35 protein-coding genes and 2 tRNA genes are annotated in these 43,661 nt (G+C 69.6%); 30 read left to right on the top strand and 7 right to left on the bottom strand.

Annotated features, from left to right (window positions below; translation table 11 throughout):
* Positions 1 to 51: 51 nt before the first annotated feature.
* The gene (locus ACFV2J_RS12860) at positions 52 to 1,539 is read right to left on the bottom strand and encodes an amino acid permease (protein ID WP_385097387.1); all 1,488 of its coding nucleotides are present in this window, start codon (positions 1,537 to 1,539) and stop codon (positions 52 to 54) included.
* Positions 1,540 to 1,811: 272 nt separating this feature from the next.
* Between ACFV2J_RS12860 and ACFV2J_RS12855 the strand changes: the two genes are divergently transcribed.
* Together ACFV2J_RS12855 and ACFV2J_RS12850 are read left to right on the top strand one after the other, a co-directional pair.
* Entirely contained in the window at positions 1,812 to 2,297 is a 486-nt protein-coding gene (locus ACFV2J_RS12855; RefSeq protein ID WP_385097385.1) for a ribose-5-phosphate isomerase, read from the top strand.
* A gap of 235 nt (positions 2,298 to 2,532) precedes the next feature.
* Positions 2,533 to 3,342 carry an Fpg/Nei family DNA glycosylase gene (locus tag ACFV2J_RS12850; protein WP_385438499.1) on the top strand — a complete coding sequence of 270 codons (810 nt, stop codon included), beginning with the start codon at positions 2,533 to 2,535 and terminating at the stop codon, positions 3,340 to 3,342.
* Positions 3,343 to 3,483: 141 nt separating this feature from the next.
* Here ACFV2J_RS12850 and ACFV2J_RS12845 read toward each other — a convergent pair whose 3' ends face one another.
* Positions 3,484 to 4,713, bottom strand: a complete 1,230-nt coding sequence (locus ACFV2J_RS12845) for a GNAT family N-acetyltransferase (RefSeq protein ID WP_385092753.1) — start codon at positions 4,711 to 4,713, stop codon at positions 3,484 to 3,486.
* 197 nt (positions 4,714 to 4,910) lie between these two features.
* Between ACFV2J_RS12845 and ACFV2J_RS12840 the strand changes: the two genes are divergently transcribed.
* Positions 4,911 to 6,083, top strand: coding sequence for a PP2C family protein-serine/threonine phosphatase (locus ACFV2J_RS12840; RefSeq protein WP_385092756.1), 1,173 nt, complete (start codon positions 4,911 to 4,913; stop codon positions 6,081 to 6,083).
* Positions 6,084 to 6,227: 144 nt separating this feature from the next.
* Entirely contained in the window at positions 6,228 to 6,683 is a 456-nt protein-coding gene (locus ACFV2J_RS12835) for an HD domain-containing protein (protein ID WP_385092758.1), read from the top strand.
* 38 nt (positions 6,684 to 6,721) lie between these two features.
* On the opposite strand, the gene ACFV2J_RS12830 is transcribed toward ACFV2J_RS12835, so the two are convergent.
* Positions 6,722 to 7,918 carry an acyltransferase family protein gene (locus ACFV2J_RS12830; protein ID WP_385092761.1) on the bottom strand — a complete coding sequence of 399 codons (1,197 nt, stop codon included), beginning with the start codon at positions 7,916 to 7,918 and terminating at the stop codon, positions 6,722 to 6,724.
* Positions 7,919 to 8,551: 633 nt separating this feature from the next.
* On the opposite strand from ACFV2J_RS12830, the gene ACFV2J_RS12825 reads away from it, so the two are divergent.
* From ACFV2J_RS12825 to ACFV2J_RS12815, 3 genes are all read left to right on the top strand, one after another.
* A complete protein-coding gene (locus tag ACFV2J_RS12825; RefSeq protein ID WP_054231893.1) occupies positions 8,552 to 8,746 on the top strand; it encodes a hypothetical protein in 195 nt (64 codons plus the stop codon).
* Between the two features lie 330 nt (positions 8,747 to 9,076).
* Positions 9,077 to 9,421, top strand: coding sequence for a hypothetical protein (locus ACFV2J_RS12820; protein ID WP_385092764.1), 345 nt, complete (start codon positions 9,077 to 9,079; stop codon positions 9,419 to 9,421).
* A 199-nt stretch (positions 9,422 to 9,620) separates the two neighbouring features.
* Positions 9,621 to 10,229 carry a YdeI family protein gene (locus ACFV2J_RS12815; protein WP_385092767.1) on the top strand — a complete coding sequence of 203 codons (609 nt, stop codon included), beginning with the start codon at positions 9,621 to 9,623 and terminating at the stop codon, positions 10,227 to 10,229.
* Between the two features lie 123 nt (positions 10,230 to 10,352).
* Here the strand turns inward: ACFV2J_RS12815 and ACFV2J_RS12810 are convergent.
* Positions 10,353 to 10,423: transfer RNA gene (locus tag ACFV2J_RS12810), tRNA-Gly, on the bottom strand.
* Positions 10,424 to 10,575: 152 nt separating this feature from the next.
* Between ACFV2J_RS12810 and ACFV2J_RS12805 the strand changes: the two genes are divergently transcribed.
* The 5 genes from ACFV2J_RS12805 (at position 10,576) to clpX (ending at position 15,619) form a co-directional block, all read left to right on the top strand.
* A tRNA-Pro gene (locus ACFV2J_RS12805) sits at positions 10,576 to 10,652 on the top strand.
* Between the two features lie 227 nt (positions 10,653 to 10,879).
* Entirely contained in the window at positions 10,880 to 12,265 is a 1,386-nt protein-coding gene (gene tig / locus ACFV2J_RS12800; protein ID WP_385092770.1) for a trigger factor, read from the top strand.
* A 494-nt stretch (positions 12,266 to 12,759) separates the two neighbouring features.
* Positions 12,760 to 13,365: an ATP-dependent Clp protease proteolytic subunit gene (locus tag ACFV2J_RS12795; RefSeq protein ID WP_060897745.1), complete on the top strand. Its 606-nt coding sequence runs from the start codon at positions 12,760 to 12,762 to the stop codon at positions 13,363 to 13,365.
* Positions 13,366 to 13,491: 126 nt separating this feature from the next.
* Positions 13,492 to 14,172 (top strand): ATP-dependent Clp protease proteolytic subunit, encoded by a 681-nt coding sequence (locus ACFV2J_RS12790; RefSeq protein WP_153290595.1) that lies wholly within the window; start codon positions 13,492 to 13,494, stop codon positions 14,170 to 14,172.
* 160 nt (positions 14,173 to 14,332) lie between these two features.
* Positions 14,333 to 15,619, top strand: coding sequence for an ATP-dependent Clp protease ATP-binding subunit ClpX (gene clpX, locus ACFV2J_RS12785; RefSeq protein WP_385082224.1), 1,287 nt, complete (start codon positions 14,333 to 14,335; stop codon positions 15,617 to 15,619).
* 89 nt (positions 15,620 to 15,708) lie between these two features.
* Here clpX and ACFV2J_RS12780 read toward each other — a convergent pair whose 3' ends face one another.
* Entirely contained in the window at positions 15,709 to 16,704 is a 996-nt protein-coding gene (locus ACFV2J_RS12780; RefSeq protein WP_385082222.1) for a hypothetical protein, read from the bottom strand.
* A gap of 135 nt (positions 16,705 to 16,839) precedes the next feature.
* On the opposite strand from ACFV2J_RS12780, the gene ACFV2J_RS12775 reads away from it, so the two are divergent.
* From ACFV2J_RS12775 to ACFV2J_RS12710, 14 genes are all read left to right on the top strand, one after another.
* A complete protein-coding gene (locus ACFV2J_RS12775; protein ID WP_385082220.1) occupies positions 16,840 to 19,470 on the top strand; it encodes a valine--tRNA ligase in 2,631 nt (876 codons plus the stop codon).
* Between the two features lie 384 nt (positions 19,471 to 19,854).
* The gene (locus ACFV2J_RS12770) at positions 19,855 to 21,396 is read left to right on the top strand and encodes a bifunctional folylpolyglutamate synthase/dihydrofolate synthase (RefSeq protein ID WP_385082219.1); all 1,542 of its coding nucleotides are present in this window, start codon (positions 19,855 to 19,857) and stop codon (positions 21,394 to 21,396) included.
* Between the two features lie 5 nt (positions 21,397 to 21,401).
* Complete coding sequence (locus ACFV2J_RS12765) at positions 21,402 to 21,755, top strand: DUF4233 domain-containing protein (RefSeq protein ID WP_385082218.1); 354 nt, start codon at positions 21,402 to 21,404, stop codon at positions 21,753 to 21,755.
* 133 nt (positions 21,756 to 21,888) lie between these two features.
* Positions 21,889 to 22,302 carry a nucleoside-diphosphate kinase gene (gene ndk / locus ACFV2J_RS12760; RefSeq protein ID WP_385082217.1) on the top strand — a complete coding sequence of 138 codons (414 nt, stop codon included), beginning with the start codon at positions 21,889 to 21,891 and terminating at the stop codon, positions 22,300 to 22,302.
* 325 nt (positions 22,303 to 22,627) lie between these two features.
* Positions 22,628 to 23,647, top strand: a complete 1,020-nt coding sequence (locus ACFV2J_RS12755; protein ID WP_081217257.1) for a rod shape-determining protein — start codon at positions 22,628 to 22,630, stop codon at positions 23,645 to 23,647.
* 183 nt (positions 23,648 to 23,830) lie between these two features.
* On the top strand, positions 23,831 to 24,775 hold the full coding sequence (gene mreC / locus ACFV2J_RS12750; protein WP_385082216.1) for a rod shape-determining protein MreC: 945 nt from the start codon (positions 23,831 to 23,833) through the stop codon (positions 24,773 to 24,775).
* Positions 24,776 to 24,787: 12 nt separating this feature from the next.
* Entirely contained in the window at positions 24,788 to 25,456 is a 669-nt protein-coding gene (mreD, locus tag ACFV2J_RS12745) for a rod shape-determining protein MreD (protein ID WP_385082215.1), read from the top strand.
* Positions 25,457 to 25,554: 98 nt separating this feature from the next.
* Positions 25,555 to 27,813 (top strand): penicillin-binding protein 2, encoded by a 2,259-nt coding sequence (gene mrdA, locus ACFV2J_RS12740; RefSeq protein WP_385082214.1) that lies wholly within the window; start codon positions 25,555 to 25,557, stop codon positions 27,811 to 27,813.
* Complete coding sequence (gene rodA / locus ACFV2J_RS12735) at positions 27,810 to 29,006, top strand: rod shape-determining protein RodA (RefSeq protein WP_385082213.1); 1,197 nt, start codon at positions 27,810 to 27,812, stop codon at positions 29,004 to 29,006. Before mrdA ends, rodA begins: the two co-directional genes overlap by 4 nt.
* 555 nt (positions 29,007 to 29,561) lie before the next feature.
* Positions 29,562 to 31,127, top strand: a complete 1,566-nt coding sequence (locus ACFV2J_RS12730; protein ID WP_385438487.1) for a CHAD domain-containing protein — start codon at positions 29,562 to 29,564, stop codon at positions 31,125 to 31,127.
* Positions 31,128 to 31,207: 80 nt separating this feature from the next.
* Positions 31,208 to 33,178: a TIGR03960 family B12-binding radical SAM protein gene (locus ACFV2J_RS12725; RefSeq protein WP_385082210.1), complete on the top strand. Its 1,971-nt coding sequence runs from the start codon at positions 31,208 to 31,210 to the stop codon at positions 33,176 to 33,178.
* A 514-nt stretch (positions 33,179 to 33,692) separates the two neighbouring features.
* Positions 33,693 to 34,025: a hypothetical protein gene (locus ACFV2J_RS12720; RefSeq protein WP_385082209.1), complete on the top strand. Its 333-nt coding sequence runs from the start codon at positions 33,693 to 33,695 to the stop codon at positions 34,023 to 34,025.
* Between the two features lie 875 nt (positions 34,026 to 34,900).
* Complete coding sequence (locus tag ACFV2J_RS12715; RefSeq protein ID WP_385082207.1) at positions 34,901 to 35,212, top strand: hypothetical protein; 312 nt, start codon at positions 34,901 to 34,903, stop codon at positions 35,210 to 35,212.
* A gap of 227 nt (positions 35,213 to 35,439) precedes the next feature.
* Positions 35,440 to 36,489 (top strand): hypothetical protein, encoded by a 1,050-nt coding sequence (locus tag ACFV2J_RS12710; protein WP_385082206.1) that lies wholly within the window; start codon positions 35,440 to 35,442, stop codon positions 36,487 to 36,489.
* 370 nt (positions 36,490 to 36,859) lie between these two features.
* On the opposite strand, the gene arsM is transcribed toward ACFV2J_RS12710, so the two are convergent.
* Positions 36,860 to 37,618, bottom strand: coding sequence for an arsenite methyltransferase (arsM, locus tag ACFV2J_RS12705; RefSeq protein WP_385082205.1), 759 nt, complete (start codon positions 37,616 to 37,618; stop codon positions 36,860 to 36,862).
* Positions 37,619 to 37,722: 104 nt separating this feature from the next.
* Between arsM and ACFV2J_RS12700 the strand changes: the two genes are divergently transcribed.
* Genes ACFV2J_RS12700 through ACFV2J_RS12690 form a run of 3 tightly spaced genes read left to right on the top strand, consistent with a single transcriptional unit; the run spans position 37,723 to position 39,278 of the window.
* Entirely contained in the window at positions 37,723 to 38,100 is a 378-nt protein-coding gene (locus ACFV2J_RS12700) for an ArsR/SmtB family transcription factor (RefSeq protein ID WP_385082204.1), read from the top strand.
* Positions 38,097 to 38,837, top strand: a complete 741-nt coding sequence (locus ACFV2J_RS12695; protein WP_385082202.1) for an aquaporin — start codon at positions 38,097 to 38,099, stop codon at positions 38,835 to 38,837. The genes ACFV2J_RS12700 and ACFV2J_RS12695 overlap by 4 nt, the downstream gene beginning before the upstream one ends.
* Positions 38,838 to 38,867: 30 nt before the next feature.
* Positions 38,868 to 39,278 (top strand): arsenate reductase ArsC, encoded by a 411-nt coding sequence (locus ACFV2J_RS12690; RefSeq protein WP_385082201.1) that lies wholly within the window; start codon positions 38,868 to 38,870, stop codon positions 39,276 to 39,278.
* 25 nt (positions 39,279 to 39,303) lie between these two features.
* On the opposite strand, the gene ACFV2J_RS12685 is transcribed toward ACFV2J_RS12690, so the two are convergent.
* Positions 39,304 to 42,120, bottom strand: coding sequence for an AAA family ATPase (locus ACFV2J_RS12685; RefSeq protein ID WP_385438480.1), 2,817 nt, complete (start codon positions 42,118 to 42,120; stop codon positions 39,304 to 39,306).
* A 213-nt stretch (positions 42,121 to 42,333) separates the two neighbouring features.
* Between ACFV2J_RS12685 and ACFV2J_RS12680 the strand changes: the two genes are divergently transcribed.
* The gene (locus ACFV2J_RS12680; protein WP_385083051.1) at positions 42,334 to 43,530 is read left to right on the top strand and encodes an epoxide hydrolase family protein; all 1,197 of its coding nucleotides are present in this window, start codon (positions 42,334 to 42,336) and stop codon (positions 43,528 to 43,530) included.
* Positions 43,531 to 43,661: the final 131 nt, after the last annotated feature.

Genomic DNA, 43,661 nt, shown 5'->3' with positions numbered 1-43,661 from the left:
GGGGGGGGGGGGCCCCCCCCCCGGGCCCCGCCCTCGTCGGATCCGTGCTGCTCAGCGGGCCTCGGACGAGGCCTCGACCGGCACCGGGGTGCCCGCGGGCTCCGCCACGGCGGCGGCGTCGCCGCCGCGCAGCCGCTGCCTGACCACCGCGATGGCCACCACCACGGCGGCGACGAGCAGCGACAGCAGCACGGTCTCGCGGCCGTCGTGCTCGGTGTCGGTCAGCATGTAGCCGAGGACGAAGACGATCAGTGCGGCCGTGGCCCAGGTCAGGTACGGGTACAGCCACATCTTGACGACCAGCTTCTCCGGGGACTCGCGCTCGATGATCTTCCGCATCCGCAGCTGCGAGAAGCAGATGACCAGCCAGACGAAGAGGGCGACCGCGCCGGAGGAGTTGACCAGGAAGAGGAAGACCGAGTCCGGGAACTTGTAGTTGAAGAAGACGGCGACGAAGCCGAAGACGACCGAGACGACGATCGCGGCCAGCGGCACGCCGCGCGAGGTGGTCCTGGCGAAGGCCTTGGGCGCGTCCCCGCGCTCACCGAGTGAGAAGGCCATCCGGGAGGCCGTGTAGAGGCCGGAGTTGAGACAGGACAGCACGGACGTCAGCACGATGAAGTTCATGATCTCGCCGGCGTGCGCGATGCCGAGGGAGTCGAGGGCCGCGACGTACGAGCCCTTGTCCTTGATGGACGGGTCGTTCCAGGGCAGCAGGGCGACGACGACCAGGATCGAACCGAGGTAGAAGACGCCGATCCGCCAGATGATGCTGTTGGTGGACTTGGTGACGGCCCGCTGCGGGTTCTCGGACTCACCGGCGGCGAGGGTCGCGATCTCGCTGCCCATGAAGGAGAAGACGACCAGGAGCACACCGGTGAGGATCGCGCCGGGACCGTGCGGCAGGAAGCCGCCGTGGTCGCTGAGGTTCCCCAGTCCGGCCTTCGGGGCGTCGACGCCGGGCAGCACACCGAAGATCGCGAGGCCGCCGACGACGATGAACGCGCCGATCGCCACGACCTTGATCCCGGCGAACCAGAACTCGAACTCACCGTACGAGCCGACCGAGACCAGGTTGGTCGCGGTGAGCACGATCATCACGATGAGCGCCCAGCCCCACTGCGGTACCGCCGGGACCCAGCCTTCGAGGATGGTGGCGCCCGCCGTCGCCTCGACGGCCAGGACGACCACCCAGAAGAACCAGTACAGCCAGCCGATCGAGAAACCGGCCCAGCGCCCGAGCGCGCGGTCGGCGTGGGCGGAGAACGAACCGGAGGTCGGATTGGCGGCGGACATCTCGCCCAGCATCCGCATCACCAGCACCACGAGCGTGCCGACGAGGGCGTAGGAGAGCAGGATGCCCGGTCCGGCGGTCGCGATACCGGAACTGGAGCCCACGAAGAGGCCCGCTCCGATGACGCCACCGATGGCGATCATGGTCAGATGACGGTTCTTGAGTCCGGCCTGGAGGCCCGAACCGGGTTCTCCGGGGCCTCCGGGGCCGTCGGCGGCCTTCGTGGGGGTCGGCTGCGAGGTCATGAGGGGGGATTCCTTTGCGCCGGTGAGCGGATTTCCCGTACTTCCGTTGGGGGTGAACTGCTCGGACTTCTCGTACTTCCCGTACGAGCGGTGTACGGGACTCGTACGAGCGGTGTACGAGCCGGTCCAGTGAATCGGAGGCAAAGGAATTCGTGAACCTTTGAATCCGGATCGTTACTTGAGGTTTCCTTGAGGTTTTGTAGCCTTGCTCACAGTTTTGCCTGGCGGCACCCGGCGAGGCCGATCCGGAACAGCCGTGTCACACTCGGACCATGCGCGTGTATCTCGGCTCCGATCATGCTGGCTTCGAACTCAAGAACCACCTCGTGGAGTGGCTCAAGGAGGCCGGCCACGAACCCGTCGACTGCGGGCCCCTCGTCTACGACGCCGAGGACGACTACCCGCCGTTCTGCCTCCGCGCCGCGGAGCGCACGGTGGCCGACCCCGGTGCCCTCGGCATCGTGATCGGCGGTTCCGGCAACGGTGAGCAGATGGCGGCGAACAAGGTGGCCGGCGTCCGCGCCGTGCTCGCCTGGAGCGAGGAGACGGCGGCGCTGGGCCGCGAGCACAACAACGCCAACGTCGTCTCCGTGGGCGCCCGTATGCACTCCGAGGAGGAGGCGACCAAGTTCGTCGAGACCTTCCTCAACACCCCGTTCTCCGGCGTGGACCGCCACGTCCGCCGCATCGACATGCTCTCGGCGTACGAGGCCACGGGCGACCTCCCGCCGATCCCGCCCCACCACCCGCAGGCGTAGCCCGCCCGGCCCAGGACGCGGGCCTGTCGCCTCAGCCCGTCGGGCCCGGGGCGCGGGCCCGCATCCCCGGCCCGTCCGGCGTTCGAGGGCGAGCCCTTCGGGTGAAGCTGGGGTCAAGGGGGCGGCAGCCCCTTGGCGGGAGGCTGGGGGCGGAGCCCCCAGGGAGAGGGGCGGCGGGGGCGGGAGAAGTCCCCCCGCCCGGTTCGTCACAGGTGCACACAACCAGGAGGACCCCGTGCCCGAGGGGCACACGATCCACCGGCTGGCCGAGGACTACGGGGCCGCCTTCACCGGTACCCCCATCCGCGTCACCAGCCCCCAGGGCAAGTTCGCGGACGCCGCCGCCCTCCTCGACGGCGCCCCCCTGGAATCCGCGGACGCCCACGGCAAACACCTCTTCCTGGGCTTCCGCGCCTCCGAGTGGGTCCACATCCACCTGGGCCTCTTCGGCAAGGTGAACTTCGGCGACGTCCCCGCCCCGCCCCCCTCGGACACGGTCCGTCTGCGCCTCGCGAGCCCCGTGACGTACGTCGACCTCCGCGGCCCGACGACCTGCGCCCTGATCACCGACGACGAGAAGCGGGCGATACACGCCCGCCTCGGCCCGGACCCCCTGCGCCCCGACGCCGACCCGTCGGTGGCCTACCGCCGCGTCTCCCGCAGCCGCACCACCATCGCCGCCCTGCTCATGGACCAGAAGGTCATCGCGGGCGTGGGCAACGTCTACCGCGCCGAGGTCCTCTTCCGGCACGGCATCGACCCGTACCGCCCGGGCAGGGACATCACCCCCGCCGAGTGGGACGCGGTCTGGACCGACCTCGTGGGCCTGATGCGCGAGGGCGTACGCAACAACCGCATCGACACGGTGCGTCCGGAACACGCCCCCGAGGCCATGGGCCGTCCACCCCGGGTGGACGACCACGGCGGCGAGGTCTACGTGTACCGCAGGGCCGACCTGCCCTGCCACATCTGTGGCGGCGAGATCCGCACCGCCGGTCTCGCCGCCCGCAACCTCTTCTGGTGCCCGTACTGCCAGCACCGATGAGCTGGACCGGGACTCCGTCCTGGACCCGGAGTCGGTCCCGGGCCCCGACCCGGCCCCGGAGCCCGACCCGGCCCCGGAACTCGCGCCCCGGCCCCGGAACCCGCGCCCCGGCCCCGTACGAACCGGTCACCCGCCGCGGTACTAGAACCCGTGCGGAAGCCACGGCGCGACCGCCGAGGAGAACGCCACCGAGGCCTCCGCCAGCGCCCCCTGCCGCAGCTCCCGCACCCGCCCGGCCGTCGCGAGCGACACCAGGGACACCCCGCCGAGATACGCCGCGCCCAACTCCCGTACGGACAGCGCGAGATCGGCGGGCTCCCGGGTCGGCACGCAGGAGGCCCCCTTCGCGTCGCCGGTGAGCCGCCAACGGCCCTCGTTCCAGGGGCAGAACGCGTCCTCGACCTCGAACACCAGGTCCACCGGCGCCTGGTAGGTCCGCGCCTCCAGCGCGGCGTCGACATCGACGAGCCGTACGTGCAGCGCGTCCCGCAACCGCACGGCGCAGCGCCGGATGTCGGACACCATGTGCTGCCACGACTCGTCCACCGGACGCCCCCGGGTGCGCAGCGTCGTCGTCAGGTCGAGGTCGAAGAGCAGCCGCCACAACGCGGCGTCCGCCGCCGGGTCCAGCGCCTGGAGCTCGTCGAGGACGACGGTGGCCTTGGCCCCGGTGTGGTCGTGGTCCGGTTTGATCCGGTACCGGGCGTAGCCGACGACCTCGCCGTCCCGCTCGGCGACCACGCACTGCAGGGGCGACGCCCCGTTCCGCTCGCTCTCCGGGTCGAGGACCATCACCCGCTCCCAGCCGGGCCGCCGCGCCAGCATGCCCGGCCGCCCCGGAACCGTCCGCGCGTACACCGACTCACAGGCGTCGAGGACGTCGGCAGGCGCGGCGAACCGCAGACGTACGTCATCGGTGCCGGCCGGTACGGACAGTCGCACCCGGGTCGTGTCGATCTCGGCGTTGTGCTGGTGCGTCGCGATGCCGTAGCCGAACCGGCCGTAGATCGCCGGCTCCGACGCGGTCAGGACGGCGAGCGGCTCCCCCCAGGAGTGGATGTCGTCCAGCTGCCGTCGCATCATCGACGTCAGCAGCCCGCGCCGCCGGTGCGTGGCCGCGACGCTCACCATCGTGATGCCCGCGGCCGGTACGGAGGCGCCGCCGGGGACCGTGACCCGGAAGGAGAACGCCCCCGCGGTGCCCACGCACCGGTCGCCCTCCCAGATTCCCAGGGATCGGTCGTACTCTGTGAGCTCGCTCCACAGCTCGCGCTCCTCGGACGACTCCGGCACACCCCCGAAGGCGCGAACCAGATTGTCGTACCACGCATCCCACTCGGGCTGCCGCAGCACCCGCAAGTCAGTCGTCATGAGCCATGCCTACCAGGGCGGTGCGGTACGAGCGAGAGGATTTTCCACGGGCCGCGGGGGGTGCGTGCCGTGACCTTCTCCATGAGGCTCGCCGTGCAGTTCACTGTGCAGTTCACTGTGATGTTGAGCGCTCGGACGGGGGACAAGTGGGACCTCCCGTGCCAAGCACCTGGTCCGATGGATAGGGTCCCGAACTAATGGCAGCAGGACGAGGGCGGCGCGCGGAAGCCGAGACGTTCACGGCCCGGTTGAAGAAGCAATGGCACCGGGCCCGCACCGGCCTGCGCAGATCCGCCGTGGACTACTTCCGCGGGGACGGGTCCGACTGGATCGCCCTGGCCGGTCTGCTGCTCACGATCCCGCTGATCGCGGCGACCACACTGGTCAACTCGGTCTGGTGCTCACCCGCCGCGCTGGTCCTCCCGATCGTGGCGGGCGGCCTCCTGCTGCGCCCCGCGAGCCTGCTGGGTCTCTACGCGGCCGCCGCCACCGCGCTGATAGTCGAGTCCGTGAAACTGGGCCCGTACACGGAGGGTCCGTCCCGGGTGACGCCCGGTGTGGTCCTCGTCGTCGCGGCCTGCGGCTTCTTCGGTCTGCTGATCGCGCAGTTCCGCAGCCGCGTGGGAGTGCCCTGGCGCCGCGGCGGCACCATGCTCTTCGACCTGCGCGAGCGCATCCGGGTCCAGAGCAAGCTGCCGAAGCTGCCGCTCGGCTGGCACCGCGAGATGGCGTTGCGCCCGGCCGGCGGCCAGTCCTTCTCGGGCGACTTCGTGGTCGCGGCCCGTACGAACGGCGGCCGGACCCTGGAGGTCGTCCTCACGGACGTGTCGGGCAAGGGCATGGACGCGGGATCGCGGGCGCTGCTCCTGTCCGGCGCCTTCGGCGGCCTGCTGGGCTCGCTCCCCCCGCACGCCTTCCTCCCCGCGGCCAACGGCTACCTGCTGCGTCAGGACTGGGACGAGGGCTTCGCCACCTCCATCCACCTGGTCCTCGACCTCGACTCCGGGGACTACGAGCTCTTCTCCGCGGGACACCCGCCGGGCCTTCAGCTCAGCGCGGGCAGCGGACGCTGGGAGGAGAAGGCGGCCGAGGGTCCGCTGCTCGGTGTGTACGACGGCGCGCAGTTCGACCCCGTGAAGGGTTCGCTGCGGCCCGGTGACGTCCTCATGCTCTTCACGGACGGCCTGGTGGAGACCTCCGACCGGGACATCGTCGAGGGCATCGACCGGCTCACCGGCGAGGCCGACCGGTACGTCGCCGGCGGCTTCCACGGCGCCGCCTGGCACCTCATCGAGGCGGTGGCCAAGGACGTGAACGACGACAGGGCCCTCCTGCTCATCTGCCGGCAGGCACCCGCCCCGGCCCGCTGACTCCTTTCTCCCGACGGGACTCCTCTCTCCCGGCGGCCGTTCCTCCGTCGCCCTACGGATGGCACGCGCGTCGATCACCGTGCTCGGGGCGACGGCGGGCGCGGTCCCGGCCCGCGCGGCCCTGCGACGGGAGACACTGGAGGGGTGACGCAGACTCTCCTGACCCTGGCCGAGATAGAGGCCCTCGCCCGTGCGGCGCACTCCGCCCAGACCGACAAGGCGGGGCGGCCGTACACCGAGCACCTGCAGGCCGTCGCGGACGGGGTGCGTGAGCGCGGCGGCGACGACGAACAGATGGCGGCGGCCTGGCTGCACGACGCCGTCGAGGACGACGTGCTCTCCGAGGACTGGCTGCACGAGGCCGCGCTGCCCGCTCGCACACGGGACATCGTGCTGGCGCTCACCAAACGCGAAGGAGAGCCCCCGGAGTCGTACGCGAAGCGCATCCGTACGACTCCGGGGGCCCTCCTGGTCAAGGCCTCTGACCTGGCGCACAACGGTGACCCGGCCCGGCTCGCGGTCCTCGACGAGCACACCCGCGCCCGGCTCACGAAGAAGTACGCCGCCATGCGGGTCCTGCTGGGCCTGCCCCCGAACTGAGGGCCGGTCCCGCCCGGGCCCGGCCTGCGGGACAGCCCTCAGGCCCCGGCCCGGGCCCGTTCGCGGGCCAGCTCCGTGGCGTCCCGCCTGAAGGCCCAGTCCATGCGGGGCTCCATCGCGAAGTGGAAGACGCGCCGGACGGGTGGCGTGCACAGCAGGGTGACGGCCGCGGCAGCGACGAGGGTCACGAAGATCTCACCGAGCGGCTTGTGCAGCCACCCGTGGTCGAACCAGCCCCAGTAGGTGCCGGCCTTGACCAGGAAGCCGTGCAGCAGATAGCCGTACAGCGTGCCCGCGCCGAGCGCCGTGAACCACGTCCGGCGGCGCGGCACCCAGGAGAAGAAGCACGCGGTGAGCACCAGCGAGCAGCCGAACAGGGCGAACACCATCACCGGGCCCACCCACCACGGGACGCCCAGTTCCTGCGCGCTGTCGCGGTGGTAGAACCAGGCGGTGTTCATCCGGGGCACCGCCCACCAGCCGACCGCCAGCGCTGCGGCGAACACCGGCACCGACAGGATCCGCACCTCACGGCGGCGCGCCAGCTGGAAGTGCTCGGGCTTCATGACCAGGCCCAGCACGAAGAACGGCAGGAACTGGAGGACGCGCTGAAGGTCGAGGTCGTCACCGATGTCCGGTGACACGGACGCGAGCATGGCGACGAAGAGCGCGACCGGGAGCGGCCAACGCACCATCTTCCACAGGGGGGTGGTCAGCCGCCAGATGAACAGCGCGCACAGGAACCAGGTGAGGTACCACGGGTCGAGCAGGCTGATCGGCAGCGACGGGTCGTCGTCGGCCCAGCGCTTGAAGAGGACGTACGCCACCTCGAAGACGACATAGGGGACGGCGACGCCGGTCACCAGCCGCTTCAGACGGTCGGGGCGCATGTCGAAACTGCGCGAGAAGTAGCCGGAGATGATGATGAAGGCCGGCATGTGGAAGGCGTAGACGACCGTGTACGCCGCCTCCAGGACGCGGCTCTGGCCCTTCAGGGGCTCCCAGGCGTGACCCATGGCCACGAGCACGATCGCCAGGTACTTGGCGTTGTCGAAGAAGGCGTCGCGCCGCGCCGCGGGCTTCGCGGCCGGGGCGGCGGCCTCGGTCGTACCCGTCGTGGCGTGCTGCGCGGACTGATTCCGTGGTGAGCGCGGACCCGGCACTCCCCGGGCCGGCTGCTGTGCCGGGGGGAGTGGTGCTCGCTGCTGGCCGTTCGGTCGGAGCGAGTTCGTCACGGGCCCTCCCACCAGGCGCGGAGGGGAGCGGTCCGGAACGTTGCTGCGCTTGCGGGGGGCGAGGCGGCGTGGAACATCTGAGGCACCCTAGCGTCGTATGTGTGTCTTCGTAAAACCCTCGACGTCATTCCTGCATATGGGCTGCGAGTACCCCGTATTTGAAGATGTGTGCCTGTTGGTTCGCAAGCGGATCCGCATACCGATTCGCTTACCGCAAGGGGGCGTTGCGGGGCGATCTGTCCCCATTCTTCACGACTAAACGGTGCATAAGGCTCGCGGGCGACTCTGGAGAAATGTCCGGTTCATTGGTCTTTAGTGGCCTGTTGGCAGCCGGTGTGCGGTGTCCCCGCTGTGCCCGCGGCAACAATTCGAATTGGCTGCGGACGAGATGTGTGGACACAGCAACGGTCCTGTCGAATTTCCGACCCGGTGCGTCCTCGAATTGCGCCGCGGGGCAGTGCCGTTCACTCGTGCGCGAACATCACGGGAGGCGCGCTCCAGGGGTCCGCGACCCGATGATGTGTCACCTGCGGCATACGGGAGCCGCGTTGGTGGCACGATGGTTCTGGCGGGGGTGCGAGGGGTTGCGTCCCCGGGCCGGGAGAGTGAACCGACCGTAGGGTGTGATGAGTTGTGGCCATCTCGCTGTCAGTGGTACTGCTGTTGGCGATCATCCTCGTGGTGTTGATCCGGGGAGGATCGATCAAGGCGGGGCCCGCGATCGTCGCGGTGCTCTTCGGCTTCTTCCTCGCGTCGACCGGCATGGCTCCGTCCATCCAACGGTTCCTCGACTCGATAGCCCAGACCATCAACTCGATCAGCTTCTGATCGATCACCCTCCGGCCTGTGGTCCTGACCGGTCGGGGGTCCCCGATCGGGCGGGCGCGCCCGGCCCGGGTCCGGCCGTGCCCCGGCCCGCGTACGGCGCCCGCGGAGACCCGCGGCCGCGCCCCCGGCCACCCCTGCTCGCCGGACGCCCGGCCGCCGCGCCCCGGCCCTCCCGCCCGGCCCTCCCGTGCCCGGCGGCGACCACTCCCGCGCCTGGAAGAGACCGGGGTCCGACCGGGAAATGCCTGAGCAGCAAGCCCAGTTGCGACGCTCTTATGGGTGGCTATAGTGGAAATTGACCCTATGTGAGAAATATTCGAAGGGGTTGCTATGTCCACTTCGCCCAGAAGGGGTGCCGCCGTCCTGAGCTCGGCTTTCGTCGCCGTGACGCTCGCGCTGGTCCCGGCCGGCATCCAGCAGGCGTCCGCGGCCGCACCGAGCGAGACGCACGTCAGCGCGGCCGCCAACGTCTCCAAGTCGAACCAGGACTACGCGCGGGGCTTCAAGGACGGCTTCAAGTCCGGGGTCCGCCAGGGTCAGCGAAGCTGTGGCGACGACGAACGGGCCGCCCCCCTTCTCCACAAGGACAAGAACAAGGACAAGGACAAGGACTACCAGCGAGGCTTCAAGGACGGCTTCAAGTCCGGATTCCGCCAGGGGCAGGGGTCGTGCTGAGTGACCCGCCGGTCCGGAAGGTCGCGTAACCGGTCGTAGCCGGCCGGGTATGTGCGGGCAAACGGGCCGCACTTCGGACACGGGCCACCGCGGAGCCCTCCACCTGGGTGGCGAACACCCCGCAGGCCGGGCGGGCGCCGGCTGTCCCGTCGGCCGTGACCAGGTGAACCCCGCGTCCGGGGCCGTGCCCGAATGTGCCATGGCGATCGGCCGGGTGTGGTTCGCTGCTGGGGTGACTCAGGACTTGGAGACCGTCGCGTTCGAATCCGCCGAGGCGTTCCAGGCATGGCTCGGCGAGAACCACGCCGTCTCGGCCGGCATCTGGCTCAGGCTTCGCAAGAAGGGCCCCGGAATCGTCGCGCTGGACTACGCCCAGGCGCTCGACGTGGCACTCTGCTTCGGCTGGATCGACGGCCAGAAGGCCGCGTCCGACGACCAGTGGTGGCTCCAGCGGTTCACCCCGCGCAAGCCGCGCAGCAAGTGGTCCAAGGCCAACCGGGACAAGGTGGCCGCCCTGATCGAGCAGGGCCGGATGCATCCCCCCGGGCAGGCCGAGGTCGACCGGGCCAAGGCCGACGGCCGCTGGGAGGCGGCCTACGACGGCGCGAAGACCGCCACGGTGCCGGACGACCTCATGGCGGCCCTGTCCGCCGACCCGGCCGCGGCGGAGTTCTTCGAGACGCTGGACCGGCAGAACCGCTACGCGATCCTGTACCGGATCCAGGACGCCAAGAAGCCCGAGACCCGGGCGCGCCGGATAGAGAAGTACGTGGCGATGCTGGCGAAGGGCGAGAAGTTGCACCCGTAGTCCGGCGAGCCGAAGAAGAAGGGCCTGAAGCCCGACGGGCGCGGACGGCTGATCCGGCACCGAATGACGCAGGCCCAGGCGGTGGGTAGATGTACCCACCGACCTGGGCCTGAGCCGTGTCGGAGCGGGCGACGGGAATCGAACCCGCGTAGCTAGTTTGGAAGACTAGGGCTCTACCATTGAGCTACGCCCGCACACATCGCACCGCAGGTCAGTGACCGCGGCGCTGAAGGCATCCTAGCGGGTTGTACCCCCTGGACGCACACCGTGTTCCGGCGCCTCGCGGACGCCCGTGAAATGCGGCAGCCGCACTGCCTGCGGGCATGTACCCTACGTGTCGCACCGACGGGGTGTGGCGCAGCTTGGTAGCGCGTCCGCTTTGGGAGCGGAAGGCCGTGGGTTCAAATCCCGCCACCCCGACCACCAGCGGCATCCGGCGACCGAAGGCCGATGGCCGGGATCGCAAGATCGCCTTTTGGGGCGTGTACCGCCTGCGGTTACTATGCAGGTTGCGCGCCCGTATGTCTGCACTGTCACGTCTCTCAAGGGCTCGTGCATCCACTGAGGCTCCGCCCGACCGACCGGGCGGACGCACGCGGTGGAACCCCGCAGCAGTACCCCCAAGAAGTCAGCCACAAGGAGACCGAACCGTGAAGAGCGCCGTGGAGAACCTGAACCCGACCCGGGTTCGGCTCACTGTCGAGGTGCCCTTCGAGGAGCTCAAGGACAGCCTCGACGCGGCGTACAAGAAGATCAACCAGCAGGTCACGGTGAAGGGCTTCCGGAAGGGCAAGATCCCGGCCCGCGTCATCGACCAGCGGTTCGGTCGCGGTGCCGTGCTCGAAGAGGCCGTCAACGACGCGCTCCCGAAGTTCTACACCGAAGCGGTCAACGAGGCTGAGCTGAACGTCCTCGGCCAGCCCGAGGTCGACATCACCGAGCTGAAGGACGGCGAGACGCTGAACTTCACCGCCGAGGTCGACGTCCGTCCGGCCATCGAGATCCCGGACTACTCCGGTATCGAGGTCGAGGTCGACGCCATCGCGGTGAGCGACGAGGACATCGAGAAGGCCGTCGAGGAGCTCCGTGAGCGCTTCGCGTCCACCTCGCCGGTCGAGCGCGCCGCCCAGGACGGCGACGTCGTCACGATCGACCTGGAGGCCAAGGTCGACGGAGAGGTGCTGGAGGACGGCGTCGCTTCCGACGTCTCCTACACCATCGGCTCCGGCGAGCTGCTGGAAGGCATCGACGAGGCCGTCAAGGGCCTGGAGGCCGGTGGCGAGACCACCTTCACCTCCGAGCTCAAGGGCGGCTCCGCGGCCGGCAAGGAGGCCGAGGTCACCGTCAAGGTCACCCAGGTCGCCGCGCGCGAACTCCCCGAGCTGGACGACGACTTCGCGCAGCTCGCCTCCGAGTTCGACACCCTCGACGAGCTGAAGGCCGACAGCCGCAAGCGCCTCGAGAACATGAAGGAGTACGACCAGGCCACGCAGGCCCAGGAGCGCGTCCTGGAGAAGCTGCTCGAACTGGTCGAGGTGCCCGTCCCCGAGAAGCTGCTCGAGGACGAGATCAACACCCGCAAGCACAACCTCGAGCACCACCAGCTCGGCCAGATGGGCCTCGACCTCGCGAAGTACCTGGAGATCCAGGGCAAGACCGAGGAAGAGTGGGACGCCGAGACCAAGGAAGCCGCGGTCAAGGGCATCAAGACGCAGTTCGTCCTCGACGAGCTCGTCAACAAGGAGAAGCTGAACGTCAACCAGGAGGAGCTCACCGAGCACCTCATGCGGCGCGCGGCCTCCTCCGGCATGTCCCCCGACCAGTTCGCCCAGGCGGTCGTCGAAGGCGGCCAGGTCCCGATGCTGGTCGGCGAGGTCGCCCGCGGCAAGGCGCTCGCGGTCGTCGTCGAGGCCGCCACGGTCAAGGACACGAACGGCGAGATCGTCGACCTGGACGACGAGGACGAGACGGAGGGCTCCACGGAGTCCGTCGAGGTCGTCGAGTCCGAGGCCGCCGAGGACAAGCCCGAGGCCTGATCGCCTCAGCAGACCGAGGCCTGACCGCCTCACCGGTACGCCGTGACGGGCCCCCGGGGACTTCCCAGTCCCCGGGGGCCCGTCCGTCTCCGAAGGCCCCGGCCCCTCCCCAGGCCTCGTCCCGAGGGCCGGCCCGGTGCCTCAGGGGGCGCGCGGATCCGGATGGGCGCCCCGCGACCGGACGCACCCGACGGCGTACGGCCGGCGGCGGGCGCCCCACGGCCCCGCGGGGGTTGACCACGCGGCTCCCCACGGCCTTCCAGGGGCCCGCGGCACCCCGGTCCGGGGGGCGCGGCGCATGCGCTCACAGCGAACAGTTCCTTCTGCGGGATTCCCCGGAGGGACCAGCGCGTTAGGGTCCATGAATACGAGGGCAGGGGAGTCCCCGAAGCCGCCCGGAGCGGTGAATGCACCGGGGTCCCACGCCCCCAGCAGAAGACGTGAGACGGCCCGGCGCCGTCGTAAGACGAGCAGGTGGATACGTGACGAATCTGATGCCCACAGCTGCCGGCGACCCCATCGGTGGTGGCCTCGGCGACCAGGTCTACAACCGACTGCTCGGCGAGCGGATCATCTTCCTCGGCCAGGCGGTCGACGATGACATCGCCAACAAGATCACGGCGCAGCTGCTGCTCCTTGCCTCCGACCCGGACAAGGACATCTACCTCTACATCAACAGCCCCGGCGGTTCGATCACCGCCGGCATGGCGATCTACGACACCATGCAGTACATCAAGAACGACGTGGTGACGATCGCCATGGGCATGGCGGCCTCGATGGGCCAGTTCCTGCTCAGCGCGGGCACGCCCGGCAAGCGCTTCGCGCTGCCGAACGCCGAGATCCTGATCCACCAGCCCTCGGCCGGCCTCGCCGGCTCGGCTTCGGACATCAAGATCCACGCCGAGCGGCTGCTGCACACGAAGAAGCGCATGGCGGAGCTGACCTCCTTCCACACCGGCCAGACCGTGGAGCAGATCACCCGCGACTCGGACCGCGACCGCTGGTTCGACCCGATCGAGGCCAAGGAGTACGGCCTCATCGACGACATCATGCCCACCGCTGCCGGTATGCCGGGCGGCGGCGGCACCGGGGCCGCGTAAGCCCCTCAGCGCCCTCAGGGCGGCTGTGGGGCCCACCCGCCGCCATCCGCCCCGGGGGGCGGCGCAGGAGCCCCCAGCGCCCCCAGGCGACCGCCTCAGCCCTTTTCAGGCTCTTCAGGAGACACAGTGAACGACTTCCCCGGCAGCGGCCTCCACGCCCGCACGCAGGCCGAGTACACCGGTCCTCGTGCGGAGTCCCGCTACGTCATCCCGCGCTTCGTCGAGCGCACCTCGCAGGGCGTGCGTGAGTACGACCCGTACGCGAAGCTGTTCGAGGAGCGCGTGATCTTCCTCGGCGTGCAGATCGACGACGCCTCCGCCAACGACGTCATGGCGCAGCTCCTGTGCCTGGAGTCGATGGACCCCGACCGTGACATCTCGGTCTACATCAACAGCCCCGGTGGCTCCTTCACGGCGCTCACCGCGATCTACGACACGATGCAGTTCGTGAAGCCCGACATCCAGACGGTCTGCATGGGCCAGGCCGCCTCGGCCGCCGCGATCCTGCTGGCCGCCGGTACGCCGGGCAAGCGCATGGCGCTCCCGAACGCCCGTGTGCTGATCCACCAGCCCTACAGCGAGACCGGCCGCGGCCAGGTCTCGGACCTCGAGATCGCCGCGAACGAGATCCTCCGGATGCGCGCGCAGCTCGAGGACATGCTGGCCAAGCACTCGACCACGCCGATCGAGAAGATCCGCGAGGACATCGAGCGCGACAAGATCCTCACCGCTGAGGACGCGCTGGCGTACGGGCTGATCGACCAGATCATCTCCACCCGCAAGATGAACAATTCCGCGGTCGTCTGACGTACCGCTGTATCGTCTGCCGCTCCTTGGCGCGGTTCACGACAAAGTGAACCACGCCAAGGGGGGCCCGAACGGGGGGCTCGGCAAGGTACCGTCGTTCATAAGGCAGCACCAGGAGTCGCTGGACCTAGGCGTCTCCCAGGCGAAGGGGAAGCACACCGTGGCACGCATCGGTGACGGCGGCGATCTGCTCAAGTGCTCGTTCTGTGGCAAGAGCCAGAAGCAGGTCAAGAAGCTCATCGCAGGCCCCGGTGTGTACATCTGCGACGAGTGCATCGATCTCTGCAACGAGATCATCGAGGAAGAACTCGCGGAGACGAGCGAGGTCCGCTGGGAGGAACTCCCCAAACCCCGCGAGATCTACGAGTTCCTGGAGGGGTACGTCGTCGGCCAGGAGGCCGCGAAGAAGGCCCTCTCGGTCGCGGTGTACAACCACTACAAGCGGGTCCAGGCGGGTGAGAACGGCGGCGGTCAGAGCCGGGAGGACGCCATCGAGTTGGCGAAGTCCAACATCCTCCTGCTGGGTCCCACGGGCTCCGGCAAGACCCTGCTGGCCCAGACACTGGCCCGGATGCTCAACGTCCCGTTCGCCATCGCCGACGCGACGGCGCTGACGGAGGCGGGCTACGTGGGCGAGGACGTCGAGAACATCCTGCTGAAGCTCATCCAGGCGGCGGACTACGACGTCAAGAAGGCCGAGACGGGCATCATCTACATCGACGAGATCGACAAGGTGGCCCGCAAGAGCGAGAACCCGTCGATCACGCGCGACGTGAGCGGTGAGGGCGTCCAGCAGGCGCTGCTGAAGATCCTGGAGGGCACGACGGCCTCGGTCCCGCCCCAGGGCGGCCGCAAGCACCCGCACCAGGAGTTCATCCAGATCGACACGACGAACGTCCTGTTCATCGTGGGCGGCGCCTTCGCGGGCCTGGAGAAGCTCATCGAGTCCCGCGCGGGTGCGAAGGGCATCGGCTTCGGAGCGACGATCCGCTCGAAGCGCGAACTGGAGGAGAAGGACCAGTTCGAGGACGTCATGCCCGAGGACCTGGTCAAGTTCGGCATGATCCCCGAGTTCATCGGCCGCCTCCCGGTCATCACCTCGGTCCACAACCTCGACCGCGCGGCGCTCCTCCAGATCCTCGTCGAACCGCGCAACGCGCTCGTCAAGCAGTACCAGCGTCTCTTCGAACTCGACGGTGTGGAGCTGGACTTCGAGCGTGAGGCGCTCGAGGCCATCGCCGACCAGGCCATCCTCCGCCAGACCGGCGCGCGCGGCCTGCGCGCCATCATGGAGGAGGTCCTCCAGGCGGTGATGTACGAGGTCCCGTCCCGCAAGGACGTGGCCCGTGTCGTCATCACCGCCGACGTGGTCCTGTCGAACGTCAACCCGACGCTCATCCCGCGGGACGCCCGCGGGCGGGGCCCGGGGGAGCAGAAGACGGCGTAACCCGCACGATCCGCAGATGGACACACCAGGCACATGACGAAGGGGCCCCGGTCGACCGACCGGGGCCCCTTCGTGGTCGACGCGAACGGTCAGATCTTGACGCGGACGTCGTCACGCAGCTTGCTGGCGGTCTCGGCCGCGACGTCCATCGAGCCGCTCTTGCCCGCGATGATGCTCGCCATGTCGTACGAGACCACGTAGGCGACCGTGCTGTGATCGCCCCAGATGCAGATCGGCATCCGGGTCGTTTTGCCGCCGGCCTTGGTCTCCACCAACTGGCACTTCATGACACCGTTCTTGAAGCCGGCGGGCGTCATCTTCTGAGGGCTGCCGACGAGTTTGCCGTCCGCGGAGGAACCCTTCTTGGACTCCTTCTCGGTGTTGGCGAACATGGCGTCGATGACCTTCTCCGGGTCGTCGATGCTGCCGTAGACGCCGCTGAACGTCACGAGCTTGCCGTCGACGGGGCTTCCGGTCTGGTAGCTCGCGCTGACGTCCTTGGGGTTCTTGACCCCCCAGCTCTCGGCGTCCTTGATGTCCGACTTGGACATGGTGCCGGACTTGGCGTCGCCGCTCTTCTTGTACGTGCCGCCGATCACCGTCGCCGGCGCCGTCAGCTTGTGCGCCCCGTCGTCCGCGACCGAACTGCCGCCCCCGCCGCCACCGACGAGGAGGGCGGCGCCCACGGCGATCACGGCCACGACCGCCACCGCGCCGATGATGAGCGCCGTCTTCTTCTTGCCGCCACCGGGCGCGGGCGGCTGCGGGACGCCGTAGGGCTGCTGACCGTAGGGAGGCTGCTCGCCGTAAGGGGGCTGCTGGCCGTAGGCGGTCTGCTGGCCGTAGGGCTGCGGCTGACCGTACGGAGGCGTCTGGGGCGGGACACCCTGTGGTGCCTGGGGAGCCTGCTGGGGGTAGCCGTAGCCGGGCTGCGGGGGAGTCCCCGGAGCCTGCGCCGGGTAGCCGTAGCCGGGCTGGGGCGCCTGCGGCGGCTGGCCGTACGGTCCAGGCTGCCCCGGCTGACCGCCGTACGGTCCGGGCTGCTGGGGCTGCCCGCCGTACGGGCCCGGCTGGTTGTAGCTCATTCTGGGTTCCCCTCCAGATGCTTATGTGTTCCTGACATCCTGGCGCAGCGCCCGGGACGTCACGGGGGTGGGGGGCGGACCGTTACGAAAGAATCGCGTTTCGGGACAGGGCGGAGACGCCTCTAAACTGACCCCGTGACCGAGAACTCTCAGCAGCCGCAATCAGCGCCCACTTCCGAACTGCCGACCCAGTACGCGCCGGCCGAGGTAGAGGGGAAGCTGTACGAGCGCTGGGTAGAACGGGGTTACTTCGCGGCCGACGCGAAGAGCGACAAGCCCCCGTACACCATCGTCATCCCGCCGCCGAACGTCACCGGCTCGCTGCACCTGGGCCACGCCTTCCAGCACACGCTGATGGACGCGCTGACCCGCCGCAAGCGCATGCAGGGCTTCGAGGCGCTCTGGCTCCCCGGCATGGACCACGCCGGTATCGCCACCCAGAACAAGGTCGAACAGCAGCTCGCCGAGGAAGGCAAGTCGCGGCAGGACCTGGGGCGCGAGGAGTTCGTCGAGCGCGTCTGGCAGTGGAAGGAGGAGTACGGCGGCAAGATCCTCGGCCAGATGCGGCGCCTCGGTGACGGCGTCGACTGGGACCGCGAGCGGTTCACCATGGACGAGGGCCTGTCCAAGGCCGTCCAGACCATCTTCAAGAAGCTGTTCGACGACGAGCTGATCTACCGCGCCGAGCGCATCATCAACTGGTGCCCCCGCTGTCTGACCGCGATCTCGGACATCGAGGTCGAGTACCAGGAGGACGACGGCGAGCTGGTCTCGATCAAGTACGGGGAGGGCGACGAGACCCTCGTGGTCGCCACCACCCGTGCCGAGACGATGCTCGGTGACACGGCGGTCGCCGTCCACCCCGACGACGAGCGGTACAAGCACCTGGTCGGCAGGCGCATCAAGCTTCCGCTGACGGACCGTACGATCCCGGTCGTCGCGGACACCCACGTCGACCCCGAGTTCGGCACGGGCGCCGTGAAGGTGACCCCCGCCCACGACCCGAACGACTTCGCGATCGGCCAGCGCCACGGCCTGGAGTCGATCACGGTCATGGACGAGCGGGCCGTCATCACCACCCACGGCCCCTTCCAGGGCCTCGACCGCTTCGAGGCGCGCAGCGCGATCGTCGCCGCGCTGCGCTCGCAGGGCCGGATCGTCGCCGAGAAGCGCCCCTACGCCCACTCCGTGGGCCACTGCTCGCGGTGCCGGACCACCGTCGAGCCGCGCCTGTCCATGCAGTGGTGGGTCAAGGTCGGCCCGCTCGCGCAGGCGGCCGGTGACGCCGTCCGTGACGGCCGGGTCGCCATCCACCCCGCCGACATGTCGAAGCGCTACTTCGACTGGGTCGACAACATGCACGACTGGTGCATCTCACGGCAGTTGTGGTGGGGCCACCGGATTCCCGTCTGGTACGGGCCCGCCGGCGAGGTCGTCTGTGTCGGCCCCGACGAGGAGCCGCCGGGCACGGAGGCCGAGGGCTGGAAGCAGGACACGGACGTCCTCGACACCTGGTTCTCGTCCGGCCTGTGGCCGTTCTCCACGCTGGGCTGGCCCGAGCGGACCCCGGACCTGGAGAAGTTCTACTCGACCGACGTCCTGCTCACCGGCCACGACATCATCTTCTTCTGGGTCGCCCGGATGATGATGTTCGGCCTGTACGCGATGGACGGCGAGGTGCCCTTCAAGACCATCGCCCTCACCGGCCTGGTCCGTGACGAGCGCGGCAAGAAGATGTCCAAGTCCTTCGGCAACGTCGTGGACCCGCTCGACTGGATGGACAAGTACGGCTCGGACGCCGTCCGCTTCACGCTCGCGCGCGGCGCCAACCCCGGTACGGACGTGCCGATCGGCGAGGACTGGGTCCAGGCGTCCCGGAACTTCGCCAACAAGATCTGGAACGCCACCCGCTTCGCGCTGATGAACGGCGCGACGGTCGAGGGACCGCTGCCGGAGCCGGAGAAGCTGTCGGCGACCGACCGGTGGATCCTGTCGCGGCTGAACAAGACCGTGGCCGAAGTCGACGCGTTCTACGAGGACTTCCAGTTCGCGAAGCTCTCCGACGCGCTGTACCACTTCGCGTGGGACGAGGTCTTCGACTGGTACGTCGAGCTGTCCAAGACGACGTTCATGGCGGGCGGCGAGCCGGCGAAGATCTCCGGCCGGGTGCTCGGCGAGGTCCTCGACGTGACGCTCCGCCTCCTCCACCCGGTCGTCCCGTTCGTGACGGAGACGCTCTGGACCACGCTGACCGGTGGCGAGTCGGTCGTCGTCGCCGACTGGCCGAAGGACAGCGGCTTCCGTGACGCCGGTGCCGAGCGGGAGATCGAGGCGCTCCAGCAGGTCATCACGGAGGTCCGCCGCTTCCGCGCCGACCAGGGGCTCCAGCCCGGTCAGCGCGTCCCGGCCCGGCTGACGCTCGACGGGACCGCGCTGGCCCCGCACGAGGCGGCCATCCGTCAGCTCCTGCGTCTTCAGCCGGAAGGGGAGGCCTTCGCGGCCACGGCGACGCTGCCCGTCGCCGGTGCCACGGTGGCGCTCGACCTCTCCGGCACGATCGACGTGGCGGCCGAACGCAAACGGCTCGCCAAGGATCTCGCCGCGGCGGAGAAGGAGAAGGCCCAGGCGAACGCCAAGCTGGGCAACGAGGCGTTTCTCGCGAAGGCTCCGGACCAGGTCGTGGAGAAGATCCGTACGAGGCTCGCCAAGGCGGACGAGGACATCGCGCGTATCCGGACACAGCTGGAGCGGCTGCCGGAGGCGTAGTCCACGGGTGCCCTCCGGGATCTTTGCGGTTCGAGGTTCCGGGGGGGCTTGGTCGTTTCTCGGGTGCGGGTGGGTGGGGGCTGGTCGCGCAGTTCCTCGCGCCCCTTGGGTGGGGCTTCGCCCCTTCCGGGTTTGGGGGGCGTGTGGTTGTTGTTGGGGTGCGGGTGGGTGGGGGCTGGTCGCGCAGTTCCCCGCGCCCCTTGGGTGGGGCTTCGGCCCTCGTTTTCAGCCTGTCCGGCGTTTGAGGACGAGGCCGTTCAGGCCGATGCGGGGGTCCAGGGGGCGCAGCGCCCCTGGCCGGTCCCCGTGGGCGAGCGGAGCCGAGGACACAGGGCCGGCGGGGGCGGGAACCCCCGGAGGGGCACGGCTCCGTAGACTGGGAGCGTGAGTGAGCTCCCCCCGTACGACGACAGCAGCGAGTCAGACGAACCGGAACCGCGCGATCCGATCGGTCTCTTCGACGAGATCGTCGCGGCCGAGACCGACCGCGACCCCGATCTCGCGGTGATCGAGGCCGGCAGCCGCACCCTGCGCGCCCGGGGCAGCGCCGCCCAGCGGGCCGACGTCCCCGGCCGCCCGGCCGATCCCGAGATCGACAGGGCGCTGCGCGAGGTGGAGGCCGAGCTCGCCACCCGCTGGGGCGAGACCAAGCTGGAGCCCTCCGTCAGCCGCATCGCCGCGCTGATGGACGTGCTGGGTGAGCCGCAACGCGCGTACCCCTCGATCCACATCACCGGGACGAACGGCAAGACGTCCACCGCCCGCATGATCGAGGCCCTGCTCGGCGCCTTCGACCTGCGCACCGGCCGGTACACCAGCCCCCACGTCCAGTCGGTCACCGAGCGGATCAGCCTCGACGGCACGCCGATCTCCGCCGAGCGGTTCATCGAGACGTACGAGGACATCAAGCCGTACGTCGAGATGGTCGACTCGCAGCAGGAGTACCGGCTCTCCTTCTTCGAGGTGCTCACGGCCATGGCCTACGCGGCCTTCGCCGACGCTCCCGTGGACGTCGCCGTCGTCGAGGTCGGGATGGGCGGCAGCTGGGACGCCACCAACGTGATCGACGGCGCCGTGGCCGTCGTCACCCCCATCGACCTCGACCACACCGACCGCCTCGGCACGACGCCCGGCGAGATCGCCACCGAGAAGGCCGGCATCGTCAAGCAGGACGCGACGGTGATCCTGGCGCAGCAGCCGGTGGACGCGGCCCAGGTGCTGCTGAAGAAGGCCGTCGAGGTCGACGCCACCGTGGCCCGCGAGGGCCTGGAGTTCGGGGTCGTGGCCCGGCAGGTCGCCGTGGGCGGTCAGCTGGTCACGCTGCGCGGGCTCGGCGGGGAGTACGAGGAGATCTTCCTGCCGCTGCACGGCGCGTACCAGGCGCACAACGCCGCCGTGGCGCTCGCCGCGGTCGAGGCGTTCTTCGGCGTCGGTGCCGCGCACGCGCAGAGCCTCGACATCGACTCCGTCCGCAAGGCCTTCGCCGCGGTGACCTCACCGGGCCGTCTGGAGATCGTCCGCCGCTCGCCCACCGTCGTCGTGGACGCCGCGCACAACCCGGCGGGCGCCCGCGCCACCGCCGAGGCCGTCAGCGAGGTCTTCGACTTCAGCCGGCTGATCGGTGTGGTCGGCGCGAGTGCCGACAAGAACGTGCGGGGGCTGCTGGAAGCGTTCGAGCCGATCTTCTCCGAGGTCGTGGTCACGCGGAACTCCAGCCATCGCGCGATGGACGTGGACGAGCTGGCCGGGATCGCCGTCGAGATCTTCGGCGAGGACCGGGTGCAGGTCGAGCCGCGCCTCGACGACGCGATCGAGGCCGCGATCACGCTGGCCGAGGAGGAGGGCGAGTACACCGGCGGCGGTGTCCTCGTCACCGGTTCCGTCATCACCGTCGGCGAGGCCCGACTGCTCCTGGGGAGGCGCTGACCGCCGTGCGTACGCTCTGTGCTTCGACCCTGATCGGCGAGTTCTTCGTCGTCGGTTTCGCCGGGCTGGTCGCGATGAAGGACCCGGGGCTGTCCACGACCACGGTGTGGACGGTCAGCGGGATCGTCATGGTGCTGAGTGTCCTGCTCTGTGGCATGATCACCCGCCCCGGCGGCGTGCAGCTCGGCTGGGCCCTTCAGATCGTGCTGATCGCCGGCGGGTTCTTCGTGACCTCGATGTTCTTCCTGGGCGCGGTCTTCGCGGCGCTGTGGTGGGCCTCGGTGCACTACGGCCGGAAGATCGACGAGGCGAAGGCGCGGTTCGCCGCGCAGGCGGAGGCGGAGGGGCACGCCGCGTAGCGGACACGCCCCGCGGCTCCCGCGCGACCCCGGGGGTCCCGGGCCACGTAGCACCTGACTCTGCGTGACACCCACCCCGACACGCCCTGTAGCCTCGGTCACCCGCACACTTGTGACCTGAAGGAGCACCACCGTGAGCCAGCGCACCCTCGTCCTCCTCAAGCCCGACGCCGTCCGTCGTGGCCTGACCGGCGAGATCATCAGCCGTATCGAGCGCAAGGCCGGCTGGCAGATCACCGCGCTGGAGCTGCGGACGCTGGACCAGGACACGCTGGAGCAGCACTACGGCGAGCACCAGGGCAAGCCGTTCTACGAGCCGCTCGTCGAGTTCATGGCGTCCGGCCCGGTCGTGGCGCTGGTCGTCGAGGGCGAGCGGGTCATCGAAGGGGTGCGGGCGCTGGCCGGCCCCACCGACCCCATCGCCGCCGCCCCCGGCTCCATCCGCGGGGACTACGGCGTGATCGTCCGCGAGAACCTGATCCACGCCTCGGACTCCGAGGAGTCCGCCGAGCGCGAGCTGAAGATCTTCTTCCCCGGCCGCGGCTGAGTTCCACGGACCGCGCGAGCGCTAATTTTCCGCGAATTTTTCGCGGGATCGTCTCGTCATTCGGATGTCCGATCCGGGGCGGCCGCGAAATTTCCGGCCGTCCTGTGGCATATGCGTGCCGATTGGGGGAACGCGTGCCCCCGATGGCCCGTCTCCACAAGCGGGGCGGCGCCGCACATGCTGACAATGGCGAAGACCCTCGCGCAGTGTTCGTGCAGGCGCGTCTACGATGTAAGCCTTCACGTCACAGCACCCACCTCGCCTTACCTAACAAGCCGTCAAAGCTCCACTTGGGAAGGCCAGACGAATCCTGATGGGGAACTCAATGTCGTTCATCGGCCGTGACATGGCTGTCGACCTCGGGACCGCCAACACGCTGGTGTACGTCAGGGGTCGCGGGATCGTACTCAACGAGCCGTCCGTCGTCGCGATCAACACCAACACCGGTGGCATTCTCGCGGTCGGCGCGGAGGCCAAGAAGATGATCGGGCGGACCCCGGGCAACATCGTTGCCGTGCGTCCGCTGAAGGACGGTGTCATCGCCGACTTCGAGATCACCGAGCGCATGCTCCGCTACTTCATCCTGAAGATCCACAAGCGGCGCTATCTCGCCCGTCCCCGTGTCGTCGTCTGTGTGCCCTCCGGCATCACGGGCGTCGAGCGCCGTGCCGTCATCGAGGCGTCGTCCCAGGCCGGCGCCCGCCAGGTGCACATCATCGAGGAGCCCATGGCCGCGGCCATCGGTTCCGGCCTGCCGGTCCACGAGGCCACGGGCAACATGGTGGTGGACATCGGCGGCGGCACCACGGAGGTCGCGGTGATCTCGCTCGGCGGCATCGTCACCGCCCAGTCCATCCGCGTCGCGGGCGACGAGCTGGACAACGCGATCATCCAGCACATCAAGAAGGAGTACAGCCTCCTCCTCGGTGAGCGGACCGCGGAACAGATCAAGATCACGATCGGTTCGGCGTACGACCTCGACACTGACGAGCACACCGAAATCCGTGGCCGGGACCTCGTCTCCGGGCTGCCCAAGACCGTCGTCATCTCCGCGGCCGAGGTCCGCAAGGCGATCGAGGAACCGGTCAACGCGATCGTCGACGCCGTGAAGACGACACTCGACAAGTGCCCGCCCGAGCTGTCGGGCGACGTGATGGACCGCGGAATCGTTCTGACCGGCGGCGGAGCCCTGCTGCGGGGCCTCGACGAACGGCTGCGCCGCGAGACCGGCATGCCGATCCACATCGCCGAGGACCCGCTGGACAGCGTCGCGCTCGGCTCCGGCAAGTGCGTCGAGGAGTTCGAGGCGCTCCAGCAGGTGCTGGACGCCCAGCCGCGCAGATGAGGTAACTCTTCGGTTCCGCCGTACGAGATGATCTCCTCTCGTACGGCGGATCGTTGATATAGAGGCATAAGCTCACCCAAAGAGCCTCTTGGGGCCGCCTCTTGGGGAGGCCCTTCGGTCAGTCCTGCGGGCTGCCCTCTTTGGGTACGACGAACTCCGACGAGGAAGGCACGGCCGCCGCACGTGAGGGACACACGAGAGAGCCGGCTGCTCCTGGTGCTGCTGATCGCCATCGCGTTCGCTCTGATCACGGTGGACATCCGGGGCGGAGAGGACTCACCGGTCCAGGGTGCCCGGCAGGCCGCCGCCACGGTCTTCGGCCCGATCGAGAACGGGGTGTCCTCCGCGGTCGACCCCGTCGGCAACGCGATCACCGCCGTCCGCGACTCGGACGACCGGCACGACCGCGTCGCCCGGCTCGAACACGACAACGCGGCGCTGAAGGCGAAACTCGGCAGCGACGACCGCAACCGCAGCCGGCTGGGCCAGCTCAACAAGATGCTGCGCATGGCCGGCGACGGACAGTACGGCATCAAGGGCGCCCAGGTCATCGCCATAGGAGCGGCCCAGGGCTTCTCCTGGACCGTGACGATCGACGTCGGCGCCAACGACGGCATCACCCGTGACATGACCGTCCTGAACGGCGACGGACTGGTCGGACGCATCACCACCGTCGGCCCCGACACCTCCACCGTGCTGCTCGCGAACGACCCCGACTTCACGGTCGGTACGCGCATGGAATCCAGCGACGAACTCGGCTTCGCCTCCGGTCAGGGAGACCGCCCGCTGCGGGTCGAACTGCTCAACGGCAAGGCCAAGATCAAGAAGGGCGACCGGCTGGTCACCTTCGGCTCGCAGGCCGACAAGCCCTTCGTGCCCGGCGTCCCGGTCGGCGTGGTCTCCCGCGTGGACCCCTCCGGCGGCGGCCTGACCCGCACGGTCTACGTGACCCCGTACGCCTCGTTCACGAAGCTCGACATCGTCGGCGTCGTCGTCCAGGCCCCCCGCAAGGACCCCCGCGACGAGGTCCTGCCCCCCAAGCCCAGACCGACGCCCACGCCGACCGTGACCGTCACGGTCACCCCCTCGGCGGACGCCCCCCTCGACGGCCAGCAGCAACAGCAGTAGGAGCCGAATCCCATGCGTCTCAACCGGATGCTGCTCTCCACCACCCTGGTGGTCGTCGCCCTGGTGATCCAGGTGAGCGTCCTCGCCCGTCTCCACCTCCCCGGCGCCGTCCCCGACCTGGTCCTGCTGACCGTGCTCGCCCTCGCGATGGTCTACGGCCACGTCGGCGGCGCCCTCATCGGCTTCGGCGCGGGCCTGCTCGCCGACCTCGCCCCGCCCGCCGACCACGCCGCCGGTCGCTACGCCCTCGTGCTGTGCGTCATCGGCTACCTCGCCGGTCTGGTGAAGCCGGAGAACGGCCAGCTCAAGTCCGCGACCGGACCGATGGCCGTGGTCGTCGCCGCCGCGGTCGGCTCCACCCTGCTCTACGCCGGTGTCGGCGCCCTCGTCGGCGACACCGCCGCCCGCCACGTGGGCCTCGGCAGCCTGCTGTTCACGGCCGCGCTGTACGACCTGCTGCTCGCCCCCTTCGTGGTCCCGGGGCTGATGGCGCTGGCCCGGCGCGCCGAGAACAACCCGCTCGGCGAGTCGGGCGCGTCCACCAAGGCCGCCGACGTCTCCTCGGGGTGGCTCTCCTCCGGCACCGGCCTGCGCATCGGCAGCCAGCGCGGGATGCGGGTCAAGGCGGCCAGAGCGCGCGTCGCCCGCGCGGGGCGCATCAAGGGGGTCAAGCGCCTGTGACCGCAGATGACTTCACTCCGGGCGCCGTGGCTCGCGCACACAGGTTGGCCGGGTATTCGTATGTCTCGTACACACACTGAGAGGGGGAGGCAGCAGCAGTGACCAACATCCCCGAGACCGGCAGGACCCCACGGGTCCAGATCCGACTCGTCGTCATCCAGATTCTCGTGCTCTCCCTCCTCGGCACCCTCGGCGGCCGCCTCTGGTATCTCCAGATCCGCAACGGCGACGAGTACGCCAAGGAAGCCTCCGGCAACCACGTCCAGCAGGTCGTCCAGCCCGCCGTGCGCGGCTCGATCCTCGACGCGCGCGGTGTGCCGATCGCCGACAACGAGACCCGGCTCGTGGTCTCCGCCTCGCGCACCGACCTGCTGAAGATGAAGGACGACGGCAAGGCGGTCCTGACCAAGCTCGCCGGCGTGCTCGGCGAGAAGCCCGAGGACGTCATCCAGAAGGTCCGGCTCTGCGACGCGAAGACCCCGCAGCCCTGCTGGAACGGTTCGCCCTACCAGCCGATCCCCATCACGGACGAGGCCACCGCCAAGCAGGCCCTGCAGATCCGTGAGCGCTCCGAGGACTTCCCCGGCATCACCGCCGAGCCCGAGGCCGTACGGCGCTACGCCGCACCCGGCAAGTCCAACGCCGCCCAGGTCCTCGGCTACCTCTCGCCGGTCACGGACGCCGAGATCACCAAGGCCAAGGACAGCGACTCGCCGTACCTGCGCTCCGACCAGGTCGGCCGCTCCGGCCTGGAACGCCAGTACGACAAGGAACTGCGCGGCAAGGCCGGCATCACCCGCTACGAGGTCGACAACCTGGGCCGCGTCATCGGCAAGGCCAAGAGCGACAAGGCCGAGTCCGGCGCGAACCTCGTCACCAGCATCGACGCCCGCGTCCAGCGCGTCGCCGAGTACGAGCTGAACGAGGCGATGAAGATCGCCCGTACCCAGTACGACAAGATCACCAGCGAGAACTACAAGGCCGACTCCGGCGCGGTCGTCGTGATGGAGGCCAAGACCGGCCGGATCGTCGCCATGGCGTCCAGCCCGACGTACGACCCGAACGCCTGGGTCGGCGGCATCTCCGCCAAGGACTACACGCAGCTCACCGGCAAGGGTTCCGACTACCCGCTGCTCAACAGGGCCATACAGGGTCAGTCCGCGCCCGGTTCGACGTTCAAGGTCGTCTCCACGGCCGCCGCGGTCGAGGCCGGCTACGACTTCGACGGCCACTACCCCTGTACGAGCTCCTACTCCGTGGGCAGCCAGGTCTTCAAGAACTTCGAGGGCGAGAACTTCGGCCCCATCTCGCTCGGCCGGGCCCTCGAGGTCTCCTGCGACACCGTCTTCTACGGCCTCGCCGACAACGAGTGGAAGAAGGACGGCGGCATCAACCCGAAGAAGACCCCCAAGGACTTCTTCTACAAGGCCGCCCACCAGTTCGGCCTCGGCAAGGAGACCGGCGTCGACCTCCCCAACGAGGTCACCGGCCGCGTCCCCGACCGCCAGTGGAAGCAGAACTACTGGAAGGCCAACAAGGCCGTCTGGTGCAAGACCGGCAAGAAGAACGGCGACTACGTCCAGCGGATCGCGTACGAGAACTGCCTCGAAGGCAACAAGATGCGCGAGGGCGACTCGATCAACTACTCCATCGGCCAGGGCGACACCCTCGTCACCCCGATCCAGGAGGCCATGATCTACGGGGCGCTCGCCAACGGCGGCACCGTGCACACGCCCACCATCGGCAAGGCGATCGTCAGCGCCGACGGCCGGAGCGTCAAGGAGATCAAGCCCCAGGTCCGCGGCAAGCTCCCGATCAGCAAGGCCACGCTCAAGGGCATGGACGCGGCCCTGGAAGGTGTCGTCACCCGCGGTACGGCCGCCTGGAAGTTCGGCGGCTGGCCGCAGGACAAGATCCCGCTGCACGCCAAGACCGGTACCGCCGAGGTCTACGGCAAGCAGACCACCTCCTGGCTCGCCACGTACTCCAAGGACTACACGATCGTCATGACGATCGCCCAGGCCGGTACGGGTTCCGGCGCCTCCGGTGAGGCCGTGCGCAACATCTACAACGCCCTGTACGGCGTCTCGCCCGACGGCGCCATCGACAAGAAGAAGGCCCTGCTCCCCACCCCGCAGAAGAGCCTTCCCAAGATCCAGCCCGACGGCTCGATCGACTCCCCGGAGATCTCCAAGGACCCGGCCAAGGACCAGCAGGCCAACAAGAAGGACGCCTCCGGCACCACCGACCAGCAGCAGGACGGGGCCACCACACCGTCACCGAACGCGAGCAACCGCAACACCCGCCGGCGCTCGCAGCGCCCGCGGAAGCGGCGGAGGACGAGGATCCTGACATGACCGGAGCGAACAACTTCTCCGTCTCCGGGTACGGCCCCGAGCGCGGCGGCATGTCGCGGCTCCTCGCCCGCGACTCGCTGGCCCGCCGCCTCGACTGGCCGATACTGCTCTCGGCCGTCGCGCTGTCGCTGATCGGCTCGGCCCTCGTCTACTCGGCGACCCGCAACCGCACCGAGATCAACCAGGGCGACCCGTACTACTTCCTCATCCGCCACCTGATGAACACCGGCATCGGCATCGCCCTGATGATCGGCACGGTCTGGCTCGGCCACCGCACCCTGCGCACCGCGGTCCCGATCCTGTACGGCCTCTCGGTCTTCATGATCCTGCTGGTGCTCACCCCGCTCGGCGCGACCATCAACGGCCAGCGCAACTGGCTCGTCGCGGGCGGCCTGTCGCTCCAGCCCGCCGAGTTCACCAAGATCACGATCATCCTGGGCATGGCGATGCTGCTCGCCACCCGGGTGGACGCGGGCGACAAGCAGTACCCGGACCACCGCACGGTGCTCCAGGCACTGGGCCTCGCGGCCGTCCCGATGATGATCGTGCTGCTCATGCCCGACCTCGGCACGATCATGGTCGCGGTCATCATCGTGCTCGGGGTGCTGCTCGCCTCCGGCGCCTCCAACCGCTGGGTGTTCGGCCTGCTCGGAGCCGGCGCGCTGGGCGCGGTGGCGATCTGGCAGCTCAAGATCCTCGACGAGTACCAGATCAACCGCTTCGCCGCCTTCGCCAACCCCGACCTCGACCCGGCCGGCGTCGGCTACAACACCAACCAGGCGCGCATCGCCATCGGTTCCGGCGGCCTCTTCGGCACCGGCCTGGGGCACGGCTCCCAGACGACGGGCCAGTTCGTCCCCGAACAGCAGACCGACTTCGTCTTCACGGTCGCGGGCGAGGAACTGGGCTTCGTGGGCGCCGGCCTCATCCTGTTCCTGCTCGGCGTCGTCCTGTGGCGGGCCTGCCGCATCGCCCGCGAGACCACCGAGCTGTACGGCACGATCGTCGCCGCCGGCATCATCGCCTGGTTCGCCTTCCAGGCCTTCGAGAACATCGGCATGACCCTCGGCATCATGCCGGTCGCCGGCCTCCCCCTCCCCTTCGTCTCCTACGGCGGCTCATCGATGTTCGCGGTATGGGTGGCGGTGGGCCTGCTCCAGTCGATCAGAGTCCAACGGCCCATGTCGGCGTAGGCCTCCGGCGGTCGGGCGGGGACGTCTCCCGCGGGGTGCCGGGCCGGGCGCCCGTTCGGGACGTCCGAGCCTCTGCCGGTCTCCGGGGCGGCCCCGGTCACCGGGGCCGCCCCGACGGGCGTCCGAGGGACGGTGACCGGTGTCCGGGGGACGGTGACCGGTGTCCGGGGGACGGTGACCAGTGTCGTGGGACGGTGGCCGGTGTCCCAGGGGCGGTCCGACCAGGGTTCGTGGGCCGGTCCGAGAGCGTCCGAGGGGTGGTCCGACCAGGGTTCGACCGCCGTCCGAGGGGCGGTCCGGCTCGTGCTCAGGTGCCGTACGCCGAACGGTGGTTGCCGTCGTCCCCCGGATGCCGGTCGGGCCGGTCGGGCCGGTCTGCTCGGGCCGGCCCGGGTTTTTCGGACGAGATCGTTCAGCGGGCGCGGGGGACCGGGGACGGCGGCCCCCGGGGGAGCGGAACCGGCAGGGGCGGCGGGGGCGAAATCCGGTCTCCCGCGACAGTCCCGGCAGGTCCGGGCACTGCCATCCCGGCCCCGCTGCCACTAGATTCAGGTCATGGCGGACACCAAGCGAGAAATCGAGCGGAAGTACGAGGGTCCCCCCACCGGAGGTGACCCGGCCCTGCCGGACCTGACCCGCGTCCCCGGAGTCTCCGGCGTCGTCGACAAGGGCGTGGCCGACCTCGACGCCACCTACTACGACACGGCCGACCAGCGACTCGCCGCCGCCTCGCTCACCCTGCGCCGCCGCACCGGCGGCGACGACGCCGGCTGGCACCTCAAACTCCCCGTCTCCGAGGGCGTCCGCGACGAGATCCGCGCCCCGCTCTCCGACTCCGTCCCCCACGACCTGTCCGCCCTCGTCCGCTCCCGCGTGCGCGAAGCCGAACTCGTCCCCGTCGTACGCCTGCTGTCGGCCCGGGACGTCCGCCACCTCGTCGACGCCTCCGGCTCCCTGCTCGCCGAGGTCAGTGTCGACCGCGTACGGGCGGAGCGCCTCAGCGGCGGCACCGGCGTCGCGGAGTGGACGGAGATCGAGGTGGAGCTCGCCGACGACGGCGATCCGGCCTTCCTCGACAAGGTGGAGAAGAAGCTCCGCAAGGCGGGCCTCGAACGCTCCTCCTCGAAGTCCAAACTGGCCAAGGCCCTCAGCGACACGGACGGCACGGACGGCACGGAATCCACGGACAACACGAACGCCGCGAAGGCCGCGCGGAAGCGGGTCAAGCCCGCGCCCGCGGACCGCGCCCCGCGGACGGCCGGCGACCACGTCCTCGCCTACCTCCGCACCCAGCGCGACGCGATCGTCGAACTGGACCCCGCCGTCCGCCGCGACCTGCACGACTCCGTCCACAGCATGCGCGTCGCCACCCGCCGTATGCGCAGCGCCTTCCGCTCGTACGGCAAGGTCCTCGACCGCGCCGGCACGGACCCGATCGGCGAGGAGCTGAAGTGGCTCGCCGGCGAGCTGGGCGTCGGCCGTGACCAGGAAGTCCTCGCCGAACGCCTGACGACGGCACTCGACGGGTTGCCGGACGCCCTGGTCACCGGGCCCGTCCGCGATCGGCTGCGCACCTGGTCGCAGGCGCGCGGCGACGGCTCCCGGCGTCACCTGATCGCGGTGCTGGACGGCGGCCGCTACCTCGACCTGCTGGCCACGCTGGACGGCGTGGTCACCGACCCGCCCCTGCTGAAGGCCGCCGCGGGCGACCCCTCGAAGGTGATCACCAAGGCCGTACGGAAGGACTTCGCGAAGGTCTCCGCACTGGTCGCCCAGGCCCTCGACCTGGCCCCCGGCGCCGACCGCGACCTCGCGATGCACGAGGCCCGCAAGAAGGCCAAGCGCACCCGGTACGCGGCCGAGGCGGCCACCCCCGCCCTCGGCGGACCCGCCGCCGGCCTGCTCAAGGCGATGAAGTCGCTGCAGAGCCTGCTCGGCGACCACCAGGACAGCGTGATGGCCCGCGAGGCCCTGCGCGACCTGGCCGCCCAGGCCCACGCGGCGGGCGAGAGCGCGTTCACGTACGGGGTGCTGTACGGGCGTGAGGAGCGGCGCGCGGCGGCGGTCGAGGCGGCGTTCCCGGGGGAGTGGGAGTCGATCCGGGGCGGCAGCGGGATCTGAGCGTACGGGGGGTGCTCCCGACCGCGTTAGGCTGGATGGTCACCCCTGTCAGTAGATCCCCGCTCACGAAGGTTCGCGAGATGCCTGCCGAAGCCGCTGTGTCGGTGTTTCCACAGCTCGAAGCTCTGCTCCCGCATGTGCAGAAGCCGATCCAGTACGTCGGCGGAGAGCTCAACTCGACGGTCAAGCCCTGGGAGACCTGCGACGTCCGCTGGGCGCTGATGTACCCCGACGCCTACGAGGTCGGGCTGCCCAACCAGGGCGTCATGATTCTTTACGAGGTCCTGAACGAGCGCGAGGGCGTCCTCGCCGAGCGCACCTACAGCGTCTGGCCGGACCTGGAGGAGCTGATGCGCGAGCACCGGGTCCCCCAGTTCACGGTGGACAGCCACCGCCCGGTGAAGGCCTTCGACGTCTTCGGACTGTCCTTCTCCACGGAGCTGGGCTACACGAACATGCTGACGGCCCTGGACCTGGCCGGGATCCCCCTGGAGTCCAAGGACCGCACGCTCGACGACCCGATCGTGCTGGCCGGCGGTCACGCGGCCTTCAACCCCGAGCCCATCGCCGACTTCATCGACGCGGCGATCATCGGCGACGGCGAGCAGGCCGTGCTCGACATGACCGAGATCATCCGCGCCTGGAAGGCGGAGGGGCGTCCGGGCGGCCGCGAGGAGGTCCTCTTCCGCCTGGCGAAGACGGGCAACGTCTACATCCCGGCGTTCTACGACGTCGAGTACCTCGCCGACGGCAGGATCGCCCGTGTCGTGCCCAACAAGTCGGGCGTTCCGTGGCGTGTCTCGAAGCACACGGTCATGGACCTCGACGAGTGGCCCTACCCGAAGCAGCCCCTCGTGCCGCTCGCGGAGACGGTCCACGAGCGGATGTCCGTGGAGATCTTCCGCGGCTGCACGCGCGGCTGCCGCTTCTGCCAGGCGGGCATGATCACCCGCCCGGTCCGTGAGCGCTCCATCACGGGCATCGGCGACATGGTCGAGAAGGGCCTGAAGGCGACGGGCTTCGAGGAGGTCGGCCTCCTCTCCCTCTCCTCCGCCGACCACAGCGAGATCGGTGACCTCGCGAAGGGCCTCGCGGACCGGTACGAGGAGGACAAGGTCGGCCTGTCCCTCCCCTCCACCCGTGTCGACGCCTTCAACGTGGACCTGGCGAACGAGCTGACGCGCAACGGCCGCCGCTCGGGCCTGACCTTCGCCCCCGAGGGCGGCTCCGAGCGCATGCGCAAGGTCATCAACAAGATGGTCTCGGAGGAGGACCTGATCCGGACCGTCTCCACCGCCTACGGCAACGGCTGGCGCCAGGTGAAGCTGTACTTCATGTGCGGCCTGCCGACGGAGACGGACGAGGACGTCCTACAGATCGCCGACATGGCGATGAACGTGATCGCCGAGGGGCGCAAGGTCTCCGGCCAGAACGACATCCGCTGCACGGTCTCGATCGGCGGCTTCGTCCCCAAGCCGCACACCCCCTTCCAGTGGGCTCCGCAGCTCTCCGCCGAGCAGACGGACGACCGCCTCGGGAAGCTCCGCGACAAGATCCGCGGCGACAAGAAGTACGGCCGCTCGATCGGCTTCCGCTACCACGACGGCAAGCCCGGCATCGTCGAGGGCCTGCTCTCCCGCGGCGACCGCCGCATCGGCTCGGTCATCCGCGCCGTCTACGAGGACGGCGGCCGCTTCGACGGCTGGCGCGAGCACTTCTCGTACGACCGGTGGATGGCCTGCGCCGAGAAGACGCTTCCCGCCTTCGGCGTGGACGTCGACTGGTACACGACCCGTGAGCGCACGTACGAGGAGGTCCTCCCCTGGGACCACCTCGACTCCGGCCTCGACAAGGACTGGCTCTGGGAGGACTGGCAGGACGCCCTCGACGAGACCGAGGTCGAGGACTGCCGCTGGACGCCGTGCTTCGACTGCGGCGTCTGTCCGCAGATGGACACCCACATCCAGATCGGCCCGACGGGCAAGAAGTTGCTGCCGCTGACGGTCAAGAACGCGGCGCCGGCACCGGCTGCGAGCGGGCACGCGCACTGATGTGAGCGGGGCGCTCGATCGGGTGGTCGAGGTGCTGGTGGGCGTGGGCGAGGTGGCCGCTGCGCTGTCCGCGGCTGGCGTTTCGGTCCCTCGCCCGTCGACGCCATCGGCCCCCCTGGACGCCGCTGCCGGGCCCTGAGGCTTCGCTGCACATCGTTTCCGAGGTGGAGTGGGTCTGAGGTCCGTATCGGCTTGTGCGTAACTGTGTGGCCGCGAGCCCCCTTTCCTGACTGGGAAGGGGGCTCGCTGGGTTTCGTCGGCGCGTGAGTCCATGGGCTCGGTGCTGAGGGGTGCCTTACGCGGCTGAGTTACGGGGTTGCCCACGCCGTCAAGCCCCGGCTGCGGTGCGCCGACGCGCGCCCACGTCTGGGTAGGGCCGGGTGCCATGAGTCGATCACCGCATGAAGCGGCCCAGGGTCAACGACGATGCCTCCGGCGGGGGATCGGCCGGCACGGGGATGGGGACAAGGTCGAGGTCTAAGCTCCCCGCTGGGGACGAAGGGGGAGGGTGCCCGTGGAGCAGCAGTGGCCGGAGGGGTCGAACGCCGATCCGGATGCGGCAAGAGAGCGCTACAACGCAGACGTGCAGGCATCGCGGAGGGCGGTTCGGGAGCTGCTTCGCGTGGAAATGCCGGTTGCTCACCTGGGCTTGGCCATCGCGATCACTGCGAGCGTCTTCGTGAGTGTGGCCTGGTCACCGAGGACGGGCGCGATCATCTCTGCAGCCTTTGCCGCACTGTTCGTCGTCGCCCTGGCTGTAACACTCCTGGCAGGTGGCCGAGGGTGGGGCGCTGCACGCGCCGCCTACAAGTTCACCTTTGGCTGGGCAAATTGGATCACGCCCTAGCTCCTTGCTCCGTCCGTGCTCGATGGACCGGGGACTCACGGGGAATCGGAGCCCGCAGGGGTGACTTTGGCCAGGCTCCCCCCACGCTAGGGAATCCGCAGGTCACGCCTGTGATCGCGCAACCTCGCTCCTAAAGAGGTGGTCGAAGCTTTGACGCGACTGTGAGTGGCTTCGTGCCCTCCGATGGACACCCACATCCAGATCGGCCCGACGGGCAGGAAGTTGCTGCCCCTGACGGTCAAGAACGACGGCCGACGCCCGCTACGAGTGGGCACGCACACTGAGCTGACGCCGTCGATCGTCTCTCGGACGCCGCTGCCGGGCTCTGCGGCTTCCCTGATCGGGAAGGGGACCCACCGTCCCGTGCAGCCCCAGGTAAAGAAGATCCCAGCTCTGCCGTAACCCGCCTGCGCGATCTTTCGAACTGGCGATGTGGCCGTTACGCTCCGGGAGTTGCGGCGGTGGTCCGGGGTGGGGACATGGCGATGAGTCGTAGGCAGATGTTCCGGGGGTGCGGATGAGGCGCCGTCGTGGGCAGTCGCACCCCGCGCCGCTCGACGGCTGATCGCCGGTCCTGGCCCTGGCCCTGGCCCACAGCATTGCCGAGGCGACGTGCGGCAACTGGCACCGACGAGCGCGGGAAGCGACCGTCGAGGCTGGGCCTCAGCGGACGATCGCCCCGTGGCGGCTCCCGCCCAAAGTCCCCGAGTCGGCCTCTCGCCGTCGTCACCCTCGGCAGGCGGGACGCAGAGGGAAAGACCACCCTCGTCGTGTGACTGTTCGGAAGATCCTCGCGCGTCCGCCGGCGGTCCCGTCGGACCATTGCCTGCGGTCGCCCGCGAGAGGAAAATCCCCTCGGATCATAAGGAGATGTGATGCTCGGCTTCATGGACTGGTCCGTAGTGGCGCTGGGGTGTGCGCTGGTCCTCGTGAGTTCCGGCGGCTGGTGGTGGGAGCGGACCAAGGTCCGAAAGGGAGCAGATCCCGATCAGGGAAGACGCTTCTTCGCGGCCTGGCTCCCCCTGCTCATGGGCATGGAGTTGATCGGCGCCAAGGCGCCCCACCTGTTGCACATGCCGTACCCCGTCACGATGATCGTGGACGCTCTCAACCTCGCGCTGATCGTCACGGTGGCTGTCCTGGCCTTCCGGATGGTTCGCGGGCGCGGTCTCCGCAGCCTCGGATGACGGCGACGTAAGGGCTGTCCCGTCATGCCCGTCGGCCCCTGCAACCGGGCCACGGGCAGCAGGTCTCTTCGGGTTGTCCTGGCCGACCGAACGACGGAGCGGCCAGCGTGGCGCCATGTGTCGGAAATCAGTTAGGCACATTCTCGGCACTGCCGCGCGCATTCGTGTCGCGCACCCATGCAGGCCGTGAGCCTGGACCCCGTCGATCCGAAAGCAGGGATGCCGCCTTGCCCGCACTCCGAGCCCTTGCCGGTGCCGCCGCGATTGCCGCGGCCGCTTCCGCCGTCACCGCTGTCCCCGCTGTTGCCCACAGCCCTGAGCATGTGCGGTGCAAGACGAGTTCCCTTGTCGCCGCCATCGCCAGAGCCAACGCCCGGGGCTTCGGCGAACTCAGTCTCGCCAGGGGCTGCGTCTACGGCTTCACAGCACCCTTCTCGGGTGATGACGCGACACCTCCCATCAAGGCGCGTCTCACCATTGACGGAAACGGTGCCACTCTCCGGCGCGGTACCACCGCGAACCTCTTCCGCCTTCTCGATGTCGCAGCCCGCGGAAGGGTGACGCTCAGCGATCTCAAGATCGAGAACGGTGAAGTGACCGGCGACGGTGGGGGCGTGCTCGTCCAGTACCGAGGGACACTCCACGCGACATCCGTCCTCGTCAAGGGGAACTCCGTCGGTAACAACGGTGGCGGCATCGAGAACCTGGGAACCCTGAGGCTCGTTCGGTCCAGGGTCGCCGACAACAATGCCGTGCGCTCCGGTGGGGGGATTTCCAGCGAAGGCTCCACCTCCGTCGTTTCCACCTCGATCGAGGACAACACGGCCGGCAGATTTTTCGGCGGCGGCGTGTTCAACGACAACAGGATCACCATCACCCGCAGTTCCATCACCGGTAACAGGGTTACGGAGGGCGACGGCGGTGGCCTCTGGAACAACTACCGGATGACGGTCGACGACAGCACGGTCGTCGACAACTCCGCCAGCGACCACGGAGGGGGCGTCACCAACGCCCAGCTCGGAAAGGCCACCTTCAACCGGAGCACCATCAAGAGGAACACCGCCGGTCTGATGGCCGGCGGTATCTACAACGTCGACGCCGGAGCCCACCTCGTCCTCAACCGCAGCTCCGTCACCAAGAACGTGGCGGCCAACGCCCCTGGAGGCGTGTTCAACGACACCGGATCCGTGGTGGTGAACAAACGCTCCCCCATCACGGAGAACAGTCCTACCAACTGCGTTGGCAGCCCCACTCCCGTGGCCGGTTGCACCGGCTGACCCGCCCACATGCCGATGCGGGCGCCGTGGACACCCACAGATGGACACGGTCATACGGATCGGCCCGACCGGCGAGAGGCCGCCGCCTCTGACGGTCAAGAACACGGCACCGGCGCCGAGCGCTCACGCGTACCGACGTGAGCGAGGCACTCGGTACGAGCCCTGGGGCCCCTCTCGATCGGGAGGGGCCCCAAAGCTGTCCGGGCCGGGTCCCGCAACCGCAGCCGGATGCGGTCCTTGCCTCCGTGACCGTGACCGTGACCGTGACCGTGACGCCGGGGTCGGCGGAGGTCCCGGCGGGTGTGCGGCGGGCGTCGACGCCGCAGTACGTGGCGGCCGACCCCGTCGTCCGGGATGTCTGCGTCCCGGTCTACGGCTTGGTCCGCGGCTTGGTGGCGCGGACGATGGCGGAGTACATGCCGTCGGCCACTGAGTGCGTGGGGGCGATCTCGACGTCCGTGAACCCCGCCGCCACAAGGCCTTCCCGGTACTCGGTGAAGGACAGGGCTCCCGCGATGCAACCGACGTGGTCGCCGCGCTCCGCGCGCTGCGCGGGGGTGAGGGTGTCGTCGGCGACCACGTCCGAGACGCCGACGCGGCCGCCCGGCGTCAGGACACGGAACGTCTCGGCGAACACTGCCGCCTTGTCCGTCGACAGGTTGATCACGCAGTTGGAGATCACCACGTCGACGGTGCCCGCGGGGAGCGGTACGGCCTCGATGGTGCCCTTGAGGAACTCGACGTTCGTCGCGCCCGCCTTCTCGGCGTTGGTGAGGGCGAGTTGGAGCATCTCGTCCGTCATGTCGAGACCGTAGGCCTTGCCCGTGGGGCCGACACGGCGGGCGGAGAGCAGGACGTCGATGCCGCCGCCGGAGCCGAGGTCGAGGACGCGTTCGCCTTCGCGGAGATCGGCCACGGCGGTCGGGTTGCCGCATCCCAGTGAGGCGGCGACGGCCTCGGCGGGCAGGGCGTCGCGCTCGTCGGCCGCGTAGAGGGTGGAGCCGAAGTTCTCGTCCACCTCGACCGGCTGTGGTCCGCAGCAGGCGGTACCCCCCTCGGTCACCTTCACGGCTGCGGCGGCATACCGCCGGCGGACGGTCTCGCGCAGTTCAGTGGACTGCTCGCTCATGACCCACTCCTGGATGACGGGGCACGGCAGGCCCCGGAACGGCTTGTATTGACGTTCATTGATGCAACCTTGCGCCTTGGATCGAAAATCGTCAACATAGAGGGATGTCGAAACAAGAGCTTGCGGTGATCGGTCAGGAGGCGGACGGCGCCTGCTGTCAGGGACTGGCCTCCGCCCCGCTGGCCGAGGATCAGGCCGTCGAGCTGGCGAAGGTGTTCAAGGCGTTGGGTGACCCGGTGCGGCTGCGGCTGCTCTCGATGATCGCCTCGCGGGAGGGCGGCGAGGTGTGCGTCTGTGAGCTGACACCCGCGTTCGAGCTGTCGCAACCGACGATCTCCCACCATCTCAAGCTGCTCCGGCAGGCCGGACTCATCGACTGCGAGCGGCGTGGGACCTGGGTCTACTACTGGGTGCTCCCCGGTGTCCTGGACCAGCTGAGCGCGTTCCTGACCACTCCTGAGCCCGCCGGGAGGACCGCGTGAGCGCTTCGCTCGGAAGGCGTGCCCTGGCCGAGCTGGTGGGGACCGCCGTGCTGGTCGCGGTGGTGGTCGGCTCAGGCGTCCAGGCGACGGAGCTGTCACGGGACGTCGGCGTGCAGCTGCTCGCGAACTCACTCGCCACCGTCTTCGGCCTGGCCGTGCTGATCACACTGTTCGGGCCGGTCTCCGGGGCCCACTTCAATCCGGCCGTCACGCTGGCCGCCTGGTTCACCGGACGGAAGAGCGGCGACGGGACGACCGCACGCGAAGTGGCCGTGTACGTCCCCGCCCAGATCGTGGGCGCGATCGGCGGGGCCGTGCTGGCCGATGCGATGTTCGGCGAACCGTTGGTGAAGTGGTCCGCGCACGACCGCTCGGCCGGCCACCTGTGGCTGGGCGAGATCGTGGCCACCGCCGGGCTGATCCTGCTGATCTTCGGCCTGACGCGTACCGATCGCGCCCACCTCGCGGCAGCCGCGGTGGCGTCCTACGTCGGAGCCGCGTACTGGTTCACGTCCTCCACGTCGTTCGCGAACCCCGCGGTGACCGTCGGCCGGGCCTTCACCGACACGTTCGCGGGGATCGCCCCCGCCTCCGTCGCCCCCTTCGTCGCCGCGCAACTGGTCGGCGCCGCCGTCGGCCTGGGCCTGCTGGCGGCGGTGTTCGGCAGACCGGCGCCCGCCGGGACAGACGTAGGCGTCCCTCACGGAGAGACCGCACTCGCCCCGTCCGCTTCCTGATCCCGCCTCCTCCCCAGAAAGACACCTGCGATGAGCACTGCCACCCCCCGTCCGTCCGTGCTGTTCGTCTGCGTCCACAACGCCGGGCGGTCCCAGATGGCCGCCGCGTTCCTCACCCACCTCGCGGGCGACGAGGTCGAAGTCCGCTCGGCCGGCTCCGCTCCCGCCGACACGGTCAATCCGGCGGTCGTCGATGCGATGAGGGAAGTCGGCATCGACATCTCCGCGGAGACTCCGAAGGTGCTGACCGTGGAGACGGTGCGGGCATCCGACGTCGTGATCACCATGGGGTGCGGTGACACCTGCCCGGTCTTCCCCGGCAAGCGGTACCTCGACTGGCAGCTCGACGACCCCGCGGGGCAGGGCGTCGACGCGGTTCGGCCGATCCGCGATGAGATCGAACAGCGCGTCCGTGGCTTGCTGGCCGAGCTGGATGGCTGATCCAGCCGTACGGCTGATCCAGCCGTCAGGTCGCCACCTGCTGGTCCCGCCGTCCGAGGTGCTGGTCCGGCGGAGGCAGGGCGGAGCGCAGTTGCCTGCGGGAGCTGAGCCCGAGCTTGGCGAAGACGTTGCCGAGGTGCCATTCCACCGTGCGTGAGCTGATGAAGAGCTGAGCGGCTATCTCGGTGTTGGTGAGACCTTCCCTGGCGAGTCCGGCGATCTGGGCTTCCTGGCCGGTCAGCTCGGAGTCGGTGCCGCAGGTCCGTTTGCGGGCGGTCTCCCCGGTGGCGAGGAGCTCCCGGCGGGCGCGCTCGGCGAATCCTTCGGCGCCGACCCGGCTGAACATCTCGTAGGCGGCGCGGAGTTGGGTGCGGCTGTCCTGGCGGCGGCTCCGGCGGCGCAGCCACTCGCCGTACAGCAGCCGGGCGCGGGCCAGGTGGACGGTGACCCGGCAGCGTCCGAGACGCTCGATCGCCTCCTGATAGAGCGCCTCGGCGGCCCGGTCGTCGCTCAGCAGCGCGCGCGAGCAGGCCTCCGTGCCCAAGGACCATTCGGTGCCACAGGCACGCGTGCGCTCGCTGAGCCTCGCCAGAGCGGGACCGGCGGCCCCCGGCTGCCCGCTGCGGACGCCTGCCTCGATGAGTTCGGCCAGTGCCCAGCCGAAGAATCCCAGGTCTTCGAACCGGCAGGCACGTTGCGCGGCCGCAAGCGCGTCCTCGTAACGGCCGAGGCCGTTGTAGAGCACGGCGGTCGCGTACTCGGCCAGGCTGAGAACGCGTCCCTCACCCCGGGCGCGTACTTCTTCGATGGTCTTCTCGATACCCTCCAGCGCCTGGGATTCCCGTCCTCGCCAGGCGCCGAGCACGAGTTCGGAGTACATCATGGGCACGCCGCCGATCGCGTCCGAGAGGGCCGTGGCCTCGTCGATCAGGGCCGCCGCGGTGTCGAACCGACCGGTGTGCACGTTGAGGCACGCCTGGTAGCTCAGTGCCATCGGGAGGACGGCGAGCGCTCCCGTCCCGCGTGCCACGGAGACGGCGCCGGCCGCCAACTCGTACCACGCCTCGTCGTCCCAGAGCTCCGGTGCGAGGGCCTCGGGCGTCACCCGGAACGCCAGCCACAGCCATCGCCTGTCGGCGTCCGCCGCGCTGGATCTCTGCTGCCGCAGAACGACGTGCAGTGCACGCTTCAGAGCATCGACTCCGGTCGCGTACTCGTCGATGACCGAGCTGGCGAAGCTGTCCAGGAGGACGTCGACCATCCGTGGCGGCGTCGAGGGCGGCGGTCCGGCGCGGGCCGCCTCCGCCACCTCACGCAATCCCGGTCCCTCGTTCAACTGACCCGCGAAGATCGCCGCACCGGTCGCCTCCAGCAGGGTGTCGCGGGCGAGAACCGCGTCCAGGGGCTCCAGCCGACGCGCGGCGTCGAGCAGGAGCCGCGGCGCGTCGCTGCCGCGCACCTCGGAGAAGACCAGCCGGGCCCGCAGTCGCTCCAAGCGGGCGCTCTGAAGGTCGTCGAGGGGGCCGGTCTCGGCCACCGCCAGCATGTTGTGGGCGTGGTCGCCCCCGCCGGCGTCGATCGTGGCCTGGGCGGCAGCCAGCGCGCGGGTGACGCGGCGCGAGGGGTCGGGCGTGAGCTCGGCGGCCCGCCGCAGGAAGGCCGCTGCCGCGGCGGCGCCGCCCCTGGCCTCCGCCCGGCAGGCGGAGCGCTCCAGATCAAGGGCGACATCCTCCTCGGGCCGGGCCGCGGCGTGAGCGCGATGCCAGGCCCTGCGGTCGGGATCGTGGTGCGGGTCGGTGGCTTCCGCCAGTGCCTGGTGGGCCGCCCTGCGCTCCGCCGCGGATGTCGTCCGGTACACGGCCGAGCGCACCAAGGGGTGCTGGAAGCGGACCCCGGCGCCGAACTTGACCAGACCGGTGGCTTCGGCCGCCGCGGCGGCGTCGCCGGGTATCCCTTGCAGGCCGGCCGCGCGCCACAGGAGGTCCCCGTCCCCGGTCGGCTCGGCCGCGCCGGTCGTCAGAAGCCGTCGGCTCTCATCGGGCAGCGTATGGAAGCGGCGGCGGATGGCGGTCTCGATACCGGCGGCCACGGGGCCTTTGCCGGGGAACCCGAAGCCGCCCGCCAGTTCGGCGGGATCGAGCGCGCGAGGCAGCTGCAGCAGGGCCATCGGGTTTCCGCGCGCTTCAGCCACGATCCGCTCTCGTACCAGGGGATCGAACGGCACGCGCACGGCCGATGCCAGCAGGGCTCGTGCCTCGGGCTCCCTCATGCCCACGACCAGGAGTTCCGGCAGACCCGCCAGCTCACGATCATTGGCGGAATCCCGCAGGGCGAAGATCAAAGCCACTGGTTCGGCCAGCAACCGCCTGGCGACGAACGCGAGCACCTGCCGGGAACCGTCGTCGAGCCACTGCGCGTCATCGACGAGGCAGGCCAGCGGCCCGTCCTCGGCGGCGTCGGCCAGCAGACCGAGCACGGCCAGGCCCACCAGGAACTGGTTGGGGGCCTCTCCCTCCCGCAGCCCGAACGCGACGGACAGCGCGTCCCGCTGCGGTCCGGGCAGCCCTTCGAGCCGGCCCAGATGGGGAGCGCACACCTGTTGAAGGCTCGCGAACGGGAGCTCCATCTCCGACTCGACGCCCGCGACGGTGGCGGTGCGGAACCCATCCGCCCGGCTGGCCGCGTAGCCCAACAGCGCGGTCTTCCCGATCCCCGCCTCGCCGCGAAGCACCAGCACCGCGCTGCTGCCCGCGCGGGCCGTGTCCAGCGCCTGCTCCAATGCGGCCTTCTCCTGGCCCCGGCCACGGAGCGTGACCGGTGAATCGACGGCGGGCACTCCCATGGGTCGCCCCCTTATGCACTGATCACACCGCCATATGACCTTATTCCCCTTCTGTTGATTTCGACATGTGTGCGGGGCTCGGAGCGACCCCCGGGGGTTCCGGCCGGGGGACGAACCCCGGGGGTTCCCCTGGGGCGACGCGCGCCGGCCCCGGCCACTGTGGGCGAGTACCGCGGCACGGAGCCGCTGACCACCGCAAGGAGACGCCCTCACATGTCTGACACTGCCGCACCGACGGCCATCCGCCCCTTCACCTTCGAATTCCCCGAGGCGGAGCTCCAGGACCTGCGTGCGCGCATCGAGGCGACGCGTTTCCCCGAGAAGGAGACCGTCGCCGACCAGTCCCAGGGCACACAGCTCTCCACTGTTCAGGAACTTGCCCGGTACTGGGCGAAGGAGTACGACTGGCGCAAGGTCGAGGCGAAACTGAACTCCTACCCGCAGTTCATCACCGAGATCGACGGGTTGGACATTCACTTCCTTCACATCCGCTCCCGGCACGAAAACGCCCTGCCGGTGATCGTGACGCACGGGTGGCCGGGTTCGGTCGTCGAGCAGCTGAAGATCATCGAGCCGCTCACCAACCCGACGGCTCATGGCGGCGACGCCTCGGACGCCTTCCATGTGGTGATTCCGTCGATGCCCGGCTACGGGTTCTCCGGCAAGCCCGCGGAGAAGGGCTGGAGCCCGGAGCGCATCGCTGCCGCGTGGGGTGAGCTGATGAAGCGCCTGGGCTACACCAAATACGTCGCGCAGGGCGGCGACTGGGGTGCGATCGTCACCGACCTGATGGGTTCGCAGGAGCCCGAGGGCCTGGTCGGCATCCACACCAACATGCCGAAGGTGATTCCGACCGACATCGACACCGCGCTCGCCAAGGGCAACCCGCTGCCCGAGGGCCTGACGCTGTCCGACGAGGAGCAGACGGCGGTGGACCAGCTGGACTTCGTGTACCGGCACGTCTACTACGCGTACATGATGGGCTCGCGTCCGCAGTCGCTGACCGGGCTGGCGGACTCCCCGGTGGGTCTGGCGTCCTTCCTGCTCGACCACGACGCGAAGAGCCTGGCTCTGATCACCCGTGCCTTCGGCGGTGTGAACGAGGGTCTGTCCCGTGATGACGTCCTGGACAACGTCACGCTGTTCTGGCTGACGAACACGGCGGTGTCCGCGGCCCGTCTCTACGCCGAGAACACGACTCCGTTCTTCGCCGTCAACGGGGTCAAGCTCCCGGTCGCCGTGAGCGTCTTCCCCGACGAGCTCTACCAGGCCCCCAAGAGCTGGACCGGCCAGGCCTACCCGAACCTCGTCCACTACAACCGGCTCCCCAAGGGCGGTCACTTCGCCGCCTGGGAGCAGCCGGAGCTTCTCGTGAACGAGCTCCGCACGGGATTCCGCACCATGCGCTAGAGATCTTTGACGGTGCGGGTGACGACTCCCCCGACTGCGCTCCCGCGGGGGGGGGGGGGGGGCGGGGGGGGGGGGGGGGGCGCCGGGCGGGGCGAGAGAGGGGGGCGCCCGGGCCACAAACCCCCCCCGCG

It is taken from the genome of Streptomyces sp. NPDC059668, assembly GCF_042734135.1.
Lineage (GTDB): Bacteria > Actinomycetota > Actinomycetes > Streptomycetales > Streptomycetaceae > Streptomyces.
The sequence above is the reverse complement of the archived record's forward strand: the minus strand, read 5'-3'. Positions and strand labels throughout refer to the sequence as shown.

Coding starts and splice junctions, on each gene's coding strand:
- ACFV2J_RS12715 (WP_385082207.1), top strand. CDS start 34,901: ATGCTCGGCTTCATGGACTGGTCCGTAGTGGCGCTGGGGTGTGCGCTG.
- mreD (WP_385082215.1), top strand. CDS start 24,788: ATGCGTCTCAACCGGATGCTGCTCTCCACCACCCTGGTGGTCGTCGCC.
- ACFV2J_RS12780 (WP_385082222.1), bottom strand. CDS start 16,704: ATGAGCTACAACCAGCCGGGCCCGTACGGCGGGCAGCCCCAGCAGCCC.
- ACFV2J_RS12755 (WP_081217257.1), top strand. CDS start 22,628: ATGTCGTTCATCGGCCGTGACATGGCTGTCGACCTCGGGACCGCCAAC.
- ACFV2J_RS12795 (WP_060897745.1), top strand. CDS start 12,760: ATGCCCACAGCTGCCGGCGACCCCATCGGTGGTGGCCTCGGCGACCAG.
- ACFV2J_RS12685 (WP_385438480.1), bottom strand. CDS start 42,120: ATGGGAGTGCCCGCCGTCGATTCACCGGTCACGCTCCGTGGCCGGGGC.
- ACFV2J_RS12730 (WP_385438487.1), top strand. CDS start 29,562: ATGGCGGACACCAAGCGAGAAATCGAGCGGAAGTACGAGGGTCCCCCC.
- ACFV2J_RS12840 (WP_385092756.1), top strand. CDS start 4,911: ATGGCAGCAGGACGAGGGCGGCGCGCGGAAGCCGAGACGTTCACGGCC.
- ACFV2J_RS12700 (WP_385082204.1), top strand. CDS start 37,723: ATGTCGAAACAAGAGCTTGCGGTGATCGGTCAGGAGGCGGACGGCGCC.
- ACFV2J_RS12690 (WP_385082201.1), top strand. CDS start 38,868: ATGAGCACTGCCACCCCCCGTCCGTCCGTGCTGTTCGTCTGCGTCCAC.
- ACFV2J_RS12860 (WP_385097387.1), bottom strand. CDS start 1,539: ATGACCTCGCAGCCGACCCCCACGAAGGCCGCCGACGGCCCCGGAGGC.
- ACFV2J_RS12725 (WP_385082210.1), top strand. CDS start 31,208: ATGCCTGCCGAAGCCGCTGTGTCGGTGTTTCCACAGCTCGAAGCTCTG.
- ACFV2J_RS12815 (WP_385092767.1), top strand. CDS start 9,621: ATGGCGATCGGCCGGGTGTGGTTCGCTGCTGGGGTGACTCAGGACTTG.
- ACFV2J_RS12680 (WP_385083051.1), top strand. CDS start 42,334: ATGTCTGACACTGCCGCACCGACGGCCATCCGCCCCTTCACCTTCGAA.
- rodA (WP_385082213.1), top strand. CDS start 27,810: ATGACCGGAGCGAACAACTTCTCCGTCTCCGGGTACGGCCCCGAGCGC.
- ACFV2J_RS12820 (WP_385092764.1), top strand. CDS start 9,077: ATGTCCACTTCGCCCAGAAGGGGTGCCGCCGTCCTGAGCTCGGCTTTC.
- arsM (WP_385082205.1), bottom strand. CDS start 37,618: ATGAGCGAGCAGTCCACTGAACTGCGCGAGACCGTCCGCCGGCGGTAT.
- ACFV2J_RS12855 (WP_385097385.1), top strand. CDS start 1,812: ATGCGCGTGTATCTCGGCTCCGATCATGCTGGCTTCGAACTCAAGAAC.
- ACFV2J_RS12845 (WP_385092753.1), bottom strand. CDS start 4,713: ATGACGACTGACTTGCGGGTGCTGCGGCAGCCCGAGTGGGATGCGTGG.